Below are 57,671 nucleotides of genomic sequence, written 5' to 3'. Positions count from 1 at the left end.
ACCTGCTTCATGGCCTTGGTCTGCGCATCGCCACCGACGCGGGACACGGAGATGCCCACGTCGACTGCCGGGCGCTGACCCTGGAAGAAGAGCTCAGACTGCAGGTAGATCTGACCATCGGTAATGGAAATGACGTTGGTCGGAATGTAGGCCGAGACGTCGCCGTCCTGGGTCTCGATGATCGGCAGTGCCGTCATGGAGCCGTAACCGTTCTTCTTGGACATCTTGACGGCACGCTCGAGCAGACGAGAGTGCAGGTAGAAGATGTCGCCAGGATAGGCCTCGCGTCCGGGCGGACGATGCAGCGTCAGCGACATCTGACGGTAGGCCACAGCCTGCTTGGACAGGTCGTCGTAGATGACGAGCACGTGGCCGCCGGGGTTGGTCTCGCTGGCGGGCTTGCCGTCCTCGCCGTTGTACATGAAGAACTCGCCGATAGCGGCACCGGCCATAGGCGCGATGTACTGCATAGGGGCGGAATCGGCAGCGGTGGCCGAAACGATGATGGTGTAGTCGAGCGCACCGTGCTGAGCGAGGGTCTCGCGGATGTTGGCAACCGTGGAGGCCTTCTGGCCGATGGCGACATAGATGCAGACCATGCCCTTGCCGCGCTGGTTGAGGATAGCGTCGATGGCAATGGCGGTCTTACCGGTCTTACGGTCGCCGATGATGAGCTCACGCTGACCGCGGCCGATAGGCACCATGGAGTCGATAGCGAGCAGACCGGTCTGAACCGGCTCGCACACCGGGGTACGGTCGATGACGCCGGGGGCCTTGAACTCGATGGGGCGACGGTGCGTGGCGACGATGTCGCCCAGACCGTCGATGGGCTGGCCGAGCGGATTGACGACGCGGCCGAGCATGGCGCGGCTCACAGGGATATCCATAATGCGGCCAGTGGTGCGGCACTCGTCGCCTTCCTTGATGGAGTCGACGGCACCAAACAGAACGGCGCCGACCTCGTCACGGTCAAGGTTCTGGGCAAGGCCGAAGACGGTCTCACCGGTATCGGAGCTCTTGAACTCCAGAAGCTCGCCTGCCATGGCGCTCTTGAGGCCGGAGACGCGCGCGATGCCGTCGCCTACCTCGTCGACCGTTGAAACCTCATGCGTATCGACCGTCGCGGAGAGGCTCGTGAGCTGCTCCTGCAGTTTCTTGGCGATATCCTGGGCATTGAGGGTTTCGGACATTAGGCTTCACCTCCGTACGAATTAGCAGAGTTTGCGAGGGTCTCCTGCGCGATGCGCAGCTGCGTCTTGACGGAAATGTCACGACGCTCGCCGCGGGCCTCGAGCACCAGGCCGCCCACGATAGACGGGTCGACCTGCTCGATAAGGAATACCTTGCGGCCGAAGTCCTGCTCGCATTTCTTAGTGATGGTTTGACGCAGCTCGTCGTCGAGCGGGATCGCCGTGGTGACGGTCACGCCCACTACATCCTCGTCTTCCTCGGCAACATACTTAAAGGCAGCTGCCACCTTGGGAAGAAGGTCGAGCTGGTCGCGCTTGGACATGGTGTCGAGCACGGCGATGATCTCGGGGCTGGCAGAAGCCAAGCGCTCGATCATCTCGAGGTCCTCGAACACATGGTTCTCGGCCTTAGCGGCTTCCAGAAGGGAGCGCGCGTAGGTCTCGAGCACCTTGTCCTGATAGCGGCTAGTCGGCATTCAGGCTACCTGCTTCCTGGATGTAGCGCTCGATGAGCTTCTTCTGCTCGGTCTCGTCCTCGAGTGCCTCGCCCACGATCTTGGTGGCGACGGCAACGGACAGGTCGGCGATGGAGCTCGCGGCACCGGCGTAGATGGACTTGCGCTCGTCCTCGACGGTCGTATGGGCCTTGGCGATGATCTCCTCGGCCTCCTTGTGAGCAGCCTCGATGATACGGGCGCGCTCGGACTCGGCGTCCTTACGGGCCTCGAGAACGATGTCAGCAGCCTGACGACGGGCGTCGGTGACGATCGAGTCGGACTCAGCGCGCTTGGCGATAGCCTCCTGCTTGGTCTTCTCGGCCTCGTCGAGGCTCTCCTCGATCTTCTTGCCGCGCTCCTCCATGGTTTTCATGATGCCCGGCAGGGCGACCTTGGCCAGCACGATCCAGATAATCAGGAAGGCGATAAGCGCCGGGATGAACTCCGCCATCTTAGGGATGAGGATGTCCGCACCGGCAGCGCCGTCCTCGGCGAACGCGGAAACCGGCATGAGCAGCGCGGCCGCGGACGCGGAGAGTGCGATCGCGCTCTTCTGGGATGAAAGATTCATACTTGACGCTCCGTGCTATTTAACGATCAGCGCGACAACGAAGCCGATCAGAGCCAGAGCCTCGCCGAAGGCGGAGCCCATGATGAAGACGGTGAACACGCGGCCCTGGACCTCAGGCTGACGGGCCATAGCACCCGTAGCACCCAGAGCAGACAGGCCGATAGCAAGACCAGCGCCGATAACACCGAGACCGTAACCGATAACTCCCACGATTCCTCCTTTGTCGTGCGTGTCTTATTTCACGCAGGATAACCTTTTTATAACTGCCGGGCTCCATGGGTACGGGCACCGGCGGTTTAACGAATTGCCTTACCTTTAAGACGCGAACGGAAGGCTACTCCTCCTCCGCGACCTCCTCTGCCTCGGAGACATACACGGCGGTAAGGACCGTGAAGACGTAAGCCTGGATGGCGCCGACCACAAGCTCGATCGCATAGATCAGGATGAGGATGGCAAGCCAAGCCAGCGAAGGCAGGGCGCCGACGGCGTGGGCCGCGGAAACCTGCTGAAGCAGCGGCTGCATGAACATGCTCGCCATGATGGCGAACGAGCCCATGACCACGTGTCCTGCGAACATGTTGCAGAACAGACGGACGGCGAGCGTGATGAGACGCAGGAAGGTCGAGAAAAGCTCGACGACCCACACAAGCACGTTCATCGGGAAGCTCACGCCCTGCGGGGCGAGGCTCTTGATGTAGCCGATCACGCCGTGAGCCTTGCATCCGTAGTAGATGAAGTACACGAAGGCGAAGATGGCGAGCGCGGCGGTGGAGCCGATTGCGCCGGTGCCGGGCTTCATTCCCGGAATCAGGCCGATCATGTTATTGATCAGGATGAACAGGAAAAGCGAGCACAGGAACGGGAAGTGCTTCTTCCAGTTCTCACCCACGACGCCCTTGCCGATATCGTTCTCGACGTACTCGATGATGTACTCGAAACCGTTGACGAAGAAGCCCTTGGGGACCAGGGTCTGCTTCTTCTTGAACACGGCCAGGACGATCAGGAGCACGATCGTGGAGACGATCAGCCAAAACGAGTACTGCGTGATGCCGCAGCTCAGATCGCCCACGACAGGGGTGGAGCTGAACTCGCTGACCAGATGATTAATCTCATCAGGCAGCTTTTCAAAAATTTCCACGACTTACCTTTCGACCTCATGAGGATCTCGCAGCGCCTTGACGACACGAACCGTGCAGGCAGCCATAAAGGCCACGAAGCCGATCGCCTCGCCCAGGAGGAACATGCGAAATGCCTCTCCGAACAACGCAAACACAACCAAGGTAAAGACGAGCAGGGCGATTGCCGAGACCGCCAGACTCACCATACCCTTGAGCATGTCCGCATTCTGCCTATCGTCAAGAACCGGCTTGAGCGTATAGACAAAGGGAAGGAAGGCAATTGCGCCCGCGATGGCGCCTGCAACGATAGCGAGCAGATCGGCTATCTGAAACACTGGCGTCCTCACTTTCCTTTTTAACGCCTCACAGAACAGTTCCCGCCAAACATTGGTGACTATTGTACGAGCCAATCGTTAAAGTACAACCGAAAAAGCATCGGTTAATACGCACCTGTTCGTTTTCTTAAGACCTTCTTTATGCCGCAGGTAGGTAATACGTTTTTCTCGAACCCTGCAGGGCAAAACGTCCGTTAACGGGAGTGCGCGCGGTCACCTTTTGTTCGTCCGCGCGCACCGTTTCTTCGTATTTGCAGCCGCGGCCGTCTTAGCCCGACGACTAGAGCGTGCCGTAGATGCGGTCGCCGGCGTCGCCCAGGCCAGGGACGATGTAGGCGGCCTCGTTGAGATGGTCGTCGATGGCGCAGGTATAGATATGCACATCTGGGTCCTTCTCGGTCAGCGACTTGAGACCCTCGGGGGCCGCGACGATGCACAGCATGCGGATGTCCTTGACACCGCGCTCGCGCAGGTAGCTGATGGCCATCTCGGCCGAACCGCCCGTGGCGAGCATGGGGTCGACGACCAGGCAGATACGCTGGTCGATATCCTTGGGCATCTTGCAGTAATACTCATGCGGCTCGTGTGTGACCTCGTCGCGTTCCATGCCGATGTGGCCCACGCGGGCAGAGGGTACCAGGTCGAGGATGCCGTCGACCATGCCAAGGCCCGCACGCAGGATGGGAACGATGGCGAGCTTTTTGCCGGCAAGCTGCTTAAACGTGGCGGTAGTGATGGGGGTCTCGACCTCGACGTCTTCCATGGGCAGGTCGCGCATGACCTCGTAGCCGTCAAAAAGCGCGAGTTCGCGCACGAGCTGGCGGAACTGGTTGGTGCCGGTGTTTTTATCGCGCAGGATCGACAGCTTGTGCTGAACGAGCGGATGATCGACAAGCGTCACACGGGACGCATCGTAGGTGACGGTCATGGGTTGATTGCCCCTTTCGTTGCGGCCGCAAAACGGCCTTGCTGACAAGGCGCGCAGCAATGTCGCCACCGCACGCCATGCATTAGTTTAGCGGTTTGTTGTATCGAGCAGCCCACCGCGGCCCTACTGTGCGGTACTGAGCGAGCGCTTGACTGCATCACGCCAGCCCGCAAGGTTTTGCTCGCGGCGCTCGGCGGACATGTGGGGAAGGAAGGTCCTAACGATCTGGGCATTTTGCTCCAGCTCTTCCAGGTCTTCCCAATAGCCGACGGCAAGACCCGCCAAGTACGCGGCACCGATTGCCGTGGTCTCCACCGTCTCGCATTGCAGCACGGGGATATCCAGCAGGTCGGCCTGAAATTGCATGATGAACTCGTTGCGCGAGGCGCCGCCATCGACGGACAGGCGCTCGATCGAAAGCCCCACGTCCTGCTCCATGGCGCGCAGCACGTCGTAGCTCTGATATGCCATGGATTCGCAGGCGGCGCGCACGATGGTCGCACGGCTCGAGGCGCCGGTCAGACCGCACACGATACCGCGGGCATGCGGGTCCCACCAGGGAGCGCCCAAACCCGCAAAGGCGGGAACGAAGTAGCAGCCCTCGTTGTCGTTAATCGAAGCGGCGAGTTGTGCCGACTCGCTCACGCTCGAGATGATGCCCATGTTGTTACGAAGCCAGTTCATGGTGGAGCCAGCAGCAAAGATGGAGCCCTCGAGTGCATAGCCGATCTTCCCGTTCGCAGCGATACCGATGGTGGAGACCAGGCCGTTCTTGGATTCGACGATCTCGTCGCCGGTGTTCATGAGCATAAAGCAACCCGTGCCATAGGTGTTTTTGGTCTGGCCGGGACGGAAACAGCAGTGGCCGAACAGCGACGCCTGCTGGTCGCCCGCCACGCCCATGATGGGCGGCATGTTGGTCATGATGTCGCTCGCGACGCGGCCGTAGTCGCCCGAGCTCCAGCGAACCTCGGGCATCATGGAACGTGGAACGTCAAAGAGCGCCAGCAGGTCGTCGTCCCAATCGAGCGTATGGATATTAAAGAGTGCCGTGCGGCTGGCATTGGTGTAGTCGGTGGCGAAGACCTGACCGCCGGTGAGGTTATAAATGAGCCAGGTATCGATGGTGCCAAACATAAGGTCGCCCGCCGCCGCGCTCTCGCGCGCACCGTCGACGTTGTCGAGGATCCACTGCACCTTGGATGCCGAAAAATACGGGTCGAGCGTAAGGCCGGTACGGGAGCGCACCAGCTCCTCGCAACCCTGCTCGACCAGCTTGTCGATTGTCGAGGCGGTGCGTCGACACTGCCACACGATGGCGTTGTAGATAGGCTGGCCGCTCACGCGGTCCCACACCACCGTGGTCTCGCGCTGGTTGGAGATGCCGATGGCGGCAATGCGGTCGGAGTGGATACCGCTCTTAAACTGGACTTCCATCATGACGGCGATCTGGCTGGCAAGCACCGCCATGGGGTCTTGCTCTACCCAACCGGGACGCGGGAAGCTGGTTTTGACGCTGCGACGTGCCTGCGCGACGATGCATCCGTACTCGTCGACGATGGTCGCAAGTACCGAGGTGGTGCCGCAGTCGAGTGCCATGATGTAGGAACCGCCAAAGTTAAACGAGGCATCTTCCATGCCCAGGCTACCCAGATTCAACGACATCGCTTATACCTTTCTATTGCATCGGGTCGGACAGGACCCGTTCGATTTCTGATGCGGGAAGTGCGCCTTGGCGCAGGATCTGGAGCCCGCCGTGCTGAAACGACACGATGGTCGAGGCGTCGCGACACGGGGTCTCACCGGCGTCGACGGCAACATCGACCCCCTCCAGGATGCGACCCTCGACGGCGGCAAAGCTTGCCGGCGAGGGCGCGCCGTGCGTGTTGGCGCTCGTGCAGGCAAGTGGACTGCCGCAGGCGCGGATGATCGCCTGCACCACAGGCGAGGCCGACGCGCGAAGAGCCACCGTGTCATCGGCGGCGCGCATAAAGGTCGGCACGCAGGGGGCTGCCTTAATCACGATAGTCAGGGCTCCCGGCCAGCATCGTCGCGCGAGTTCGCGGGCCTCGTTAGGGATATTCACGCCATAGCGGTCGAGCGCCTCGGCATCATCGACCAGCCAGGCAACCGTTTGGGTGAGCTCGCGCTGCTTGAGGGTAAAGATACGACGATAGCCGGTACCGAGTGCGGGGACCGCGGCGCCGTTGACGGTGGCCTGCGGATCTCGCGGCCACGATGGGAATTCGCTTGTATCTTGAGGCACGGCGTCCGAAAAGGCGTTAACTGCCACAGCGACACCATAGACGGTCTCGGTCGGGATCAGGGCCAGACCGCCACAGCCGAGCACCTCGGCCGTACGCTCGACGGCAAGCCGATGCGGCTCGCGCGCTCCCTCGTATACCCGATAGACCGTCTGCATGTGTATGCCAGCCCCTTACGCCCTGGTGCAAGTTTGTTTACTGTGGGGCATTCTCGCACGAAATGTTCAATCTATTTGCCCAGAGCGCATGTTGGTTTGGTGAGCGGCTCTAGTAGTCGGTGAAAGTGAGGGGGTTATTGGACGGCTACGAACTTCTTTGGTCTTCCGGCGTGACGTTCTTGGGCGGCGTAACGCTCGATACTGTCTATCGTTATCATCCGACGGCCGTCGACGAGTTCAACATCGAGTTTGCCGGCTTTGACCAGCGCGGTAATCCGCGGAGCGGAGACTTTGAGGTCCAGCGCTGCGTCTTTAAATGTTCGGCACGCCGCTTCCCGAGCGTCCTCGTGGTCGATTTCGACTGAAAGGGCCACGACCTCGGCCGAGCGTTCGTACCCTGCCGGAGTCAAACCGTTGTTGAGGTCGTCGGCCAAAAACGCCATCAGTGCCTCGGTGGCATGGGCAATCGCTTCTTCGCGCGTATCGCCATCGGCAAAGGCGCCGGGAATCTGCGGGAAGCTGGCGCAGTAACCGTCGTCTTCTTTTATGAGAACGCAGTCATAGGTAAATCGCTGCCTCATTTTGCCTCCAACTACCATCCAGCTTGGCGACGAATACTTGCCCACGTGCCCTTCTTTGGTCGATCGCCACCAGAGCCGTTCACGGTGACAACACGGTCACCAGAAACATACTTAGCATGACTACCGACTTGCGCGACCTTCACGAATCCATCGTGCTTGAGTAGGGCAATGATTTCCCGAAAGGTAGGAGGTTGCATGGGCCGACCTCTTTCAGCCGTCCTAATTATAAACTACTTTATAATTTTTGCTAACCAGTTAATAAATATTACTGGCGCTGTTTGGGCTCGGTGATGATAGCTCGGACGATGCGGGGGCGATCGGTGAGGTCGTGGACGATGCGCACGTCCGACAGACCCGCTTGGCGGCAGAGCTCGGCCGCAGCGTCGAGCGCGCCCTCGTAGAGCTCGCAGGCAAAGAGGCCGCCGGCGCGCAACATGTAGGGCGCCGCGTTGAGCAGGCGGCGGAAGATATCGAGGCCGTCGGCGCCACCCTCGAGCGCCAGATCGGGCTCAAAGTCCTTGACCTCGTGCGGCAGCGAGCGCATGACATCGGTGGGGATGTAGGGCGGGTTGGAGACGAGCACGTCGAAGGTGCCCCACTCCTCGCGGGGGATGGAGCTCACCAGGTTCGTGAGGCTGAAGGCGACCTCGTCGGACGTGAGGCCAAGCGCATCGCGGTTTTTGGTAGCAAGGTCGATGGCGCGCGGCTCGATATCGGTAGCAGTGCAGGTGACGTGGCCGCGACGCTCCCAGGCGATCGAGAGCGAGATACAGCCCGTGCCGCAGCCGACCTCGAGAACGCGGGCAGTGCGGGGCTCGGCCGGGGCAGATACGTTGGCCTCGGCGGCATCTTGCGCGGGAGTCGTCTGTTGGTCGTTGCCCTCAATGGCGATGCCGTATTCGTCGAGCTCGGACTCGGGGGTTTCCATGGCCTCTGCTTCCGCCGCCTGCGCGGCGGCTTCCTCTGCCTCGCGGTCGGCCAGCTCCTCGGCATAGGCACGGCTACCGAGCACGTCGCTACCCAGCGCAGCCTCATCGGCGGCCGTCAGGTTGGCAGCACGGCGCTCGGCGGTCGCGCGTTCGTCGGCCAGCGCCGCCTCGGCTTTGCGGGCCTGCTCGACCTCATCGTTCCAAGGCAGCTCAACGCGCTGACGGGCGGCGGCCTCGGGGCTCAGCACCTCGGTATCCAGATAGTTCAGGACTTCCTCGACGAGCATCTCGGTCTCGGGACGCGGAATGAGTACGCCAGGGGCGCACGCGACGTCGATCATGCGGAACTGCGTGCTGCCCGTGATGTACTGTAGCGGCTCGCCTTTGGCGCGGCGGACGACCGCCGCGTGCATGGTCTCGAGCTGGGCCGCGTTAAGCGTCTCGTCCATGCGCATATACAAGTCGATACGCGCCAGGCCCGTGGCCGCGCACAGCAGCCACTCGGCAGAAAGACGGGGATGCTCCTCGCCGCGCTCGGCCAGGTACTCCTTGGTCCACTCGAGACAACGCTTGATGGTCCAAATCTCGTTTGCCATGGGGTCCTCCCCTCTTATGCGCCGGGCGGCGCGCGAATGTCGGAGCAGATTGTACGCGAGGGCGACGCACGACAAGGGACGATTGAAGGCGATTATCGAGAATCAGCCCAGAATTTTGCACCGAGCTCGTTCAAAGTGCTCATTCGTCAACGTCTAGATTTGCATTCGTCAAGCTTTTGGCAAGGTTGCCCCAAAACTGACCAATATCTAACCAAATACTTACCACATCGCTTGACGCGCGACGCGCCAAAAAAAGCCCCGCGACTTCTTGGAGGATTTTTCGAGCAATATTTTCAATTGCAGATGTATGCCGTTACTTGCTTTAAGCAGGTAAGCAGCTCAAAGGCCATCACAGCTGATTGAATAACATCTCAAAGCAATGTCCCCAACGATTCCCTACGGGTCATTTGACAACCAAGGAAACGCCGATGTTTTGGCAATGCCAGCGAGCGACGTCCAGGGCGAACAAGTTGGCATGAAAAAGGCAAGGCATTGACCTTCTGGTCATGCCTTGCCTTTTGAATGACAAATTGTCGCCCTGGGCGGCGCGCAGCGTCGGCCGGTCCGCCGTTCGGTAGAACGGCGGAACCTATACGGCCTGCGCCAGCTTCTCGGCTCGCTCGGCGGCGGCGAGTGCCTCGATGACGGTGCCGAGCTGGTCGCCCAGAAGGACGCCGTTGTAGGTGGAGTTGAAGCCGATACGGTGATCGGTCACGCGGTCCTGGGGCTGGTTGTAGGTACGAATCTTCTCGGAACGGTTGCCGTGGCCGATCTGGCTCTGGCGCTCGGCACCGAGCTCTGCCTGCTGCTTCTCGAGCTCCATCTCGTACAGACGAGCGCGCAGCATCTGCATGCAGACCTCGCGGTTCTGGATCTGGGAGCGCTGCTCCTGCGACTGCACCACGGTGTTGGTGGGCAGGTGGGTGATGCGCACGGCGGAGTAGGTGGTGTTAACGCACTGACCGCCAGGGCCCGAAGCGCAGTAAGTGTCGATGCGCAGATCGGACTGGTTGATCTGGACGTCAATCTCCTCGGCCTCGGGAAGCACGGCGACGGTAGCCGTGGAGGTCTGGATGCGACCCTGGGACTCGGTCTTGGGAACGCGCTGGACACGGTGCACGCCGGACTCGAACTTCATGACGGAGTAGACGCGGTCGCCCTCGACCTTGAACTCGATAGACTTAAAGCCGCCGGCCTCGCTGGGGCTGGAGTCGAGCACGGTGGTCTTCCAGCCGCGCGACTCACAGAAGCGCTGGTACATCTTGTACAGATCGCCGGCAAAGATGGCCGCCTCGTCGCCACCGGCGGCGGATCGAATCTCGACGATGGTGTTCTTGTCGTCGTTGGGGTCGCTCGGGATGAGCATGTACTTAATGTCTTCCTCGAGCTGGGGAAGCTTGGCCTCGTTTTCGGAGATGTCCATCTGGAGCATCTCCTTCTCATCGGCATCGGTAGTATCGTGGAGCATTTCCTTGGCAGCCTCGATGTCATCGAGCGCGCCGATGTACTCGCGCGAGGCGGCGATGAGGTCGGACTGGTGCGCGTACTCCTTGTTGAGACGCGTGAACTCCTTGATATCGGAGGCGACGGCCGGGTCGGAAAGCTTCTTCTCGAGCTCCTCGTAGGCATTGATGATCTTTTCGAGCTTGTCGCGCATGACGGGACTCCTTTATATGCGTGAAGGTGAAAATCGGCAGAATTGATGGGGCGCACGACGCCACTGCGGGGGTAAGTCCAGCTAGAACATGTCGATCTTCAGATACATGCGCATCCCTTCGCGTACGGGGTACATAGTTGCGGTCTAACCCATACATGATAGCGTGCGCAGGCAAACCTGCATATAACCCGCACGGAATGAGTGGATGTAGCCGTTGGGGGCGTTCCTTAACGAGTAGTCGTTTAAGAGCGTCCCCAACGGCTAACAAAGGGAGCGTCGCTTTGTCACATTCTAGAGCGTGTGGAGCAGGGCGATGAGGAAGCGAACACCCTGGAGGTAGGCGCGGCGGGTGATGCGCTCGTTGGTGCCGTGGACGCCGCGGTCGCACTCGTCATCGTCGACCACAAACGCCGAAAAACGAATGCATTCGGAGCAAATGCGCTGGTAGTTGGCAGCGTCGGTCGCGCCGATCACGGTCGAGGGGACAATCGCCAACGGCTCGGATGATCCGTTTTCCTCCGTCCCCTTTGGATCGCGGAAATAGCGGGCGGCGATGGAGCGAACCGCCTCGAGGCCGGGACCACCGATGCGCGGGGACGGCGAGGGCTCGGAGCTGCCGAGACCCAGCTCCACTTCGACACGACCGGCAAGGTCCGCCTCGGCAACCGCCTCACGACAGCACGCCACAACGTCGGCCACGCTCGTGCCCTCGAGTATGCGGAAGTTAATGTTGGCCCACATATCCTGCGGCATCACGTTAGCACCGGTGCTACCGCCCTCGATTTGGGTCGGTGCACAGGTGGTGGTCACGAGCGGATAGAGCTTCTTGCTGGCGAGGCAATCGCGGACAATGGCGCCCCCGTTGGCGGCAATCTCATCCGCCGTGTAGAGCCCCAGCTCGACAAGCTGCGCGGCAAGCAGATCGGTCACGCGCGTCGGCCACTCGATATCGCAGATTGCGGCGATGGCACGGCTGAGCACCTCGAGCGACGTGCCGCCGTAGGGGTTGGACGAATGCCCGCCCTCGCTACGCGTACTCAACACGATATCGGCGTAGCCCTTCTCCGCGAGATCGGCATGCATAAGCCAGCCCTCGCCCGCGCCGTACTCGGCAGCCGAAACGATACGGTAGTCGCCCTCGTCGATCAGGTACTCAAGCTCAATGCCGCGCTCCTCGAGCACGCGGCCGATAGCCCCCGCGCCGTACTGCGTGGTCTCCTCATCCTGGCCAAAGGCGAGCAACAGTGTGCGCTTGTGCTCCCAGCCATGCGCCAGTGCATACTCGACCGCCTCGAGAATGCCTGCGACCTGGTCTTTCATGTCGATAGCGCCGCGACCCCAAATGTAGGTGTCGTCCACATGTCCGCTAAAGGGAGCGTGCGTCCAGTCGGCCTCGGTGCCGGGCACCACGGGGACCACGTCCATGTGGCCCATGAGCATGACGGGTTTGAGGGCGGAGTCGGAACCGCCAAGCGTCACCAACAGCGAATGGCCGACAAGCTCGACCTCGCCCGCCGCAAATACGTGCGGCCAGGCCTGCTGCATATACGCGCGCAGGTCGTCGAAGGGCTGCCAGTCCACCGCCTCGGCATCCATGCTCGAAATGGTCGGAAACGACAGCACGCGGCCCAAGCGCTCGCACGCGCCGGCCTCATCTATATCGGCAAAATCATCCTCATGTGCAAAGAAGCGCCAAACCTCGGCCATGACATCCTTTCGATTGTGACGACAAAGGCCGCCCCACGGGAGCGGCCCTGCAACGCAAGCGTTTGCGGTCGGTTATTTGTCCTCGAGATAACGCGAGAGGAACTCGCGGGTGCGCTGGTGTTTGGGGTTGCCGAAGAGCTCGGCCGGCGCGGCGTCCTCGAGCACCACGCCCTTGTCCATAAAGACCACGCGGTCGGACACCGTGCGGGCAAAGGCCATCTCGTGCGTGACGACGACCATGGTCATGCCGTCGGCGGCGAGCTTGCGCATGACCTCGAGCACCTCGCCCACGATCTCGGGGTCGAGCGCGGAGGTCGGCTCGTCGAACAGCATGATCCGCGGATTCATACATAGGGCACGAGCGATGGCCACGCGCTGCTTTTGGCCGCCGGACAGGCGACCAACGGCGGCGTGCGCGAACTTCTCGAGTCCCACGCTCGTCAGATGCTCCAGCGCGACCTTTTCGGCCTCGGCCTTGCTCATCTTTTTGAGCGTGACGGGCGCGAGCGTACAGTTGTCGAGCACATCCATGTTGTTGAACAGGTTAAAGCCCTGGAACACCATGCCGATGTCCTCGCGCAGCTTGTTGATGTTGCAGCGCTCGGCCGTGAGGTCCTGGCCGTGGAACCAGATGTGGCCCGCGTCCGGGGTCTCGAGCAGGTTGAGGCAGCGCAGGAAGGTCGACTTGCCCGAACCCGAGGCGCCGATGATGGTGACGACCTCACCGGGATTGACAGCGAGGTCGATGCCCTTAAGCACCTCAAGCGAGCCAAAGCTCTTGCGCAGGCCCTCGACGCGGATAAGCGGCTCATTGGTCTGTGCGGCGGCCGCGGTGCCGGTAGTGGCGGTATCTGCCATGATGATTCTCCTCGTCTTGAGCCTAGTTAGAGCTGGGCAGCGTGGCAGGAGCCTCGGCGCCGAGCTTTTTGCCAAAGGCCTCGAGCAGGCGGCTCGCCACGAGCGTCAGGATCAGATAGACCACGAGCGCCACGCAGTAGACCTCCATCTGGCGGTAGTACACGCCGGCGACGGTGGTGGTGGCATACATGAGGTCGAACACGCCGATGACCGAGAGCACCGACGAATCCTTGATGTTGATGATGAGCTCGTTGGTGAGCGCCGGAATCGCGTTTTTAATACCCTGAGGGAACACGACCCTGCGCATAGCCTGCCACTGCGACAGACCCAGCGAGCGCGCTGCCTCGGCCTGGCCGGGATCGATGGACTCGATGCCGCCGCGCAGGACCTCCATCATGTAGGCGGTGGAGTTGAGCGAGATGGTGACGAGGCCGGCGGTGAAGGTACTCCAAATCTGGTTGGCCTGGGCAGTCTCGAAGCCCATGCCGCGCAAAACGGTGAAGCCCGCGTAATAGATGAGCAGGCCCTGGACCATCATGGGCGTGCCGCGCACGATGGTGGAGTAGACGGTCGCAAAGCCGCGGCCGATGCTCTTAAAGAAGCGTGTGAGGTCGTTATCCACGCGGTCGAACGTCTGAATGCGCAAAAACACAAGGAGCAGCGCCAGGAAGAATGCGATGACGGTGCCGAAGGTCGCAAGTGCGATGGTGATCTCGATGCCACGGATGAAGAAGTCGCCGCTCTTGTAGGTCATGTAGACCAGGCTCGACAAAAAGTCGCTGGGGTTGGAGTCCGAGACAATGCTCACCTGCACCAGGTCGATAAATGACATGGCGCAGCGGTCGATAAAGAAGATCGCCGCAATAGCAACGACGACATAGCTGCCCAGGCGCGCGCCGCGACGGAAGCGCTCGGAAGCAAACGGCGACGTTTCGCGATAGTCGTTCCAGTGCATGAGCTTGGTGACCAGCGCCGCCGCCGACACAACGAGCCAGGCCCAAAGGATTGCCCAGAGGCAGTCTTGGAACACGCCCGTAGGCGCCAAGAAGCTCAGCGGCGTGGGGTTGCGTTGGCTAAACGCCAGGCCGAGCGCCGCGATAACGCTCGTGCCCAGGTATACATAACGGTGGTCGGCCTTGATAAAGGAGGCCAGGCGATTGATGGTTTTCATGCTGCCTCCCTATGCCGGCTGACGGTCGAGGCACGCGTCCCACATTTGGTCGCGCTCCTCTTGGCTAATGCCCTTGAGTGTCTTGTCGATGAGTTTAAGCAGCTTGTCCGAGCCCTTGCGGCAGCCGACGTTTGCCGTGACCTCCTGCTTGAAACCCTCGCCCTCGGCAAATTGAATCGGCACGATACCCGGGTTTTGGGCCATATAGCCCTTCTCGTTCTCGGTGTTGTAGGTCACGGCGTCGCACGTGCCCTGCAGCAGGTTCGAAAACACCGTGGGGACCGAATCGACCGGGTTCTTGTGGACAACGCCCGGGATCTCGTCGATGACGGTATCGAGCATGGTGTCCTTTTGGCCGAGCACCGTGGCACCACTGAAATCGCTGAGCTTGGTGGCGTTCTGGTAAGGCGAGCCCTCTTTTACGAACAGGCCAAAGTAGCCAATGAAGTACGGGTCGGAAAAGCCGACGGACTCCTCGCGCTCGGGCGTGGCACTCATGCCGGCGATGATGAGGTCAATCTGGCCGTTGTTGAGCGAATCGATAAGGCCCGAAAAGCTCTGCTTGACGGCGACGGGCTCGCCGCCGAGAGCCTTGCAGACGATCTTGGCGATCTGCACGTCGTAACCATCGGCATAGGCGCCCTGCACGTTGTCGATGGGGATCGTGAACTCGCTGGCCTCGGAAACCTGCCAGTTGTACGGGGCGTAGGCCGCCTCCATGCCAATGCGGATCTTATCCTTGCCGATAACGGAATCGGACAGGTCATCGCGACCGCCGCCCGTCGTGGGCTGAACTACTTCCAGCGTGGAGGGACGCTGGCAGCCGGCAAGTGCGCCGGCGACGACAGAAGCGCTCGCAGCGAGAGCGCTACCCAAAAAGATGCGACGGCTGCATACCGGCTGTGGATGCGCGTCGCGTTGATGGGGAGAATGCATAATCTGCCTTCCCTGTTGAATCGTATGCTGACGACTTAACAGGATATACGCCAGCGACCAGCAGCGCAGCACAAGCTCGAAAAATTAATAGACACGCGGTAGTCATTGGGAACGTCGATGTTTTGGCAATGCCAGCGAGCGCCGCCCAGAGCGAACAAGTTGGCATGAAAAAGGCACGGCATAGACCTTCTGGTCATGCCGTGCCTTTTGAATGACAAATTGTCGCTCTGGGTGGCGCGCAGCGTCGACCGACCCGCCGTTCGTCAGAACGGCGGAACCTAAGGGCGCAGCGTCGACCGGTCCGCCGTTCGTTAGAACGGCGGAACCTCTAGAGCAGGGTGACGCTAAAGGAACGGGTGTCGGTAGCGCCCGGCGCCAGCGTAATGGTGTTGACCTTGTGCTCGAAGACGTCCTCCTCGGTGTCCATCGTGGTGTGACCGGTCCAAGGCTCGAGCGCCACAAACGGGGCGTCGTTGGCGGCAGACCACACGCCGATGTACTTAAAGCCCTCAAAGTCGATCTTGACGCCGTGGCCCGACCTGCAACCGCGCAGCGTGAGCGTGGAGCCCGGGGTATCGGTGAACATGATGGCATCGTTATCGAAGCTGCGGTGCGTGATGGGCAGCACGTCCGAGTTATCGGGAGCCTTGTAGCTGCCCTCGAACGTCATGAGGCCATCGGGCGTGATGATGGGCGCCTCGTTGGTCCAAGCCTCGGTAAATGCCAGCTCGTAATCCTCGAACGTCTCGTCCTCGGCACCGGGGACGGGCACGTTAAACGCGGGGTGGCCGCCCACCGAGAACGGCAGGTCCACGTCGCCGGTGTTGGTGACGGCAAAGGTCTGGGTAAGCGTGGCGTCACCAGTCAGGGCATAGGTCATGTTGAGCTTAAAGTGGAACGGGAACGCCTTGAGCGACTCGGGCGTGTCGGTGATCTCGTAGGTGACGGACGAGCCGTCCTCGGAGACCTCGACCAGCTTGTGCTCGACGATGCGCGCGAGGCCGTGGCGCGGCATCTCGCAGGTGCCAGCCGCAGACGTCGCCGTGTTGTTGCGCAGCGAGCCCACAATGGGGAACAGAATGGGCGCGTGCTTGCCCCAAAAGGCCGGGTCGCCCTGCCACAGATACTCGTTGCCGTTGAGGGCAAGACTCGTGAGCTGGGCACCCATGGAATCGATGGCCGCGGTGAGGCCGCCGCGCTTGATGGTGGTGACGGTAGACATGCTACTTCCTCCAAAAGTAAACAACAGTGTCGAGGGCTATTGTCCCACTCTTGGCGGCAAGGAGAAGCGGCAGGCGCAGTTATTGAGCGATTGCGTAAAGGTCAAACCCGCCCTGCGGCGTGCTGTCGACCGTATCGGGCGCCTGCGAGTTAAAGCTCACGGGAACCATGCGCTTTGAGGCGCGGAAGCGCGTGCCATCGGTGGCGACGGGCGGCTCGTCGACCGTAAGCTCGTAGTCGCCGGGCTTGAGTTCGATGCCGTCACCAGCGGAGTTGACATATTGATACTCGTCAATCGCCTGTCCCCTGAGTGTGCGGCCCACGATATGGATGAGCATCTGGCTGTCGCCGCGGGCGGTGTCCCATGTCGCGCCGTCCTTGACCTCGACCGATACATGCACCGAGCGCGTGCGGCTGAGCGATTGCTCGACGGACATCTCGACCTTGGCGGCGTCTTGGCGCTGCTGCTCGACATGACCCCAGATGCTGCCGATTGCCGAGCAGGCGATAACGCCGGCCATGAAGGCGATGAGAATGGGGCCGAGCGGAGAGCGGCGGCCCGCGTCTTCCTCGCGAGCCAGGTCGGGGCGATGCGTGGGCGCAGGCGCCTGGGCACCCTGCGCGGGCACGTCGAGAATGCTGAAAGATGCCGTGCTGTCGGGGTCGATGGTGTGGCGCGGCTGCGGGGTCTTTGCCGGCGAGATGGACATGTCGGCTGGCTCGCCAAGCGTGGCCGTGGCATCGGCCTTTGCCTCGTCTGCCTCGGCTTGGGCCCAGGCTTGTTCGAAGGTTAGGGGTTCGGCGGAGTCGGAAGCGGCGTCCGAGCCGGCGGCGGCGTCGTTGCCGGTCTCGTCCTCGTCGCTCGACATGTCACGCGGCATGGGCTCGTCCCACTCCTCATCCGGAGCCTCACCCTCGCTATACCACCATTCAAAGTTATCGATATCCATACGGGGCGCCCCTTAGGCCTCGCAAATAAACACTTGCTAGCCTTATATCCCCAGATGGCACGGAAGCTCACCCGCGCCGGGCACGAAAACCGTCACAACATTCGACGCTTTTCCTCGTTTTCGAGATTTCCGCCGAATGTTGTGACGGTTTGGGCAGCAGCCACACCACGAATGCGACGAAGGAGCAGCCCCCTTGTCACATCTGGAGGACAACGGGGATTTGGATACAGCAGAAGTCCTCTTGGTGGGACTCGTCGTAGCTGGTGGTATCGAGGTAGCAAAAATCGAAGGCGTTGCCGATGGGCTGGAGTGCGTGCTTGTCCATGCATGCCACGATGGCACGGATGCCCTCGGGCTCGTACGGCATGCCCCAGCGGCTCATGCACAGGTATGTGCCCTCGGGCAGTACTTCGATGCCGATTTCTGCCAGCTCGGCGGGATCGCTCGGCAGCAACTCCTCGACACCGCGCGGTAGCACGGCAAAGGAGCCGGCGCCGGCAATGGGGTCGTCGGAATGCAGCGCCTCGCGACGCAGCATGGCGCCCCAGCCGCGCATGGGACGCGTGCCCGTCAACGTACGCATGCGCAGGATGGCCCGCATGAGCGTGGGGTGCAGCATCGAGCGGCCACGCTCGATATCGCCCGGAAACTCCTCAAAGACCACGTAGCGGCGCTCAAACTGTTTGAGCTCCGGCTTGCCCTCGCGCTCGCGCCAGTAAACCGCCTCGTCGTAAAAGCTCAGACGCTCCTGCACACTCGCGCGCTCGGCTTTGAGCCCGGCGATCTGTTCATCGAGCGCCTGCACCCGCGAGCGCAGGTGATCGGTCATCTCGCCAATGTCGAACGTCGAGGTTAGGCGGTCGACCTCATCGAGCTCGAGCCCCAGGTCGCGCAGCATGCAGATCAGACGCATGAGCGGGATCTGCGTGGGCGAATAGAAACGGTAGCCTTTTTCGTTCACCACGGCGGGCTTAAACAGGCCGATCTTGTCGTAATAGATGAGCGTTTGACGCGAAACGTTGAACAAGCTCGCCATCTCGCTAATCGCATACATGCCCGTCTGCATAAGTCCTCCCGACACATCCTTTTAGCGCACAAAGCCCGCCGCCCACAGGGGCAGCGGGCTCAAACACTACTCGTATCCTACCCTAAAGACACCTATGACCAGCGCTTATAGTTTGCGCATGACACGCCGACGGCCTCGAGCGCCTTGGCGGCGATGTGATGCACCGCGTCATCGAGCGTGGCGGGGCCGTTGTAAAACGTGAGCATGGGCGGCATGAGCATGACGCCCGGTACGCGCGCCAGGCGCGCCATGTTGTCGACATGAATGGCGCTGAAGGGCGTCTCGCGCACCATGAGCACCAGGCGGCGCTGCTCTTTCATCTGCACGTCGGCCGCACGCAGCAACAGATTTTCGCTGTAGCCGCTCGCGATGCCGGCGAGCGTCTTCATGGAGCAGGGCGCCACGATCATGCCGTCGATCGGATAGGTACCGCTTGCGATGGCGGCGCCGATGTTCTTGTTGTCGTAGACCACATCGGCATGCGCGGCAAACTCGTCGAGCGTCATGCCGAGCTCCTGCTCGATGGTGATCTCTCCCCCACGCGTGACGACAAGCGCCGACTCGGCACCGGCCTGACGCAGGCACTTGAGACACTCGAGGCCCAGCGCAGCGCCGCTGGCACCAGAAACGCCAACGACAATGCGACGGGGACGAACAGAAGACTCAGGCATGACAACTCCTTGACTACTTGGTAGGGCTTACCAGCAACAACAAAATGGCGGCTATAGGTCGGGCAATGTCAGCGAGCGCGCGCCTGGCGAGACAAGGTGCCCCGAAACAAGAAGGCATAGGGCTTATGCCCATGCCTTCGCAGCTGAGGGGCAGATTGTCCGCCAGGCGCGGGCGCAGCGTCGACCGGTGCGGCGTTTGTTAAAACGCCGCAATCTCCCTAGCCCACTTGTCTGTGTCGATCTCCATGAACTGCGAGCGAATGAAGTTCTTCTTGAGGTCGAACGGGACCGTGCAGTCGAAGATGGCCTTGCAGGCGATGCCGTGCTCGCGGATCGAAGGATCGAACGCGGGGTCGTTGGACGGGTCGAGCACGTGGCAGTGGCAGCCGGGGATGGTGATGAGGTCCACGTCGGCCTGGAAGCGTGTGGTCATGGCCCACATCACGTCGCTCATATCGAAGATGTCGACGTCCTCGTCGACCAGGATGACGTGCTTGAGCTCGGAGAATGCCGAGAAAGCGAGCATGGCGGCGTTGCGCTGACGGCCCTCGTCATTTTTGCTCGACTTCTTAAACTGCATGATGGCAACGAACTTGCCGCCGCCGCAGGGGGCAGCGTGGACGTTGAGCAGGCGGCCCGGGATGGCGGTCTCGACCATCTTGTAGATGGATGCCTCGGTGGGGATGCCGGCCATGGAAACGTGCTCGTGCGAAGGGCCGATGCAGCTCTCCATGATGGGATTGACGCGCGTGGTGACGGCGGTGATCTTGATCACCGGGCAGACCTTGGCGCCGCCGGTGTAGCCGGGGAACTCGGGCATGGCGTAGCCGTGGCCGTTGACGTCCTCGTTGATGGTCTCGTCGTGCATGAGGTAGCCCTCGAGCACGTACTCGGCATTGGCAATGCACTTCTGCGGAACGGTGACGCAGTCGGCAAGCTCGACGGCGTGGCCACGCAGGGCGCCGGCAATCTGCAGCTCGTTAAAGCCGAGCGGCGTGGTGGGCGCCTCGAAACCGCAGCACATGTACACGGCGGGGTCCAGGCCGATGGAGATGGAGATGGGCATGTCCTCGCCGCGCTGGCAGTACTCGTCAAAGAACGCGCCCAGGTGACGGCTGCCCGGGGTGATCCACATGGCGAGCTTGTCCTTGTCGACGCAGGAGAAGCGGTGGATGGTCACGTCGGACTGGGAGCCGTCGGGGCTCGTGCCATAGGCGAGACCCATGGTGATGTAGGGGCCGCCGTCGACGGGCGTGTTGGTGGGAGCGGGAACGATCTTGCGCAGGTCAAAGCCCTCGTCGGTCGCCTTGTACACGACCTCCTGACAGTCGACGTGCGCACCCTCGGCGATCTGCTTAGGCGCGATCAGGTTCTCGAAGCGCTTGCCGATCTCGAGGCCCAGGTGCTCCTCGTCCAGGTCGAGCAGGGCGGCAACGCGCTTGCGGCTGGCAAGCATGCCGATGCAGACCTTGGCATCGTCAAAGCCCTTGACGTTGTTGAAGACCATCGCCGGACCCTCTTTGGTCGGACGCATAACGGTACCGCCGGCACCGACGTGGCGATAGACGCCCGAGACCTCGGCATCGGGATCGACCTGGGTGTCGGTCTCGAGCAGCTGGCCCGGCATCTCGCGCAAAAAGTCGAGCGCGGAGCGCAGATCGTGAATCTGGGAAGCATCGGTAGTGGACATAGCATGCTCCTTTCGGGAGAGTGCCCGACGGCGGGGATGCCGCCGGGCTGGGTAACGTAGTGGGGCCGCGGCGCTCATAGATAGAGCGCTCGGCCACTCGCAGTTAGAGCACTCGGCCGCTTACAGCCCAAGCGCTCGGCCGCTTACATAAGGCCAAAGAGGTGGAACCAGGCGGCCTCGACCAGCACGACGATAAAGACGACCGCGGTGAGGGGAATACCCATGCGCATGGCCTCTTTGGAGGTGTAGCCGCCGGCGTCCTTGCCCTCGCCGATAAGGATCGGCAGGTTGTGGAACGGCAGGATGTAGTGGATGTTGATGGACGTGAAGACGATGAGCGCCACGGCGAGCGGGCTCACGCTGGAGCCGGCCGCGAAGCTGATGAACGCCGGCACGCACACGCCGAGCACGGCCATGACCGAGCCCATGAACATATGGATAACCATGGAGAGCGCGGCGACAAGCAGGGCGAACAGGAAGATGTTCTCGGGTACGGAGCTGGGAAGCACGACGTCGGCGATCCAGGCGTTCATGCCGGTGGCGCCGCCCACGGAACCCACGGCCATGGCGGCCGTCAGGAACATGAGGGACTTGATGTCGACAGCGTTCCAGCTGGCGGGGGTAAGGACCTCGCCGATGATGGGCATGGCGAGAGACACGCCGATGGCAAGCGTCACCCAGCCGATGTAATCGCCCGAGACGGTAAGCCACAGCGCGATGGCGATGACAAGCCACACGATGGTGCGGATCTCCTTGACGGAAAGCTTGCCGAGCGCGGCCTGCTTGGCCACGATCTGTTCGCGATCGTAGACGAGCTCCTTGCTGGGCTTAAAGAGGAAGAGGCCCAAGAACAGGGTGCACAGCAGCGCGACCAGCATGGGCACGCTCATGTACAGGAACCAGTCGACAAAGGACGGGCTCATGCCGCCGGCCTCGGCGCTGTACTGCGCAACGAGCGGGTTGAGCGTGGAGTCGCCCGTCAGGAAGAACATGGAGCCCGGGGCGGCAGCGGCAAACACGAGGAAGCCGAGCTTGCCGCGGTCGTCGTCACCGTAGCCGGCGGACTCGGCGATAACCGAGACGACGGCGAGGATGAGGAAGGCGCGGGGGAACGGATGCGGGATCAGCAGCGACAGCACAAAGGTGAGCGCGAAAATCGAGATGATGAGCGACTTGGCATCGCGCACGAACTTGAGCATAAACGCGTAGGCGATACGCTCGCCCAGGCCCGACTCCTTGACCGCGCTGGCGATGAGGTAGGCGCCGATGACGAGCCACATAGTGGCCTTAGTCCACGAGCTAAACGTGGAGGCGACCGTCGCCGAGATGCTCGCGGTGCCCGCGTCGTCCACGCACACCTTGAACAGAACGAGCAGCGCGCAGTAGAGCAGGCCCACAAAGCCCGGCTGCGCCACGCCGCACGCCCAGAACACCACTGTGGCGAGCGTCAGTGCCAGACAGGTCTGACCGCCGACCGTGAGCTCGACCGTCGAGCTCAGCTCCGCCAAAGGAAGAAACTTCACCAGCAAAAAGACAACGATGCCCAGCACAAAGCCAATTTCGCGCTTGGTGATCTTAAACGCCTTCTTTTCCGCTTCCATCTCCCCACCTTTCTTGTTGGGGGCGCTCCGGACTCGCGGCCACGTTACCGCTTAAAAAGGGGCGCCCGTTATCGGACACCCCTTACGTTGCGCTGTGTTGCGGCAATACAGTCAAGCAGATTTTTTGGATGAGAAGCGATCCCCTGGACAAAAACCGTCACAACATTCGACGGTTTTCTTCGTTTTCGAGATTTTCATCGAATGTTGTGACGGTTTGGATATGGCAAAGAGACTGTACCTTTGTTACATAGCGAGATCCGTACGGATGGATGGATCGCTGAGGGCCTCGCGGAGCCAGGGGGCCAGCTGCTCGGGGCGACCCCGCAGGTAGCCGTCGAGCTCGGACGGGGCGACCGGGCGCACTTCCGAGATCTCCTCTTGGTTGATGTGCAGCTCGCCCGGCTCAACATGGGCAAGGTAGACCTCGCACCATTCGCACTCGCAGCGGCCGTCGCCGTGGTCCTCGCGGTAGGTCACGTGACCGAGGTGTTTGAGCTGGTCGGGTGCGCGCGTGATGCCGAGCTCTTCGTTGATGCGGCGCGCCGTCGCGGCGACAACGTCCTCCCCGGGGAGCGGATGGCCGGCACAGCTATCGGCCAGCACCCCGCCCCACAGGCGTTTGAGCGGACTGCGGCGACAGAGCAGCAGGCGCGCGTCTTCGCCCTGGCCCTCGACCAGAAGCGTCAGAAATGCCTGATGCAGAATGCCCTCACCGGCATGGGCCTCGGTGCGGTCGACGGGGCCAAGCGCCTCGCCGGTCGCGGCATCGACCGCCACGACCTCGGCGCCTGCGCCGCCCTCATCCCAGCCGGCGCGCAGAATGCGGGCGGCGGCTTCCTCGAGCGCGGCGATGAGCTCCTTGGTGGTGTCGAGCACGCGCTGCAGGTCGTCCGCGGTCGCGTTCTCCACATGAAAACCCGTGCTTACGACTACCGGCACGCCAAAGCGCGTGGCCAGCGCCGCCGCGATATCGTGCGCCGGGATCTCGTCTCGATGACACGGAACGGCCAGGATGCTCACCGTCGCCGTACGGCCGGGCTCGGGGCGCGGAATGGCCTGCGCCGTGGCGCCCAGGTGCGCGAACTCAGGCGAGCAGGCGTACACCGCCATGCCTCGCGGCGTCACCGTCAGCTGGGCCTCGAGCACAAACTTGCCCTCGCCCACTGCAACCTTTGTCGTGTGCATACCCATGGGATCTCCTGTCGCCCGCAATGTATCTGAGACCATCTTCGCCTGTATTGCGACTATACAGGCAAGCGCAGCCTGCGACAAAGGAGGCAGGCACCTGACACATTCTGTTAGAGTTGCAGGGATTGAATCCCACTTATTCATGCGACATTGGAGTGACAACCTTGACCGCCGCAACCACGCCTAAAAGTAAGTCAACCGCCGCCGCGCTCTCCCCCGCGCGCACCAGGCTCTGCCTGGCGCTGCTCGTGCTGCTGGGATTCTCGCTCGGCTGCTCCGAGTTCGTGGTCATCGGCATCGAAAGTGACTTGGCGACGGAACTCGGCATATCGCTTGCCACTGCGGGCCAGCTCATCAGCGTTTTTGCACTGGTCTACGCCATCGCGACGCCGGTGCTTGCACTCAGCACGGGGCGCTTCCGTCGTTACCAGCTGCTCGTGTGCTACAGCATTATCTTTGTGCTCGGCAATCTGGTCATGGCGCTGGCGCCCAACTTCCAGGTGCTGTTTATCTCGCGCATCATCCTAGGTTCCGTCTCGGGCGCACTGCTCGCCGTGGGTGTGACGTACATCCCCGAGCTGCTGTCCCCGCAGCAAACTTCGCTTGCCATCTCAGTGGTATATGGTGCGTTTTCCGTGGCAATGGTCTTTGTCACTTCGATCGGCAAGTTCGTGGCCGACACGCTCGATTGGCACGTGGCCATGTACGGCACGCTGACCTTTGCCGTTTTGATCTGCGGAGCGCTCGTGGCGTTTATGCCGCGCGCTGGGCAAACCGACGAGCCTGCCACCTTTCGCGAGCAGGCGGGGCTTCTACGCGAACCGAGCATCATCACCGGCATGCTCATCTTTTTGTTTGGCGTGGGATCGGTCTATGTGTTCTACGGCTATGTGACGCCTTATCTTGAGCAGGTGCTGGGCATGGGCACTGTTCAGGCGAGCACCACGCTTATGGCCTACGGCGTGTTCTGCCTGATCTCGAACATCCTGGGCGGATGGATCGACGCGCGCTTTGGCATGAAGGCGCTGCTTGTGACGTTTGTGCTGCAAGCTGCGGCGTTACTCGGGCTGTTTGCCGTGGGCGACACCATGCCGCTCGCGCTGGTCTTTGTCTTTAGCCTAGCGCTGCTCATGTACCTGTTCTCGGTGTCATGCATCACGCACTTTATGGACGTGGCGCGCAGCCGCCATCCCAAATCGATGGTACTCGCGAGCTCGGTAGAACCCATGGCGTTTAACGTCGGCATTTCGTTTGGCACCGCAGTAGGCGGCGCCGTGGTGAGCAGCGTTGGCATTGCCTACGTTGGCGCGGTTGGTGCCGCGTTCTCGCTTGTGGCTTGGGCGCTCACGCTGGTGACGATTAAGTTGGCTCGCTGGGAGCGCAAGCGGGCAAGGGCGTAAGCGCAGATGCGATACTCGAGCTCGATGATGGCGATCGAAAGGAAACCGCATATGCAATGCGTACTGTTTATCTGTCATGGGAACATCTGCCGCTCGACGATGGCTGAGTCGGTGTTTACCGAGCTGGTGCGCCGCGCTGGGCACGCGGGCGAGTTTGTCATCGATTCTGCAGCGACCTCAACTGAGGAGATCGGCAACCCGCCGCACCACGGTACCGTTGCCAAGCTGCGTGAAGTCGGGATTCCTGTCGTTGCCCACCGTGCGCGCCAGGTGCGTCGCGCGGAGTATGGCGACTGGGATCACATTGTCTATATGGATGCTGAGAACGCGCGTGGCCTGCGTCGCATCTTTGGCGACGACCCCGACGGCAAGATTACGCGCTTGCTCGATTGGACCGAGCGCCCCGGCGACGTGGCCGATCCCTGGTACACCGGCAACTTCGACGCCACCTACCGCGATGTGCTCGCCGGCTGCACCGCTATGCTCGAGCAGCTGTAGGTTCGCGGGCGCGCGAGGTGCGCCATTGGCATAAAACGAGCGTGGATTATCTCCCGCATACAAATTGAGCGTGGATTTCCTCCCACTTTGAGCGTTCAAGTGCGCTCTAAACGGGAGAAAATCCACGCTCATTTTCTCGGTGGGAGAAAATCCACGTTCAACTACTCGTCGACGATCTCGGCAAGCCAGACGTTCAGCGTATCAATCTCGGGGCAGCAGAACTTTGCCGTGCCAGGCTCGTTGCCAGGCACGGTTCCGCCATAGCGCAGGATATCGATATAGGGAAAGCCCACGTGACAGGCCATGGCGCACATCTTGCCGCGGTCTCGGTCAAAGTCAAAGACGTCGCCCGGCTTGTGACCATGGTGGCAGCGGCACGTCCCCAGCTGGTCCACGCAGCTCACGCGGATACGCGGCCGCTTGCCACGCGGCGCGCCGAGTGGCCTGTTCTCGCCCGCAGGCTTGACGCCGCCCTCGCCAGCGTTACTCATGGTCAATCACATCCAGGCAGGCCTCGATGGGAAGGCCGGCCGACTTGTCCTCTTGGTTGGCATTGCGCTCGATAAGCTCAGCCACCACACGCATGGCATCGGACGTCGCGCGCTGCAGACTCCAACCTGCCATAACGCGGCCCATGAGCACCGCCGAGAACGTATCGCCCGTACCCGGGAAATAGACCGGAATGAGCTCAAAGGGAATCGTGAAGTACTCCCCCGCCACATGGTCGTAACCGATAACCGCGTTCGTGCCATTTACCACGGCGCTCGTAATGACCACCGACTTGGCACCCAGCTCGCGCACGGCGTCCACAAGGGCGCGGGCCTCATCGGGCGTGATCTGCTCTGCAATAGGCGTATCGGCGAGCAGACAGGCCTCGGTGTAGTTGGGCACCGCGTAGTCTGCGCACTCCAGCAGGTGCCGCATAAGGCCAATCGTGGACTCGGGCACACCGGCATAGAGCTTGCCGTTGTCGCCCATGATGGGATCGACGAACACCTTGGTGCCCTTTTGCGCGCGGCGGTGGCAAAAGTCCGAGATGATGCGCGTCTCTTCCTCGGTCACGATAAAGCCGGTCGAGATGGCGTCGAACTCAAAGCCGAGCTCTTCCCAGATGGCAAGACTCTGACGCACGTACTCGGTGGTGTCGTGGATGTAGAACTTGGGGTAGTTGAGCGTGTCGGAAACGAGCGCCGTCGGCAGGTTGTGGATGCGATAGCCCATGTGCGACAGCACCGGCAGCATGGCAGAAAGCGCGACCTTGCCGTAGCCGCACATATCGTTAATCAGCAGCAGCTGAGTATTCTTCATGAAAGTCCCCCTTGGGTCGGGCGCGGCGCAACGGCGCCACAGTGCAACTAAGTGTAGCGCAGGGGACGTTGCGAGCGGAGTCGAGCGGCACGAAGGGCAAATTGTTGCGGAAAGGTTTCGGAAAATGATCCCTTTTCCTCCGTCCCCAAGGGATCACATGCACCGAAGCGGACCGTGGCGGAATCACATGTTGAGGACGGACAGCGAAAACGTTCCTAAGCGAGCAAGGTGGCGTGAAAGAGGAGGGCATAGGCCTTGTGGCCATGCCCGACGATTGAACGCCAGATTGCCGCTTAGGAACGCTTGCAGCGTCGAGTGCTTACGGCGTTTGGTAAAACGCCGTAACTTAATAAGTTTGGTACCTTGACATTGATTTCTCACGCTCCTAAATTGGTTAGGCACAAAACAATTCCACTACCTAACTAAAGAGAGGAGCGAAGCTTAGATATGTGTGTTGAACCACTCGTCCTTCCGCATGAGCCCGGCGGTGACCCGTCGCAACCGGTAGACATACCCGAAGCGGTCAGCGCCGAAGACAAACTCGCCAAGCGCATCCTGAGCGGCCTGGGCTTTTGCGGCCATTACATGCATTTTCATGGCGGAGGCGTATCCGGCAAGGCGCCCATTATCTGCCTGCTGGCCAAGCAGCCCGGCGGCGAGATGTCGCAGCAGGAACTCGGCATGCACTTTGACCTCAAGCCGGGGTCGCTTTCCGAGATCCTGTCCAAGCTCGAGGTCAACGGCCTCATCGAGCGCAGCCGTAACCCCCAGGATCGACGGCAACTCACCATTCGCCTAACCGAAACCGGCCGGGAAAACGCCCGCATCGACCAGGCGGCCCGCATCCGCTTTAGAGAACGGGCCTTTAGCGCGCTCACCCACGACGAGCGCGAGCAGCTCGCCGAAATGCTCGAGAAAATCCGTGTAACCTGGGAGGAACTGGATGATTAAAACCCTCATGGGCAGCATCCGCGACTATATGAAAGTCACTATTGCCACGCCGTTGCTCGTGCTTGGCGAGGTGCTCTGCGAGATGCTGATTCCATTTATCACCGCCAACCTAATCGACGCCGTCAAAGACGGTGCCACCGTAGCCGAGATGCTTCCCACCGCAGGCTTTTTGGTGCTCATCGCGCTGACGTCGCTTGCTTTTGGCGCCGCGGCAGGCGTCACCTGCAGCCATGCGAGCTGCGGCTTCGCCAAGAACCTGCGTCACGACCTGTTCTACAAGATCCAGACGTTCAGCTTTGCCAACATCGATGAGTTCTCGAGCTCCTCGCTCGTCACGCGCCTGACCACCGATATCAACAACGTGCAGCAGGCCTTTATGATGATCATCCGTATCGCCGTGCGCGCGCCGCTTGTCTTGATCTTCGCCTTTACCATGGCGTTTATCATGGGCGGCAGCGTCGCCATGGTCTACCTGGTCATCATTCCGCTGCTGGGCTTTGGACTGTTCTTTATCATCTTTAAGGTGCGCCCCATCTTCTCGCGCGTGTTCCACAAGTACGATGCCCTTAACGAGTCCGTCGAGGAAAACGTCACCGGCATGCGCGTGGTCAAGAGCTATGTGCGCGAAGACTTTGAGAAGGAGAAGTTCGCGACCGCCGCGCGCGACGTCCAGATGGACTTCACCCGCGCCGAGAAGCTGCTCGCCTTTAACAACCCCATGATGAACATCTGCGTCAACGGCGCGTTTGTCGTCATCATCTACCTGGGCTCCAAGCTCATCATCACGAGCCAGGGCACGCTGTTCGACGTGGGCCAGCTCTCCTCGACCTTTACCTATGGTTTCCAGATTCTCATGAGCCTGATGCAGCTGTCGATGATCTTTGTCATGGTGACCATGGCCGACGAATCGGCACACCGCATTGCCGAGGTGCTGGCCGCCGAGCCCACGATCGCCGATCCCGCCGAGCCCGTGCTCGAGGTTGCCGACGGTTCCATCGACTTTGACCACGTGAGCTTTAAGTATTCCGCGCATGCGAAACGCCAGGCGCTCGACGATATCGACCTGCACATTACGAGCGGCGAGACCATCGGCATCATCGGCGGCACCGGCTCGGCCAAGTCCACGCTCGTCAACCTCATCGCCCGCCTGTACGACACCACCGAAGGCGCTGTGCGCGTGGGCGGCGTGGACGTGCGCGACTACGACCTGGACGCGCTGCGTCACCAGGTCGCCATGGTGCTGCAGAAAAACGTGCTGTTTAGCGGCACCATCGCCGAGAACCTGCGTTGGGGCGACCCGAACGCCACCGACGAGGAAGTCCGCGAGGCGGCACATCTGGCCTGCGCCGACGAGTTTGTCGACGGCTTCCCCAAGGGCTACGACACCTGGATCGAACAGGGCGGCTCTAATGTTTCGGGCGGTCAGAAGCAGCGCCTGTGCATTGCACGCGCCCTGCTGCGTCGCCCCAAGATCTTGATCCTGGACGACTCCACCAGCGCCGTCGACACCAAGACCGACGCCAAGATCCGCGCAGGGCTGGCAAGCTATCTGCCCAACACGACCAAGCTCATCATCGCCCAGCGCATCAGCTCCGTGCAGGACGCAGACCGCATCATCGTCATGGAGGGCGGCCGCATCGCACAGATCGGCAACCACGAAGAGCTGCTCAAGACGAGCGAGATCTACCGAGAGACCTTTACCTCGCAAAACAAGATGTCTGCCGAAGGTACGCAAGACGCCGACGACGTCTCTGGCGACGCGAACACGGCGGCAGACAACACCGACATGACCGCAACGCAAGCTCAGACCCAGGAAGGAGGCGAGGCCCATGAGTAAGGCAACGACCGCCGAGCGCGCGCTCAACCGCAAGGGCGGCACCATGTCGCGCCTCATCAAGACGCTCTTTGGCTTCTATCCTGTGCTTTTGCCCCTCGTCGTCGCCGGCGTGGTGCTCTGCGCCATCATCAACTCCATCGGCGCGACCTTCCTGCAGAGCGCCCTGCAAATTATTAGCGAATCGTGGCAGTCGGGCGATTGGGAAGCCGCACAGCCCAAGATCGCACAGCTCGTGACCACCCTCGCCTGCATCTACGGCGTCGGCGTCCTGTCCTCGCTCTTCTGGAACCGCGCCATGGCTATCGTCACGCAGGGCTCGCTCGAGAAGCTGCGCGAGATGATGTTCAACCGCATGCAGGACCTGCCGATCCGCTACTTCGACACGCACCAGCGCGGCGATATCATGAGCCACTACACCAACGACATCGACACGCTGCGTCAGATGATCAGCCAGTCGCTGCCCAACCTGCTCATGACGATCATCATCATCGTCACGGTGTTCTTTATCATGCTGTACTACAGCGTGTGGATGTGCCTGGTCATCATCGCCGGCGTCGCCTTTATGACCTTTATGACCAAGCTGCTCGGCTCCAACTCCGCGCGCTTCTTCATTGCGCAGCAGACCGAGCTCGGCGTGGTCGAGGGCCATATCGAGGAGGTCATGAACGGCCAGAAGGTCGTCAAGGCGTTCTGCCACGAGTCTGCCGCCGAGGCCGATTTTGACGAGCGCAACGAAAAGCTCTTCGAGGTCTCCCAGAAGGCCAACATGTACGCCAACATCCTCATGCCCATCCTTATGAACCTGGGCAACCTGCTCTACGTGCTGGTCGCACTGGCGGGCGGCATTTTCCTGGCGCTGGGCGTGCCCAACCTGAGCATCTCGGGCATGGCGCTGTCCATCGCCGTCGTGGTGCCGTTCCTCAACATGACCAAGCAGTTCTGCGGACAGATCGGCCAGATCTCACAGCAGATCAACGCCGTGGTCATGGGCCTCGCCGGCGCCGACCGCATCTTTGAGCTCATCGACGAGAAGCCCGAGGCCGACGAAGGCTACGTGACACTCGTCAACGCGCAGGTGAACCCCGAGACTTGGGAGTTCGAGGAGGCGGACCACCACACCGGCATGTGGGCGTGGAAACATCCGCACCGCGCAACCGGCGAGATCGAGTACGTGCCGCTGCGCGGCGACCTGGTCATGGACAACGTCGACTTTGGCTACACCCCCGACCACGAGGTCCTGCACGGCGTGTCCGTGTTTGCCAAGCCGGGCCAGAAGGTCGCGTTTGTCGGCGCCACCGGTGCCGGTAAGACGACCATCACCAACCTCATCAACCGCTTCTATGACATCGCCGACGGCAAGATTCGCTACGACGGCATCAACGTCAACAAGATCCGCAAGGCCGACCTGCGCCGAAGCCTGGGCGTCGTGCTGCAGGACGTGAACCTGTTCACCGGCACCGTGATGGACAACATCCGCTACGGCAACTTGGACGCCACCGACGAGGAGTGCATCGCGGCGGCCAAGCTCGCGGGCGCGGACGACTTTATCACCCGCCTGCCCGACGGCTACGACACCATGCTCACCGGCAACGGCGCGCAGCTGTCGCAGGGCCAGCGCCAGCTGATTTCGATCGCACGCGCCGCCGTCGCCGATCCGCCGGCAATGATTCTGGACGAGGCCACGAGCTCCATCGACACCCGCACCGAGGCCATCGTGCAGGCCGGCATGGATAAGCTCATGGAGGGCCGCACGACGTTTGTCATCGCGCACCGCCTCTCCACCGTGCGCAACTCCGACGCGATTATCTGCCTGGACCACGGCCGCATCATCGAGCGCGGCAACCACGACGAACTGATCGCCAAGCGCGGGTATTACTACCAGCTCTACACCGGAGCGTTTGAGCTGGAGTAGGACCGATTACTGACGGAGGGTGCCCCGGGGACGGGCGGGGTATTTCCTCCGTGCTCAAACATTCTCGCTGCGCTGCGAAACTGCGCGCGGAGGAAATACCCCGCCCGTCCCCGGGGCACCCTCCTGTACGCGATTAGCCCGTCATTTAAAACGGAATAAAAGTTAGTGAGGCCCTGGCCGTTTGGCCAGGGCCTCGTTTTGTGTAAGCTACTTGAGGAGTTGGGCCATGGCGTTGACGAATTTTTGGACTTGGAGGGTGGGCTCGAGCGGATAGTGCAAAAAGACCGGCACCTCGCGGCCGCACAGGAACGGCACGCCCACAAAGGCTGGGTGCACCCCCGACCACGCTCCGCAGGTGAGTACCGCGTCGCCCTTTTCCTCCGCCTCGTTAAAGAGCGCAAAGTCGAAGCTGTCCACATCGATCACGTCCACGCCGCCGTCTGCCAACAGATCGATACGCAGGCTGTCCATAGCGTCGTTGCCGTGGCGGAGCACGCGCAGGCGCATGCCCTCTAAGTCGGCAACCGTAATGCGTGTCTTGCGCGCCAGCGGGCTCGTCCGTGGCACGTCGATATAAAACGTCACGTTAACGATGCGGAGCTTTTGGCAGGCATCACCCCAGCGCGGGGTCGAAAAACTCGACTGCACTACATCCACCTCGCGACCAAGGCTGCGCATGACGGATTCGCGCTCGTCATAGAGGTCGCTTACCGGCACGATCTCAAATCGCAGCGACGGTTCCAGATCGTGGATGCCCGACCACATCGACAGCGTCTGGCGCCCCGGACACATCATCGACACGCCCAGACGCACGGCCCCGCCATCGCCCGCCGCGCGTCGGGCGCGGCGCAGCGCGTCCTCGGACTGGCGCATGATCGAGCGCGCGTCGTCCACCAGCAGAGCGCCCGCCGGCGTCACCTTGACGCCCGAATGCGAGCGCTCGAACAGCGTGATGCCAAACTCGGCCTCGAAGCCCGACACCTGCTTGACGAGCGCCGGGGTCGACACGCGCAATTTTGCCGCCGCCCGTGAGAAGCTTCCCAGCTCCGCGGCGGCCGATATGGCCTCAAGTCGTCGATCGTACACGTCAATCTCCCGTTTTCGCGTCTGTGGCCACATGATGCCACAGGGGGTTGTTTTCGCAGGCCACGCGCTCAATTGAGAAAAACTGCATCGCACGGTGTAAACCTACGGTTAACGCCATTCTAACAAATATGCAATTCACCTGCGCAAATGCAAAGCATACGATAACCAGCGAAAACCACGTGGGTCGATTAATGGGAGCGACCCACCGGGAGGCACAAGAAGGGAAGTTCCTATGAGCAATTGGCTTAAGCTCGAGGGCGATGTCTGCGCCGTGACTGGCGCGCTCGGCGGTATGGGCGTCGAGATTTGCCGCGAGTTCGCCCGCAACGGCGCCAACGTCGTCCTGCTCGACCTGGACGAAGAGAAGGTCAAGGCCGCTGCCGCCGACCTCGCCGCTGAGTTTGGCATCCACGCCGAGGGTTACAAGATGAACGCCACCGACGAGGCCGAGGTTCAGGCTGCCGTCGACGCCACCATCGCCGACTTCGGCCGCGTCGACGTTCTCGTCAACACCGCCGGCATCCTGCGCTTCGCCGCCATGGAGGACCTGCCGCTGAGCGACTGGGAGCAGGTGCTCAACGTCAACCTCACCGGCTACTTCATCACCTCGCAGCGCTTTGGTCGCGAAATGATCAAGGCCGGCCAGGGTCGCCTGGTGCACATCTCGACCGTTGCCAGCCACTCCCCCGAGACGTTCTCGGGCGTGTACAGCTCCACTAAGGCCGGCGTCAACATGATGTCCAAGATGCTCGCCGCCGAGTGGGGCCCCTACGGCGTCCGCTCCAACTGCGTCGAGCCCTGCTTCGTTAAGACCCCGATGTCGGCCAACTTCTACGCCGACCCCGAGGTCGAGAAGAGCCGCAGCCGCCTCATCGCCACGCGCCGCATCGGCGAGGTCAGCGATATCGCCAACGCCGTCATGTTCCTGGCGTCCACGCGCTCGGACTTCACCACCGGCGACGCCATCAAGGTCGACGGCGGCTTCTCCAACATGATGGGCGACCTCACCGCCAAGCCCGGCGGCCGTCGCGCCTATGCCGACAACTACCTTAAGAACAAGGGTGTCGAGCTCTGGTCCGATGAGTCCGGCGTCGCCAAGCCGACTGACCAGTAAACCAACCTAACAGGGAGGCCCGCGAATACGCCTGCTCCTCCCCCGTATCGATTAGAAAGAGTCCAATGGCTTCCACCAACTCCAACAAGGGTCGCGCCGTCGTGCTTTCCGCCGCGTGCGTCACCATGTTCTTCATCAGCTCCATCGCGCTGTATTCCGTCGTAAGCAAGAACCTGCTCGCCGTCTACCCCGAGTGGTCCAGCGCTCTTACCTGGGCCTTCCCGGTCTTTCAGACCATCATGGCCGCGACGGGCATCTTCGCCGGCCGCATCTCCGATAAGATCGGCCCGCGCAACGTCGTGATCGCCGCCGCCGTGTGCTACGGCCTGGGCTGGTTCATGTCCGGCACCGTCACCGAGCCGTGGCAGTTCTACCTGTGGTTCTCGCTCGTCGCCGCCATCGGCAACGGCCTGGGCTACAACCCGGCGCTCACCACCGGCCAAAAGTGGTTCATCGACAAGAAGGGTCTCGCCTCCGGCATCACCCTCGCCGCTTCGACCGCCGGCCCCGCTGTACTGTCCCCAGTGCTCGCCTCGCTGCTCATCCCGAGCCTGGGCATCTTTGGCGCCCTCAAGGCACTCGGCGTCATCTTCTTTGTGACGATCGCCGCCTCCGCCCTGTTCCTGAAGGCCCCTGAGGCCGGTTGGCTGCCCGAGGGCTTCGAGGCCCCCAAGGGCGGCGCGCATGCCGGCACCTTCGGCGACCTCACCCCGGGCGAGATGGTCAAGACCCCGCGCTTCTGGGTCCTCATCGTCACCTTCGCCTTTGCCGCCACCGCGGGCACCCTGCTCGTGGGCAAGGTTGCCTCCATCGCCGCCGTCCAGCTCTTCGCCGACCCCACGAGCGCCGCGGCCGTCGCCCTCGGCGGTGTGGTGGTCTCCGTCAACACCTGCGCCAACCTGGTTGGCCGTCTGTCCTTTGGCCAGATCATCGACAAGCTCGGCGCCTATAAGTCGCTGCTCATCAGCCTTGTCGTCACCATCGTCGCACTCGTCATCATGTCGATGAGCTTTACGCAGGCCATGTTCTTTGTTGCGCTCGCCCTGCTCGGCTTTAGCTTTGGCGCCCTGCTCGTCATCTACCCGCCGCTCACCGGTGGCGCCTTTGGCACCAGCAACATCGGTGTCAACTACGGCATCATGTTTTTGGGCTATGCCGCTTCCACCTGGATCAGCCAGCCCATCACCGCCGTGCTGTATCACGCCGAGGCCGGCAGCGCCGCCTACCAGCAGTCCTTCTACGGCGCCATCGTGATCGCCGCCATCGCCGTCGTGCTCACCGTCTACATGATGGTCTCCGACAGCAAGAAGAAGTCTGCCTAGTTTTACCGATGCGACAAAGGGACGGCCCCTTTGTCGCATTCCACCGGTCACCAGTATTAAGGAGTCGAAATGTCTGAGCTCAACCCCGTCCGCATTGCCGTTATCGGCGCCGGCGCCATGGGCCGCAACCACATCCGCTTTGTCACCGAGGAGCCCGAGGCCGAGCTCGTCGCCATCGCCGACGCCTTTGAGGGCGCCCGCGCCACGGCCGAGGCCGCCGGCGTGCCGTTTTACACCGATCCCGCTCAGATGATGGACGAGGTCAAGCCCGAGGCCGTCATCATCGCCACCCCCAACGACCTGCACCTGGGCGTTGCTCGCGAGGCTGTGAAGCGCAATATCGTGCCGTTGATCGAAAAGCCGATCTCCAACGATCTCGAGGATGCCCAGGCCTTCGCCGCCGAGGCCGAGACCGCCAGCGTGCCCGTGCTCGTGGGTCAGCACCGTCGTCACAACCCCTTCGTCAACAAGGCCAAGGAGATCATCGAGTCTGGCGAGCTGGGCAAGCTCACCGTGTCGAGCTTCCACTACATGATCTATAAGAACGACGAGTACTTCGATGTCGAGTGGCGCCGCAAGAAGGGTGCCGGCCCGATCCTGGTCAACCTGGTGCACGACGTCGACCTGCTCCGCTACCTGCTGGGCGAGCCCGTTGCCGTCCAGGGTATGCAGTCCAGCGCCGCCCGCGGTTTTGAGACCGAGGACTCCGCCGTGGTCAACGTCCGTTTTGCCGATGGCGCGCTCGCAAGCATGACCATCTCCGACGCCACCGCCAGCCCCTGGAACTGGGAGGCAAGCGCTCGCGAGGATCCGCAGTACCGCCCCTTCGACGCCGACGCCTACTTTATCGGCGGAACCCTGGGCGCCCTGTCGCTGCCCCGCCTGCACCAGTTCTCCTATGACGGCGCCTCCAACTGGCACAAGCCGCTGCAGATGGAGATTCCGGCTGTCGACCCGGCGTTGCCGCACAAGATGCAGCTCAAGCACTTTGTGAAGGTTGTCCGCCGCGAGGTCGAGCCCGTCGTGACCCCCGCCGATAATGTCAAGACGCTCACACTTCTCAACGCCATCAAGGAGGCCGCCGAGACCGGCCAGCTCGTCGAGCTGTAATGCCTTAAGAGCGACCGCGGCAGAAACCCCATGCCGGACCCCTCGGTCCGCCACCAATAAGCCCCTCTTCTTTGCCCCGCGAGCAGCCTCCTGCCCGTGGGGCATTTTGCTACCTTGCCGACGATTTTTCTGGGGCAGGGGCCATTTTGCGCCTCAGCTTGGTTCGTGCGCCACGAAATGGGCCTATCTACTACGTTTAGCCGACCACCCTCAACCATGCCGAATTTCGCGAAATAAAAACCGCAGGTAAACGGCTTGCCGATTTTCGGAAAACCCAGGTATGGTCAGCCCCTACGGGTAAAACGTAGTAGACGGGTCGTTTTCGTGGCGCGGCTCCAAAACAGTCTTTTGGGACGGGTGGTATCCTTGGTAGCCCTGTGCTGCAAACGCACCTTAAACGCAAGGAGTCCCATGGATCTTATCGCCCAGCTTGCCCGCGAGCTCAACCTTAAGGCCGCCAACATCGAGGCAGCCGTCAAGCTCATCGACGAGGGCAACACCATCCCCTTTATCTCGCGCTACCGCAAGGAAGCAACGGGCGGCATGGACGACGTCGCCCTGCGCGCACTCGACGAGCGCCTGTCCTACCTGCGCAATCTTGAACAGCGCAAAGAGGACGTCATTCTGCTCATCGACGCCCAGGGCAAACTCACGCCAGAGCTTGAGCAGCAAATTCGCGAGGCCACGCAGCTCCAGCGTGTCGAGGACCTCTACAAGCCCTACCGCAAAAAGCGTATGACCCGCGCGCAGAAGGCCCGCGAGGCCGGCCTGGAGCCGCTTGCCAACATGATCATCATGCAGGCCTCGGCCAAGGGCAGCGCACTCGACGCCGCCGCGGCATACGTCAACGAGGAGGCCGGCTTCGACACGCCCGAGAAGACGCTCGCCGGCGCCGCCGACATCGTGGCCGAGACGGTGGCCGAGGACCCCGAGAACGTCGCCGACCTGCGCGCCTTTACGCAAAACACCGCCGATATCGTCGTCGAGGCTACCGACCCCGCGGAGAAGACTCCCTACGAGCCCTACTACAACTTTGACGAGCCGCTGCGCCGTATTCCCAACCACCGTGTGCTGGCTATCGACCGCGGTGAGCGCGAGGGCAAGCTCCGCGTGCGCGTGAACGTCGACGGCGCCGCTGCCACGGCACGCCTCGGCAGCCGTTGGCCCCGACGCCAAGGCGTCTTCGCGCCCGTCTTTGACGCCGCCATCACCGACGGTTACAAGCGCCTGATGGCCCCCTCGCTGGAGCGCGAGGCCCGCGCCAAGCTCACCGTTCGCGCCCAGACCGAGGCCATCAACGTCTTTGCCAAGAACCTTGAGGGCCTGCTCTCGGCACGCCCCGTGCGCGGCGCCCGCGTGCTCGCGCTCGATCCGGGCTACCGCACCGGCTGCAAGGTCGCCGTTATGGACGAGACCGGCAAGCTGCTCGACCACGGCGTGGTCTACCCCACCAAGCCGCGTCACGACGTCGCCGGCACCAAGCGCGAGCTCGCCCGCCTCGTCAAGAAGGACGGCATCAACACCATCGTCATCGGCAACGGCACCGCCAGCCGCGAGACCGAGGAAGTCGTCTCGGAGTTCATTGCCGAGCAGGCGCCCAGCCTTCGCTACACCATCGTTAACGAAGCCGGCGCGTCGGTGTACTCCGCCTCCGAGCTCGCCAGCCAGGAATATCCCGACCTGGACGTCACCGTGCGTGGCGCCATGAGCCTGGGCCGTCGCCTGCAAGACCCGCTGGCAGAGCTCGTCAAGATTCCGCCCCAGTCTATCGGCGTGGGCCAGTACCAGCACGACCTTGACCAGGCCGAGCTCTCGCGCACTCTGGGCCACGTGGTGGAGGACGTCGTCAACCGCGTAGGCGTCGACGTAAACACCGCGAGCGCAAGTCTGCTGGGATACGTATCGGGTATTACGCCGAGCGTGGCCAAAAACATCGTGGCCTACCGCGAGGAAAACGGCGCCTTTACCGATCGCCGCCAGCTCAAGAAGGTCCCCAAGCTGGGACCCAAGGCATACCTCAACGCCGCGGGCTTTTTGCGCATCAGTGGCGGTAAGAACCCGCTCGACGCGACGAGCGTCCACCCCGAAAGCTACGAGGTGGCCACATCCGTCTTGGAGCGCGCCGGTGTGGCGGCCAGTGAACTCAGCCGTGGCGGCGTGCCCGATATCGAGCGCCGTCTGGGCAGCATCTCGGCGCTGGCAAGCGACCTGGACTGCGGCACCCTGACGCTCATCGACATCGTCAACGAGCTCAAGAAGCCCGGTCGCGACCCGCGCGACGACGCGCCCGAGGTGGTCTTTAGCCGCTCAGCGCTTTCCATCGACGACCTAGAGCCCGGCATGGAGCTCAAGGGCACGGTGCGCAACGTCGTCGACTTTGGCGCGTTCGTCGACGTCGGCGTGCACCAGGACGGCCTCGTACACATCTCCAAGCTGGCCAACCGCTTTGTCAAGCACCCGAGCGACGTGGTACGCGTCGGCGACACGGTAAAGGTGTGGGTAGAGAAGGTCGACCGCGACCGCAAAAAGATCTCCCTGACCATGGTGCAGGGGAAGTAAACCGCCAAAGCAAGGGTCCCCCCGGTAGCGACGTGCAAAATCGCGAGTATTCTGCAAATTCCGCCGTTCCGGATGCCCCTCAGAGGCGAAAAAGCAAAAACAGCCCCCGTTTTAGCGTCGTCAGAGCCAAAACGGGGGCTGTTCCGTGCTTTATCTAGCTGGTAAAAGCCTTTACCTTGCTGAATACTCTCAATTTTGCACGGCGCAGGCGGGGGTACCTTTGTCCACGGCAGGATATGGAAGCCGATTACCAACCTGCTGGCAAGTTCGTGTCGGCAGCCCCGGCCTTTCCTTTGCCTAGCGCGACCCTCGCGAAGCGCGTGAGCGATAGGGAAAGGAAAGGCCGGGGCGAACAACCCTCGGCGCAGCCAGTGTTCGCGTTACGGCAGGATATGGAAGCCGAGCGAGGCGATATCCTTGGCAAAGCCGCGGACGGTGTCGAGCGAGACCTCGTACGGGTCGCGACCGATGTTCTTGCGCTTGGCCAGGATGTTGTTGGGCACCGTGATGATCTGGCAACCGCAGGCCTCGGCCTGGTAAATGTTGATGAGCTCGCGCGTGGACGCCCACAGGACCTCACAGTTGGGCTTGACGGCGGCCTTCTTGACCGACTCCGTCATAAACGGAATGGGGTCGACGCCGATATCGGCGATACGGCCGGCAAAGAGCGAGATAATAGACGGCGTCTCGGTGTCAACGGCCTCGACCATCTCGTCAACCTGCTTAGGCGTAAAGATGGTGGTGACGTTGACCTTGATGCCGTCGGCCGAAAGCTTGCGCACCAGCTCGGCGGTGGACTCGCCCTTGGTGGTCACGCACGGAATCTTGACGTAGACGTTCTCGGCCCAGGTAGCGATCTCGCGGGCCTCGACCTCCATGGTCTCGACGTCGTCGGCAAAAACCTCAAACGAGACGGACACATCGGTGATGTGGGCCAGGACCTCCTTGGCAAACGCGCGGTAGTCCGTCACGCCGCCCTTCTTCATAAGGGACGGGTTGGTCGTGAAACCCTGAACGTTGCCGTTCTCGTACATGTCGAGCATGCCCTCGAGGTTTGCACCGTCAGCGAACACCTTGATTGCCATCTGCCTGATTCCTTTCGCTTGCACATGGGCGTTAAACTGCTAAACACTTTACCTACGTTTATCAAGGCGTGAGCTGCGGTTTTTTATCTTCTCGGCGAACGGTATAAACACCTCAGTGTTTGGATTGATAAATCGATTGAGCATGTAAAAGCAAAGAGTCACAGTTTGAGTAAACGTCAGAACGCAGGATTCATTAGATGAGGCCGAAATGCTGCATCGCTGTGACGGTGCCATCGTGTGCGACATCGTCGGTCACGTAGTCGGCGAGCGCCTTGACCTCGGGCATGGCGTTGCCCATGGCCACGGCCGTCTCGACAGCAGCGAGCATACCCAGATCGTTGCCGGAATCACCAAAGCCAAAGGTGCGCGCGTTGCCGGTGCGACCCAGGTATTCCAGCGCTCGCGCCACGCCCACGCCCTTGTCAATGCCCTTGGGGCTCAGCTCGCGATTCTGACCACCGGTGTTGCACAGCTCAAACTCGCGATCGATAAAGCCATCATCGTTGGCTACGCGAGCCAGGTCACTCGCGACGATGCCTACCTTGCCCACGCGCAGACGGCCGTCGACGCGCATTTCCTCGGTGCTGTGCACCACAGAAGTGCCGATCAGAGACGACCGCTCAACACCCGCGGGTTCCAGGGCAAAAGTAGCCACGTTGGTCTCGAAAAAGGCCTCAATCCCTGCCGCGGCCATACGGCGCGCAAGCTCCTCGATAACGTCCTCGTCAAAGCAGTCCTCATGCACCACGCGGCCCTCGACCTCGAGCGTGGCGCCCGCCATGGCAACGACGCCCGCGGGGTCGAGCGCACGCAAGCTATCGGCGATGAGCCACAGGGGGCGACCCGTGCAGATAAACGCCTTGTGTCCCGCGTCGCGCAGACGATGAAACGCCTCGACGACCGCCTGCGAGGGGCGAACCGCCGAAAAGTCCTTGTCGGTCATGTTGTCGGGATCGAACGACGTCAGCGTGCCGTCCACGTCAAAAAAGAGCACAGCGGGTTCGGGACACGCATCAATCATATGGGTTCCTTTCGAGGATAAGGGCAAACGAAGCATCCATCATATAATGGAGCGACGCAACCAGAGAGGTCACCCATGGAATTTTACGCAAGCTGCCCCGAAGGCTTTGAGTCCGCACTCGCCGATGAGCTTAAACGCCTCGGGCTTTCGCATGTTCGCCGGCTGAAGGGCCGCGCCACGTTTGAGGGCGAGCTCGAAGAAGGCTACCGCGCCTGTCTGTGGTCGCGCCTAGCGAGCCGCGTGTTTGCGGTGCTCGGGCGCTTTGAGGCGCAGGATGCCGATGAGCTGTACGATAGCGTTTACGACATCGCCTGGGAGAACATCGTCCGCCCCGGCGCCACCATTGCCATCACCGCCCGCGGCGTGACCGAGCAGCTGCGCAACACGCGCTTCTCGGCCCTGCGCGCCAAGGACGCGCTGTGCGACCGTCTGGCCGAGACCACGGGCCGTCGCGCCGATGTCGACGCTGCCGATCCCGACGTTCACCTGTTGCTTTCGCTGCGCCAGCGCCGCGCGAGCATCAGCCTGGACCTTTCGGGCGACCCGCTGTTCAAGCGCCTGCCGCCCGCGGCGACCCGTGCCGGCGAGGGTGCGCACGTGTTGCGCCCCGACTACGCCGCCCTGGTGCTGGCGCAGGTCGGCTGGACCGCACTGTGCGAGCGCGAGTTGACGGCCGACGATTACGAGAATGAAGCCCTTCCCACGCTAATCGATGCCTCGTGCGCCGGCGGCGGCCTGTTGCTGGAAGCCGTGAACATTCTGACCGACCGCGCCCCGGGCGCCGCACGCGAGCGCTGGGGCTTTGAGGGCTGGCAGCTACACGACGCCGCTCTGTGGGAGCAGCTGCTTGCCGAGGCGCGCGAGCGCGAGGCGGCAGCGCGCGAGCGCCAGGCGCGCATCGTGGCCGCAGGCATCGACCCCACCGCCCGCAAGACCGCCGAGCGCATGGTTAAGTGTGCCGGCTACAAGCGCTTTGTCGATTTTTGCGCCGCCAAGTCCGCCACCGTGCTGGACCACGCAGGTGCCGTTGCCGGTGCCGCCCTGGTCGCGGACACGACCGAGACCCCGCTTTCGCTCATGCACGACGCCATGACGCTGATCGGCGAACTGCGCCGCGCGCCTGAGCTCACCGCCGCGCCGGTCGCCGCGCTCACCCGCGACGGATTGCTGGCCCGCGCGCTCCACGCCGAGCCCGAGCACTCGATCGCCGTCATGCCCAATAACGAGGAGGCGGCTATTGAGGTTTGGCCCTCGCTCGACCACGCCGCCGCAGCATTCGAAGCTGCGACCAGTGCGGATGTCGAGGCCGAGGTTGCGGATGCCAACGAAGTCAACGATGAAGCCGCCGCTTCCGCCATGCCCGCGCCTGCCGCCATGCTCGACTTGGGCGACGGCAAGCCGCTGCCCGTGCTCATCCCGGAGTCCGAGCAGTTCGCCAATCGCCTGCGCAAGAATGCCCGTCTGCGCCGCAAGTGGGCCAAGCGCGAGGGCGTGAGCTGCTACCGCGTCTACGATGCCGACCTACCCGACTACTCCGCCGCCATCGACCTGTACGAGGGCTGCCCGCAGACGCCGGGGCGTTGGCTCGTCATCGCCGAATACGCCGCACCCAAGACCATCGACCCCGCGCTGGCCCAGGCCCGTATGCTCGACATTCTGGCCATCGCGCCGCGCATCCTTGATGTTCCGGCCGAGCGCATGCACGCCAAGGCCCGCATGCGCTCACGCGGCGGCTCGCAGTACGGCAAACAGGGCGCCGGCAAGGGCGCATCGGGCGAGCGCGCCAATATCGCACGCCGCCGTCTGCCGCTCATCGAAGAGGGCGGACTCACCTTCGCCGTCAACTTTGACGACTACCTGGACGTCGGTATCTTCCTGGATCACCGCGTCACGCGCAACCTGGTGCGCGAGCACGCCAAGCAGGCGCGCCGCTTCCTCAACCTGTTTGCCTACACCGGCACCGCCACCTGCTACGCGGCCGATGGCGGCGTCGAGGAAACCGTGACGGTCGACCTCTCCAACACCTATCTGGACTGGGCCGAGCGCAATATGCGCCAGAACGGCTTTGTTGGTCCGCAGCATCATTTTGTGCGCGACGACGTGCTCGCCTGGATTCGTGACCAGCGCCAGACGCGCAACCGCTGGGACCTGATCTTTGTCGACCCGCCCACGTTCTCGAACTCGTCAAAGATGGGCCGCCGTACCTGGGATGTCCAGCGCGACCATGTTGAGCTGTTGGTCGGCGTATCGCGCCTGCTCGCACAGGGCGGCCACGCCATCTTTAGCTGCAACCTGCGCGGCTTCCGCCCCGAGACGCGCAAGCTCGCGCGCGCGGGCGTCGTGCTGGAGGACATTACGACGCAGACCATTCCCGAGGACTTCGCGCGCAACCAGAAGGTGCACCACTGCTATATCGTGCGCCGCCTGCCCATCGAGGACGCCATGGCCGAGGTCGGCTTTAGCGCCGAGGAGATTGCCGAGCGAACCGAGGAGCTGCGCAACCCCGAGGCCCGCAAGCCTCGCGCGGCAGCGCCCGCGCACGCGCAGGCAGGCGACCAGGGGCCGCACGGCAACGGCAAGTCCAACTTTGCTGGCAAACCCTCCCCTGCCGGCAAGTCCAAAAAGAAGAAGTTCTACGCCAGCAAGCCCAAGAATAAATAGACAACGTTGCGGTGGAATACGGACTGTTTTGCCTGGAATTAGGTAAATTTAGACCGTATTTCACCGCAACTCATATTGGGATGGTGGTTGGCGATCTAGCCTTGGGTGACCAGGCGATAGCCGATACCCACGTGCGTTTGGATGTAACGCGGATGCGCGGGGTCGGACTCTATCTTTTTACGCAGCGTACCCATAAAGACACGCAGGCTTGCCAGGTCACTCTTAGTTGCCGTGCCCCAAATCTCGTGCAGGATAAACTGGTGCGTCAGTACCTTGTCGGCGTTATGTGCCAGCAGGCACAGGAGCTTGTACTCAATCGGCGTCAGATGCAGCTCCTCGCCATCCATCGTGGCAATGCCGGCATCAAAGTCGATATGCAGCTCACCGGTATCGAACGAGCCCTCGGAGGCAACACCGCCCGTTTGCGCATACGAAAGGCGCCTGAGCGTCGTGCGAATACGCGCGAGCAGCTCCTCGACCGAAAACGGCTTGGTCAGGTAGTCGTCGGCGCCGGCATCGAGCGCGCGAATCTTGTCCGCATCCTCGCTGCGCGCCGAGACCACGATGATCGGCATGCCCGACCATGCGCGCACCGACTCCACCACCTTGACGCCGTCCATATCGGGCAGGCCCAGATCGAGCAGCACAATGCTCGGTGCCTGCGATGAGGCGGCGGCGATGGCGGCATGGGCGGTCTCCACAGCCATGTGGCGCAAGCCGTGCGCCTCGAGCGCGGCAACGATAAGGTTGCGGACAGCGGGGTCGTCCTCAACGACCAAGATGAGCGGTTTTACGGCAGAGTTCGGCACGGCGCTACTCCTTATCAAACGAAACATCGGCGACGGGAAGCTCAATCGTAAAGACCGAGCCGTGCGGGTCCGCCGCGGCAACCTCTATGCTACCGCCATGCGCCAGCGCAATGGAGCGGCAGAGCGAAAGCCCCAGGCCCACACTACGGTGGCTGTCGGCCAGGCCATGGTTGGCGGTATAGAACGACTCAAAGATGCGCTCGCGATCCTCGGGTGCGATGCCCGGACCATCATCGGCCACCGAGCACGCCACGCGTCCATCGTCGACGCCAATCGAAATCATGATATGCGAGCCTGCGGGCGTATAGGTGATGGCGTTGTTCACCAGATTGACCACCAGCTGCACCATCAGGCGCGCATCGACGTTGACGAGCGCCGGCTCATCGCACGCCACCACCTTAAGGTCGTGCTCGCGCACGGCAGGGTTCACGTGGCGCAGCGCCTCCTCGACGATATCGTCCATGAGCTCGAGCGTTGTCGACAGATGCATGCCGCCGCCCTCGAGCTTGGTGATGGCGAGCAGGTTCTCGACGGTGGCGTTGAGCCATTGCGCATCCGAGCGAATGGATAGAAGCAGGCCGCGGCGCGTCTGGGCATCGAGCACCGCGGTGCCGGTCGAGCCCTGATCGAGCAGCACGTCGGCATTACCCGAAATACTGGTAAGCGGTGTGCGCAGATCGTGCGAGATGGAGCGCAGCAGGTTGGCGCGCAACTGTTCGTTTTTGGCGAGCACCGCCGCCTCCTCGCGGGCCTCCATGGCGCGGGCGCGATCGAGTGCCAGCTCGCCTTCGCTCACGATAGCATCGGCAAGTGTCCGCTCCTCGTGCGTCAGCACGTCGGGCTCGGCAACGATAGCCAGCACGCCCACCACCGAGGCGGGGTCGCCCGAGCGCGCGAAGCCGTCGCCTGTGCGAACCGTCAGGTAGATGCCATAAAACGCCGAGCCACCATAGGTGGCATCGAGCGGCGTTCCCACATAGGCGGACGCCGAGAGCCGCGGCGGCATCTGCGGCGCCAGTTCGTGCACCGGCGCGGCATCGCCCACGGCCGTGTATGTCGCACGCGGCAGCAGGTCATCGCCCTCGGCGTCGGCGCTGTACCACACGACCGGGCAGCCCGAAAGACGCGCAAGCTGCGTTGCCATGGCATGGACAATCTGCTGCTGATCGGCGCACCGCTGCAGCATGCGGTTGGTCTCGAGCACCATATGCGTGCGGCGGTCGCTGGCGGCAGCCTGTGCCAAGGCACGGCGCAGGGCCAACGCAATCGAGCTCGACACAAGCGAGACCACGAACATGATGAAGAACATGCCGGGATAGCCGCGGTCGATAAGCGACAGCGAGTAGCGCGGGTCGACAAACAAGAAGTTGTAAAGCGCCACGGCGGCAGCCGAGCTCAGCAAGCAATACAGGCGACTCCAGGTAAAGAATGCGCACAGCTGAACGGCGAACACATAGACGATCATGATGCTCGGCGCGAGACCCGGATGGTCGAGCAGCGCGCCCATAATCGTCGCCGCGACCAGCAGCCCCACCGATACGCAGGCGTCATACAGAGGAGTGCGGCGCGTCAGAGTTGTGCGCCGCCACCAAAAGCTATCGGCAATATCGCCGTCCGTACGGACGTCCATCAGTGCCCCGCCCCTCTCTCAAAAACAAAAACCACCACAAAGGGACAGGCACCTTTGTGGTGGTTTCCCTTGTGGTGGTTCCAAGTGTATAGCCTTTGCAACCGGCGGTCGCTAGACAAACAACACGTGCGCGAGCAGCGCGCAAACGCACGCCGCGACAAGCAGCGTAACCACGATCGAGATCACGCGGTCGGCCATGTCCATGTTGGCACGATTCGTAAAGAACCGATCTTCGGCGGCGTCGACGCGCGCCTCACGCACCAGCTCGGCCGCAAGATCGCGACCGTCAAGCACCTTTGCATCCATGGTTTCCTCCCAGGACTCAATCCCCGTCAATACAAGCCCGCCCGTTCGCAGACAAACCTCGAGCGTCGCCTACGGCCGCTCGTTGGGAGCCAGGCGCTGCATCTTGTTCACGGCCTTGAACTTGGTGAACAGCGGCACGTACTCAAAGCTCACGTTGGAGTTCTCCAGGCCGTACCAACGCGCGGGCGTGCCGGCGGCACGGCGGATGATGTACTTGAGCGTGATGGCCGTACGCTCGCTCGGCTCCACGTCGCTTTCGGGCGCCAAAAGCTTACGGATCAGGACGAACTTGAACGTGCCGATGTTACCCGGGTCCTTGTAGACCGAGTAGTCATGCGTCTGCGGCGGCAGCTCGCCAGTGGCAGCCAGGTCCTGAACAACCTGACGCAGGTAGGCATTGACGCGCTGGTTGATCTTGTAGCCCAGGTACAGATGCACGCGGAACACGTAGTCGGTGCCGAACGTCTCGACCGAATAGGCAAAGGTATGCGGCTCGTCCATGGTCTCGACATTCACAAACCACCAGGCGCGGGCGCGCTTGGGATGCTTGTCCAGAATCGAGTAGACGATGTCGCGATCGATGTAGTCGGTATGGGTGTCCTTGGTCAGGTACACGACGTTGTCGCTCATGCGCTCGTAACGGTCGTCGTCGCGCAGGCGCTTGAGCTGCGGCAGGTAGCTGCGCAGCGGCAGCAGCGTAAACTGGCGCTGCTCAACAGCCGTACCGTTGTACCAGCACACCATAATGCCCATGATGAGTGCAGCCATGAGGATGGTGAAGTAGCCGCCGTGGAAGAACTTGGTGAGCGAGCTCACGAAGAAGAAGCCTTCGAGCAAAAGGAAGAAGGCCGCGAAGATCCACGGAGCAACCTTGAGCTTGCGCTCCTCGTGCAGGTAGAAGAAGAGCAGCAGCGTGGTGCACATCATAGTCAGCGTAATGGCAAGGCCGTACGCGGCTTCCATATGCGCCGAGTTCTGGAACAGCAGCACCACGATGACGCAGCCGACAAGCATGACGTTGTTGACCATGGGGATGTAGAGCTGGCCCTTGGTCTCGGCAGGGTAGAAGACCTGCATGTGCGGCATGAGGTCCAGACGGCTGGCCTCGGACACCAGCGAGAATGCGCCGGTGATGAGCGCCTGCGAGGCAATGATGGCCGCAACGGTGGAAAGGCCGACGGCAAACGGACGCAGGCCCGGGGCGAGCATCTGGTAGAACGGGTTGAGGTCGGCAATGCCCATGAGCTCGGGGTTGGCAGCGTTGTTCATAAGCCAAGCGCCCTGGCCCATATAGGAAAGCAGCAGGCAGCACTTAACGAACGGCCAGGTAGCGTAGATGTTGCCGCGGCCGACGTGGCCCATGTCGGAGTAGAGCGCCTCGGCACCGGTGGTGGCGAGGAAGCAGCTGCCCAGAATCATGATGCCCGCGTGGTTGTTGGGGCTCAGCAAAAAGGCGATGCCGCGCACCGGGTTGAGGCACAGCAGCACGGCGGGGTGCTGGAAGACAAAGAACAGACCCGTGCCGCCCAGGAACAGGAACCACAGCGTCATGATGGGGCCAAAGGCGTGACCGATCTTGGCCGTACCGATGCGCTGTACCAAGAAGAGCACGATGATGATGGCGAGCGTAATGGCGACGACGCGGCCCTGGTCATCGCCCAGCACGGCATGGACCGCCGGGATGGTGCGCAGGCCCTCGATGGCCGTGGTAACGGTAACGGCCGGCGTCAGGATGCCGTCGGCGAGCAGCGCGGCGCCACCCAGCATGGCGGGGATGATAAGCCACTTGCCGCAGCGCTTGACCAGGCTGTACAGGGCAAAGATGCCGCCCTCACCATGGTTATCGGCGCGCAGCGAGATGAGCACATACTTGATGGTGGTCAGCAGCGTGACCGTCCACACGACAAGGGAGAGCGCGCCGAGCACGAACTCCTCCGTGACGCTTCCGATGCCGCCGTTGCCGGCAACGAGCGCCTTGGTTACATACATAGGGCTGGTGCCGATATCGCCGTACACCACGCCCAGCGTGACGAGCATCGCCGAGATGCTCACAGGAATCGCAGCGTGCGAGGCTGCCTCCTTGGCCTTTTGTTCCATAAGCCGGTTTCCTCCCAACTTTAATGTTCGAAGGGATTATAGGTAATCGTCCTATGTTTGAATGGCACTGTTTTCCCAGCTAGATAAACATTTATACGGCCTTTAGGCCACCGCGGCGATATGGAATGTGACAAAGGGACTGTCCCTTTGTCACATTCGTCATTTTCCGAGCCAATTTTTGAACCACCACTCCATGGAGCGGCTCATCTCGGCCATAAAGGGACTCGTGTGCTTGCGGGTATAGATGTCCACGACGCGCTCCCCCACCTCGCGGGCATGCGGACGGAACATCGCGTCCATCTCGGCCACCTGCGCATCCATGGTCGCGGCATCCGCACGGCAGTAGCGCTCCTCGTGCACCAGGTTCACCACGGGATGCGCAATGGCCGGACGCTCCTTACGGGGCGTGCCGATGATGAGCATCGACAACGGCATGGTATAGGGCGGCAGATCGAGCAGCTCGGCAACTTCCTCGGCATTCTCGACGATATCACCGATATAGCAGCTCCCCAGGCCCAGGGCCTCGGCGGCAACCACGGCGTTTTGCGCGGCGATCACGGCGTCCTGGGCTGCGATGGCAAAGTCGCCCAAACCCGGCGCGCGGCGAGGTGCCTTGCCCGTGCGCTCGACAAACTCGGGCTCAAAGCAGCCCACGTGCTCAAACAGATCGATCCACTTGGCATAATCGACCACAAAAATTAGTGCCCAGGGCGCCTTGGCGATCATGGGCTGGTGGTCGCACAGGTCGGCCAGGCGGTCGAGCGTAGCCTGCTCGCGGATACTCACGATGGAATACATCATCATGGCGCCCGCCGACGGCGCGCGACTCGCCGCATGCAGAATCGCCGCACGCTGCTCGTCGGTCACCGCCACGGGACGGTCGTCGTCATCACGCGCGAAGGCACGCGTGGAGGAACGGTGCTCCAACGTGTCCAGCACCGCATTACCCGTAGTCTCGACCGGATAACCGTTCGCATCCACGCCCGCAGCTCCGCCGCAGTACTCGGCACCCGTCATACAAACCTGCTCGCCCATAGCTCTATCCTCGCTAATTCTTTAAGAAGCCTTTACGTTTCCGTGTAATTCCCGTCCATTATCGCGCAGGTCGCCACTACATTGCGCCACACCGCCACACGTGCGCGTTAATATGGCTGGTTGTTGTGCGCAGACACCAATTGCAGCGCATATCTTGGTAACAATCGGGTAAACCCCCGCTTTCGTACGTTTTAGTTTGTGAGGAGTCTCAGCATGTTCGCTGCCGCCATCTCGCTCGTCGGTCTTGCGGCGACCGTCTACCTTGTCTTGCGCGAGGCCAAGGCCATTCGCGCTCAGTCGGGCACCGTTGCCAAAAGCGCTCTTGGGTGGAGCGTCGCCTTCGGCCTGTTCCAGCTCTTTTTGACCATTTGGGGCGCCATTGGCCTCGTCGCCCAAAACGAGCCGCTCGCCTTTGTGATGCTCATCCTGACCAACGCCATCCTCACCGGCTGCGCTTGGGCCAGCATCGCACGCGACCGCATCGCCCCGCGCGTCTTTGCGTTCGCCGCGCCCGACGCCCCCGCTCCCACCGGCAAGCTCGCCCGCCTGCGCGGCGCCTTTGTGGGCAAGCCGCTCGTCGCCGCCGTGCTGTGCCTGCTGCTCGCCGGCGTCTTTGCGCTGCTAGGCATGGAGGTATCGTCCAACCACGACTTTACCTGGGTCTACCCCCTGTGCATCCTGCTCGAGTGGGCCATCATCACCACGCTCATGACCGGCCTGTTCTTCCTGTTCCAGCGCCACGGCGCAGCTCCCGCGGTCCTGGCCTTTGCCCTCTTTGTCCTGGGCATTGCCGAGTTCTTCGTCATCACATTTAAATCCATGCCCATCCAGCCGGGCGACCTTTCGGCCATCTCCACCGCCGCCGCGGTCGCCGGCACCGGCTACACCTTCTCGATCTCACTGTTCTGCGTGCTGTCCATGGGCTTTACCGCCATCGCCATGCTGCTGTGCGAGTACGCCGGCCTGGTGGCACCGCACCGTCAGAAGGGCGCCGCCAACGCCAAGCGCATGCTGCTCACCAACCTGCTCGTCGCCGTGCTGTGCCTGGGCGGTGTGACCGCACACGTCACGCTCATCGACTACTACAACACCCTCGGCATCACCGTCTACACCTGGCGCCCGCTCGAGAGCTACTGGCGCGAGGGCTACCTGCCCGCTTTCATTAGCGCAGCGCAGTCCATCAAGCCGCCCAAACCCGCCGACTACTCCGTCGACGATGCCAAGGCCACGCTCAAAAAGTACGCCAAGGCCTACGACAAGTCCGACGCGGCCGAGAGCGACGAGCGCGCCGCCGCAAAGGAGCAGTTCGACAGCGAGAAGCCCACGGTCATCGCCATCATGAACGAGACCTTCTCGGATCTTTCGATCTACCAGAACATGCGCGCCGGCTACGAAGGCCCGCAGTACTTTAAGAACCTGTCCAACTGCCTCAGCCGCGGCAAGCTCTACGTGAGCGCCTACGGCGGCGGCACCGCCAATACCGAGTTTGAGTTTATGACCGGCAACTCCATGGCCAACCTGGGCTCGGGCGTGTACCCCTACACCATCTACAACATGGAAACGACCGGGAATCTGGCAGAGCAGTTCAAATCGCTCGGATATTCCACCACGGCCATGCACCCCAACCACGCAACCAACTGGAACCGCGAGAACGTCTACAAGGACTTTGGTTTTGACCAGTTCCTGTCCATCAACGATTTCCAGGGCGCCGATACCCTGCGCGGCATGGTGACCGACCAGGCTACCTACGACAAGATTCTTGAGCTGCTCGACCAGAACGCCGATCCGCAGTTTATCTTCGACGTGACCATGCAGAACCACTCGGGCTACGATACGGGCCTGCTGCCGGTCGACAAGCAGATGCACCTGAATATCGACACGACCGATCTGGACGCCAAGACCGTCGAGGACGGCACGCTATCCGATGTCGACGAGTATGTCTCGTGCATCGAGCAGTCCGACCAGGCGCTGCGCTACTTCCTCAACGCCTTGAGCAAGCTCGACCGCAAGGTGGTCGTGGTGTTCTGGGGCGACCACCAGCCGTTCTTCCCGTCCAAGTTCAACGACAAGTGGTTTACCGGCGAGGACGACGCTACCCACCAGGAGCGCTTGTGGCAGACCGACTACATCATTTGGGCTAACTACGACGTTGCCGGTTGCGACCAGACGAGCGAGGTCGACGACCTGTCCACCAACTACCTGTCCACGCAGCTGATGCAGCTGATCGGCGCACCGCTGACCGACTACCAGAAGGCGCACATGACGCTGCGCGAGTCACTGCCCGCCATCAACTCGGTCGGCTACGAGGACGCCAGCCTGCGCTGGGCGCTCTCCTCCAACGTCACCGGTGACGACGCCGCCGCAGCAGCCGCCACCAAGGCGCGCGAGGATTACGCCAAGATGCAGTACTACGAGATGTTCCGCGATGGCAAGAACGTGTACACCGAGCACTTCCAGACCGAGGCCAACGAGACCGACCCCAACCTGGCACCGGGTACGACCAAGATCAAGTAACGACTAGCTGCGAGTTCATAACTGAAACGTCTGTCCGGGCGGAGGCATATAAGGTTCCCTGCTCGGACAGTCCTGCGCAAGACGAAGGCCACGTTATGTGGCCTTCTTTGTTTGCGGAAAGTGTGTCCCGGAATTCTTGTCTGGAATGGGATGCAGTTTCCGCTTGGGACCCGATTGGGAAAGTGTGTCCCACTATTCAGCTGGATTCCGGGATGTATTTTCCGGTTGAGGCTCGTTGGGAAAGTGCGTCCCACTTTGGGGGCTGATTCTGGGACGTGGTTTCCGGTTGGCTCTCATTGGGAAAGTTGTGTCCCACTTCGACCGCCCAGAGTGGGATGCACTTTCCGCAAAGCACCTCAACGGGAAACTACGTCCCATTCCAAAGGCAAATTCCGGGACGCATTTTTCGAAAGCCTGACCATCCGGAAAGCCCGTCCCACTTTGGACGCATCCGGGCACGGAACCATCGACCTATCAGGCCTCCCATCAATAAAGAGGCGTCCTCCCGGGCGTCGGGGCACGAAGTTCATCGCGAGTTCCGCACGCAAAGAAGGCCACTTAATGTGGCCTTCGTCTTGCGCAGGACTGTAGAGCAGGGAACTTCGTGCCCCGACGCCCGGGAGGACGTTTCATTTAGAAAGATGGACCGACCGCCGTCAGCGATGGGAGCTACTCCCCCAGCACGGCCTTTTTGGCGGCTGCAGCCATGTTATCCAGATCTTCCTTGGTGGGATGGTCCTTTGCGGCAACCCAGTTGTCGAGCAGCATCTTATAGCGCGCGTTGTCGGGATCTTGCTCGAGCATGGCCTCGTAGCGCTGCTTGACCGCGGGGCCCATCTTGCCCTGACACATCGCCCAGCCCGCAAGCTCGGCATCGTTGGCCAAATTGGAGGTCACGCGGTCGATAATCTGCTGATAGTAGCTCTGGTCGGCGCCAAAACCGCAGGTGCCAAACAAGAAGACGCGCTTGCCGTGCAAGGCGGAGAGCAACGCCGCGACCGAAGGCGTGCACGCACCCTTGTCGCACCAAAAACCGACGAGCACCGTGTCGGCCGCGCAGGCGCCCTGCGCCTCGAGCGCAACCTGATCTGCGTCCGCATCGTCGCTCAACGCCGCAGCGTGGACAAACTCAACGCCCGCAGCCTGCAGAGCGCGCTTGATCGCACCCGAAACCATCCTGGTATTACCGCTCTTGCTGTTAACCACCAAAGAGCACGTCATAGTCACGTTGCCTCGTTTCCCCCAAAACTAAAGCCACTAATGCAATTTATTAGATGAATATCTTAGTACTAACGTGACAGATGTAAACCACCGTCTGTCGATTGGCGACGCAGACGACATCTTTGGACAGATTTCGAACAGTATGTACTTCGGATTGAAACCGCCGCAGAACGTTGCACGAATGTCCGAAAAACTGTTTCACAAAACGCCGTCAAATTGTGTCACGGAGTATCGTCAAAATGTTTCACGCGCTGGTAGAACGCTATATAACAAGATCGCTCTATGGGACAAACAAACCTGATTAATTTGCCCCACGGGCTTGCTCACTGGGCGAATTGGCTGCGGTAGAGTTCGGCGTAGAAGCCGCCTGCCGCTAGCAGCTCGTCGTGCGTGCCGCGCTCGATAATCTCGCCGTCGCGCATCACCAGAATGCAGTCGGCGTTGCGGATGGTGCTCAGGCGATGCGCCACCACAAAGCTCGTACGGCCGGCCATAAGCTCGTCGAATGCCGCCTGCACCTGCAGCTCGGTGCGGGTATCGATGCTCGACGTCGCCTCGTCCAGCAGCAGAATCGCCGGGTCGGTGAGCATGACGCGCGCGATGCACAGCAGCTGTTTTTGACCCTGGCTAAACATGCCGCCGTCCTCGCCGATGACCGTATCGTAGCCGCTTGGCAGCTGCACGATAAACTTGTGCGCGTGCGCGCGCTTGGCGGCTTCGATAACCTGTTCACGCGTGGCATCCGGGCAACCGTAAGCGATATTTTCCGCCACCGTGCCCTCGAACAGCCACGTATCCTGCAGCACCATGCCAAAGGCGCGGCGCAGGCTTGCGCGCGTGTAGTCACGCGAAGACCGGCCATCGACCATGATGCGTCCGGCATCGATATCGTAAAACCGCAGCAGCAAATTGATGAGCGTTGTCTTTCCGCAGCCCGTGGGGCCGACCAGGGCAAAACGCATGCCGGGCTTGGCCTCGATGCAGATATCCTGCAGCAGCTTGCGGTCGGGCACATAGCTAAAGTCCACGTGTTCAAAAGTCACCTCGACACGCGGGGCGGCAAGCTCCACGGCGTCTGGCGCATCGGGCTCCTGCTCGCGGGCGTCGAGCAGTGCAAACATGCGGCGCGCCGAGGCATACGCCGTCTGGATTTGCGTAATGACGTTGGTAACCTCGTTGAACGGCTTGGTGTACTGGTTAGCATAGGACAGGAAAATCTGCACGCCGCCCACCGTAAGCGCCGCGGGCACGCCCGTGATCACGCCCACGCAGCCGATCACAGCGACCACGGCATAGATGATGTTATTGATGAAGCGCGTACCGGGGTTAGAAAGCGAACCCATAAACTGCGCGCGCTCGCCCGCCGTATAGAGCTCGGCGTTGAGGACATCGAAGCGCTGTTGAGCGTGCAGGCCGTAGGCGAAGGCGTCCACGAGCTTTTGCTCACCCACATACTCCTCGATATGACCGCCGAGTTGGCCCTGGATGCGCTGTTGAGCAGTGAAGCTCTTATTGGAAAGCTTGGCGATAGCACCGGCCGCAAAGATGGAAAGCGGCGTGACGAGCACCACAACGAGCGTCATGGTCAGGTTGATGGAGAGCATAAACGCGAGCGTGCCCACGATGGTGATGACGCCGGTAAAGAGCTGCGTAAAGCCCTGCAGCAGGCCGTCACCCACCTGATCGACGTCGTTGACCACGCGGCTCATGAGGTCGCCGTGGGCATGGCCGTCGATAAAGCTGAGCGGCATGCGGCTGAGCTTGTCGCTCGCCTCCACGCGCATGTCGCGCACCGTCTCGTAGGACAGACGGTTGACGCAGTAGCCCTGCAGCCACTGGAAGGCCGCCGCGCCCACCACGACAATCGCGAGCTTGGTAACGAGCGGCAGCAGCGACCCGAAGTCCACCTGCCCGGCGGCAACGATGAGGTCGATGCCCTCGCCGATGAGGATGGGCGTATAGAGCTGCAAGATCACCGAGATGGCGGCGCTCACAAACGACGCCGTAAACGAAATGCGATGCGGACGGACGTAGCCCAGCAGGCGGCGAGTCACCGCGCCCACGGGGTAGCGCTCGGGGTCGCCGGGCTGACGCGGGCCGTCACTCAAGTCGTTGAGGTTATCGTTGCCGGACACGTTGGCCGTCATCGTGGCGACCGAACCGGAAGAAGTATACGGATTCATTTAGCAGCCCTCCTTTGCGCAGACGGATGCCGGGGCAGCCGGGGCGGACGCGGGACTTGGGGCGGACGCGGGCATCGCGCTCCCCTGCTGACCCTCAAGCTCCTCGCGACGAAGCTGCGACTGGCAAATCTCGCGATAGAGCTGGCAGGTCGCATACAGCTCGTCATGCGCGCCCAGGCCCGCGACCGAGCCGTGATCGAGCACGCAGATCATGTCGGCGTCACGCACGGTCGAGACGCGCTGGCTCACAATCACCGTGGTCAGCGGGAGTCCGCCCGCGGCGGCCCCGCGTGCGCTGCGCTCGCGGATGGCATGGCGAAGCGCCGCGTCGGTCTTAAAGTCGAGCGCCGAGGCGGAATCGTCCATGATCAGAACCTGCGGCGAGCCCACCAGGGCACGCGCAATGGTCAGGCGCTGGCGCTGACCGCCGCTGAAGTTCTTGCCGCCCGCCTCGACCGGGGCGTCGAGCCCCTGCGGCTTGTTGCGCACGAACTCGCTGGCCTGCGCCATATCGAGCGCCGCCCAAAGCTCCTCGTCGGTCGCCGACTCGTCGCGCCAGGTTAGGTTGCTGCGGATCGTGCCGCTCACGAGCGACGCGCGCTGCGGAACGGTCGCGACCACGTGGCGCAGCTGATCGAGCGGCCAGGTGCGCACGTCGGCGCCCATCACGCTCACGCTGCCAGTGCTCGCATCGTACAGGCGCGGGATAAGCGAGACGAGCGTGGACTTGCCGCTACCCGTGCCGCCGATAATGCCAAGCGTTTTGCCCAGCAGCAGCTCCAGCGTCACATCGCTCACGGCATTTGCCGCGCCCGCGCCAAACGAAAAACTCGCATGGTCAAAGCTCAGCGCCGGGACCGAAACAGCGCCACCCGCCAGTTCGCTCGGCTCGGGCAGTGCGACTGGCTGATTGCCCTCGTCGGTAATGCTCGGCACGCAATTGAGCACCTCGTTGAGACGCGATGCACTGGCGCTCGCCTTGGTAAAGACCACGACCAGGTTGGCGACATACACGATGGAGGTCAGGGTCTGCGTCATGTAGTTGACGAACGCCATGACCTGGCCCTGCGTGAGCTCGCCCACGTTGACCTGAATGCCGCCCACCCACAGGATGGCGCACACGCCCAGGTTCATCACCAAAAACGTGACGGGGTTGAGAATCGACGAGAGCTTGCCCACCGCGATTGCGACACGCGCCTGGTCATCGGCCGCCTGGGCAAAACGCTCGCGCTCGTGGTCCTCGCGCACAAACGCCCGGACCACGCGGGCGCCCGAAAGTCCCTCGCGGCAAATAAGCGCGATGCGATCGAGCTTTGCCTGCAGCTGCTTGTAGTACGGGATGCAGCGCGCCATGACAAGCCAAAACACCAGGCCGATGGCGGGCGTGCAAATCAAAAAGATCATGCCGAGCTTAAGGTCGATGGCAAGGGCCGCAACCATGGAACCCACCGCCAGGAAAGGCCAGCGGATGAGCATACGCACGCCCAGCGCCACGGCAAGCTGCACCTGGTTGACGTCGTTGGTAATGCGCGTGATGAGCGACGGCGTGCCAAAGCGATCGAGTTCGGCATAGCTCAGCTTGTTGATGTGCTGGTAGAGTGCGCCGCGAATGTCGGTACCCATACCCTGCGAGGTGAGCGCCGCCATCTTTTGGCAGACGAGCGTAAACGAGATGCCGATCACGGCCATGGCGGCAAGTACCATGCCGTAGTGGACGACAGCGTTCACATTGTGTGCGCCGATGCCCTTATCGATCATCTGGGCAATCACCAGCGGCGTCAGCAGGTCAAAGATCACTTCAATCAACTTGCACGCAGGGCCAATCACCATATACCGGCGAAATATACCACCAAAACGCCTGAGCAGCTCAATCATAAAAAGGCGCTCCCTATCATCATCTCAATTCAATCTGATTCATGATAGTACGGAGAACCCTGGAGATGCGTAAGCAACTCGTTACAGATGTAAGGGCAACGGTCACTAGCGCCCAAGGCACGTAGCAGCCGATGTTTTGGCAACGCCAGCGAGCGGCATAACGCCGGGGATTCAATTAGGCTCTGTTAGACCAGGATTGACATTCCGCCCCGTCATCTTCTTGCGATTGCACAATGGTCGCCCCTTGTCGAATC

At 61.9% G+C, this 57,671-nt stretch carries 49 protein-coding genes (1 of these 49 running past the window's edge); 12 read left to right on the top strand and 37 right to left on the bottom strand.

Annotated features, from left to right (window positions below):
* The 12 genes from atpA to I2H81_RS08625 all read right to left on the bottom strand — a co-directional run.
* Positions 1–1,190, bottom strand: the 5' portion of a protein-coding gene (gene atpA / locus I2H81_RS08680; RefSeq protein WP_035138794.1) for a F0F1 ATP synthase subunit alpha. Its footprint begins 409 nt before the window's first position; the window shows 1,190 of its 1,599 coding nt (coding positions 1–1,190); the start codon lies at positions 1,188–1,190; its stop codon lies beyond the left edge, outside the window.
* Entirely contained in the window at positions 1,190–1,666 is a 477-nt protein-coding gene (locus I2H81_RS08675) for a F0F1 ATP synthase subunit delta (RefSeq protein ID WP_006235713.1), read from the bottom strand. Before I2H81_RS08675 ends, atpA begins: the two co-directional genes overlap by 1 nt.
* Positions 1,656–2,258: a F0F1 ATP synthase subunit B gene (gene atpF, locus I2H81_RS08670; protein WP_117716380.1), complete on the bottom strand. Its 603-nt coding sequence runs from the start codon at positions 2,256–2,258 to the stop codon at positions 1,656–1,658. The genes I2H81_RS08675 and atpF overlap by 11 nt, the downstream gene beginning before the upstream one ends.
* Positions 2,259–2,273: 15 nt before the next feature.
* On the bottom strand, positions 2,274–2,468 hold the full coding sequence (locus I2H81_RS08665; protein ID WP_022094262.1) for an ATP synthase subunit c family protein: 195 nt from the start codon (positions 2,466–2,468) through the stop codon (positions 2,274–2,276).
* A 124-nt stretch (positions 2,469–2,592) separates the two neighbouring features.
* On the bottom strand, positions 2,593–3,396 hold the full coding sequence (gene atpB / locus I2H81_RS08660) for a F0F1 ATP synthase subunit A (RefSeq protein WP_022094263.1): 804 nt from the start codon (positions 3,394–3,396) through the stop codon (positions 2,593–2,595).
* A 3-nt stretch (positions 3,397–3,399) separates the two neighbouring features.
* Entirely contained in the window at positions 3,400–3,711 is a 312-nt protein-coding gene (locus I2H81_RS08655; RefSeq protein WP_195645279.1) for a hypothetical protein, read from the bottom strand.
* Between the two features lie 280 nt (positions 3,712–3,991).
* The gene (upp, locus tag I2H81_RS08650) at positions 3,992–4,639 is read right to left on the bottom strand and encodes a uracil phosphoribosyltransferase (RefSeq protein ID WP_195645278.1); all 648 of its coding nucleotides are present in this window, start codon (positions 4,637–4,639) and stop codon (positions 3,992–3,994) included.
* A gap of 123 nt (positions 4,640–4,762) precedes the next feature.
* Positions 4,763–6,304 (bottom strand): glycerol kinase GlpK, encoded by a 1,542-nt coding sequence (glpK, locus tag I2H81_RS08645; RefSeq protein WP_195645277.1) that lies wholly within the window; start codon positions 6,302–6,304, stop codon positions 4,763–4,765.
* Between the two features lie 13 nt (positions 6,305–6,317).
* Positions 6,318–7,061: an L-threonylcarbamoyladenylate synthase gene (locus I2H81_RS08640; protein ID WP_195645276.1), complete on the bottom strand. Its 744-nt coding sequence runs from the start codon at positions 7,059–7,061 to the stop codon at positions 6,318–6,320.
* A 134-nt stretch (positions 7,062–7,195) separates the two neighbouring features.
* Entirely contained in the window at positions 7,196–7,687 is a 492-nt protein-coding gene (locus I2H81_RS08635; protein WP_128620077.1) for a type II toxin-antitoxin system HicB family antitoxin, read from the bottom strand.
* Complete coding sequence (locus I2H81_RS10625; protein WP_089573106.1) at positions 7,654–7,839, bottom strand: type II toxin-antitoxin system HicA family toxin; 186 nt, start codon at positions 7,837–7,839, stop codon at positions 7,654–7,656. Before I2H81_RS10625 ends, I2H81_RS08635 begins: the two co-directional genes overlap by 34 nt.
* A gap of 68 nt (positions 7,840–7,907) precedes the next feature.
* Positions 7,908–9,167, bottom strand: coding sequence for a N5-glutamine methyltransferase family protein (locus I2H81_RS08625; RefSeq protein WP_195645275.1), 1,260 nt, complete (start codon positions 9,165–9,167; stop codon positions 7,908–7,910).
* 36 nt (positions 9,168–9,203) lie between these two features.
* On the opposite strand from I2H81_RS08625, the gene I2H81_RS08620 reads away from it, so the two are divergent.
* On the top strand, positions 9,204–9,530 hold the full coding sequence (locus tag I2H81_RS08620; protein WP_195645274.1) for a hypothetical protein: 327 nt from the start codon (positions 9,204–9,206) through the stop codon (positions 9,528–9,530).
* Between the two features lie 226 nt (positions 9,531–9,756).
* Here the strand turns inward: I2H81_RS08620 and prfA are convergent, their stop codons facing one another.
* The 12 genes from prfA to I2H81_RS08560 all read right to left on the bottom strand — a co-directional run bounded on the left by prfA (position 9,757) and on the right by I2H81_RS08560 (position 23,880).
* Positions 9,757–10,824, bottom strand: a complete 1,068-nt coding sequence (prfA, locus tag I2H81_RS08615) for a peptide chain release factor 1 (RefSeq protein WP_195645273.1) — start codon at positions 10,822–10,824, stop codon at positions 9,757–9,759.
* A gap of 291 nt (positions 10,825–11,115) precedes the next feature.
* Entirely contained in the window at positions 11,116–12,531 is a 1,416-nt protein-coding gene (locus I2H81_RS08610) for a M20/M25/M40 family metallo-hydrolase (protein WP_195645272.1), read from the bottom strand.
* Positions 12,532–12,603: 72 nt separating this feature from the next.
* On the bottom strand, positions 12,604–13,389 hold the full coding sequence (locus I2H81_RS08605; protein WP_195645271.1) for an amino acid ABC transporter ATP-binding protein: 786 nt from the start codon (positions 13,387–13,389) through the stop codon (positions 12,604–12,606).
* A 22-nt stretch (positions 13,390–13,411) separates the two neighbouring features.
* Complete coding sequence (locus tag I2H81_RS08600; RefSeq protein WP_195645270.1) at positions 13,412–14,560, bottom strand: amino acid ABC transporter permease; 1,149 nt, start codon at positions 14,558–14,560, stop codon at positions 13,412–13,414.
* Between the two features lie 9 nt (positions 14,561–14,569).
* Positions 14,570–15,496, bottom strand: a complete 927-nt coding sequence (locus tag I2H81_RS08595) for a transporter substrate-binding domain-containing protein (RefSeq protein WP_195645269.1) — start codon at positions 15,494–15,496, stop codon at positions 14,570–14,572.
* Positions 15,497–15,824: 328 nt separating this feature from the next.
* Positions 15,825–16,718 (bottom strand): aldose 1-epimerase family protein, encoded by an 894-nt coding sequence (locus tag I2H81_RS08590; RefSeq protein ID WP_195645268.1) that lies wholly within the window; start codon positions 16,716–16,718, stop codon positions 15,825–15,827.
* Between the two features lie 79 nt (positions 16,719–16,797).
* Entirely contained in the window at positions 16,798–17,667 is an 870-nt protein-coding gene (locus I2H81_RS08585) for a hypothetical protein (protein ID WP_195645267.1), read from the bottom strand.
* A 196-nt stretch (positions 17,668–17,863) separates the two neighbouring features.
* A complete protein-coding gene (locus I2H81_RS08580) occupies positions 17,864–18,748 on the bottom strand; it encodes a MerR family transcriptional regulator (RefSeq protein WP_271817509.1) in 885 nt (294 codons plus the stop codon).
* Between the two features lie 77 nt (positions 18,749–18,825).
* Positions 18,826–19,404 carry a UbiX family flavin prenyltransferase gene (locus I2H81_RS08575; RefSeq protein WP_195645266.1) on the bottom strand — a complete coding sequence of 193 codons (579 nt, stop codon included), beginning with the start codon at positions 19,402–19,404 and terminating at the stop codon, positions 18,826–18,828.
* 199 nt (positions 19,405–19,603) lie between these two features.
* A complete protein-coding gene (locus I2H81_RS08570; RefSeq protein ID WP_195645265.1) occupies positions 19,604–21,094 on the bottom strand; it encodes a UbiD family decarboxylase in 1,491 nt (496 codons plus the stop codon).
* Between the two features lie 143 nt (positions 21,095–21,237).
* On the bottom strand, positions 21,238–22,695 hold the full coding sequence (locus tag I2H81_RS08565; RefSeq protein WP_229108145.1) for an SLC13 family permease: 1,458 nt from the start codon (positions 22,693–22,695) through the stop codon (positions 21,238–21,240).
* A 243-nt stretch (positions 22,696–22,938) separates the two neighbouring features.
* Positions 22,939–23,880 carry an isopentenyl-diphosphate Delta-isomerase gene (locus tag I2H81_RS08560; RefSeq protein ID WP_195645264.1) on the bottom strand — a complete coding sequence of 314 codons (942 nt, stop codon included), beginning with the start codon at positions 23,878–23,880 and terminating at the stop codon, positions 22,939–22,941.
* Between the two features lie 158 nt (positions 23,881–24,038).
* Here I2H81_RS08560 and I2H81_RS08555 point away from each other — a divergent pair, with 158 nt between their 5' ends.
* A complete protein-coding gene (locus I2H81_RS08555) occupies positions 24,039–25,283 on the top strand; it encodes an MFS transporter (RefSeq protein ID WP_271817511.1) in 1,245 nt (414 codons plus the stop codon).
* Positions 25,284–25,334: 51 nt separating this feature from the next.
* Positions 25,335–25,781, top strand: a complete 447-nt coding sequence (locus tag I2H81_RS08550; RefSeq protein ID WP_195645263.1) for a low molecular weight protein-tyrosine-phosphatase — start codon at positions 25,335–25,337, stop codon at positions 25,779–25,781.
* Positions 25,782–25,942: 161 nt separating this feature from the next.
* Here I2H81_RS08550 and I2H81_RS08545 read toward each other — a convergent pair whose 3' ends face one another.
* Together I2H81_RS08545 and I2H81_RS08540 are read right to left on the bottom strand one after the other, a co-directional pair.
* Entirely contained in the window at positions 25,943–26,272 is a 330-nt protein-coding gene (locus I2H81_RS08545; protein ID WP_199412187.1) for a TIGR04076 family protein, read from the bottom strand.
* Positions 26,265–27,089, bottom strand: a complete 825-nt coding sequence (locus I2H81_RS08540) for a PfkB family carbohydrate kinase (protein ID WP_195645262.1) — start codon at positions 27,087–27,089, stop codon at positions 26,265–26,267. Before I2H81_RS08540 ends, I2H81_RS08545 begins: the two co-directional genes overlap by 8 nt.
* A 447-nt stretch (positions 27,090–27,536) precedes the next feature.
* Here I2H81_RS08540 and I2H81_RS08535 point away from each other — a divergent pair, with 447 nt between their 5' ends.
* Genes I2H81_RS08535 through I2H81_RS08525 form a run of 3 tightly spaced genes read left to right on the top strand, consistent with a single transcriptional unit; the run spans position 27,537 to position 31,789 of the window.
* Positions 27,537–28,040: a MarR family winged helix-turn-helix transcriptional regulator gene (locus I2H81_RS08535; RefSeq protein ID WP_195645261.1), complete on the top strand. Its 504-nt coding sequence runs from the start codon at positions 27,537–27,539 to the stop codon at positions 28,038–28,040.
* Positions 28,033–29,877: an ABC transporter ATP-binding protein gene (locus tag I2H81_RS08530; RefSeq protein ID WP_229108143.1), complete on the top strand. Its 1,845-nt coding sequence runs from the start codon at positions 28,033–28,035 to the stop codon at positions 29,875–29,877. The genes I2H81_RS08535 and I2H81_RS08530 overlap by 8 nt, the downstream gene beginning before the upstream one ends.
* A complete protein-coding gene (locus I2H81_RS08525; protein WP_117766745.1) occupies positions 29,870–31,789 on the top strand; it encodes an ABC transporter ATP-binding protein in 1,920 nt (639 codons plus the stop codon). The genes I2H81_RS08530 and I2H81_RS08525 overlap by 8 nt, the downstream gene beginning before the upstream one ends.
* A 207-nt stretch (positions 31,790–31,996) precedes the next feature.
* Here I2H81_RS08525 and I2H81_RS08520 read toward each other — a convergent pair whose 3' ends face one another.
* A complete protein-coding gene (locus I2H81_RS08520) occupies positions 31,997–32,875 on the bottom strand; it encodes a LysR family transcriptional regulator (protein WP_271817512.1) in 879 nt (292 codons plus the stop codon).
* Between the two features lie 232 nt (positions 32,876–33,107).
* Here I2H81_RS08520 and I2H81_RS08515 point away from each other — a divergent pair, with 232 nt between their 5' ends.
* The 4 genes from I2H81_RS08515 to I2H81_RS08500 all read left to right on the top strand — a co-directional run bounded on the left by I2H81_RS08515 (position 33,108) and on the right by I2H81_RS08500 (position 38,980).
* Positions 33,108–33,989, top strand: coding sequence for an SDR family NAD(P)-dependent oxidoreductase (locus tag I2H81_RS08515; protein ID WP_117770399.1), 882 nt, complete (start codon positions 33,108–33,110; stop codon positions 33,987–33,989).
* A 65-nt stretch (positions 33,990–34,054) separates the two neighbouring features.
* Positions 34,055–35,311 (top strand): MFS transporter, encoded by a 1,257-nt coding sequence (locus tag I2H81_RS08510; protein ID WP_195645259.1) that lies wholly within the window; start codon positions 34,055–34,057, stop codon positions 35,309–35,311.
* Positions 35,312–35,380: 69 nt separating this feature from the next.
* On the top strand, positions 35,381–36,421 hold the full coding sequence (locus I2H81_RS08505) for a Gfo/Idh/MocA family oxidoreductase (protein WP_195645258.1): 1,041 nt from the start codon (positions 35,381–35,383) through the stop codon (positions 36,419–36,421).
* 411 nt (positions 36,422–36,832) lie between these two features.
* A complete protein-coding gene (locus tag I2H81_RS08500; RefSeq protein ID WP_195645257.1) occupies positions 36,833–38,980 on the top strand; it encodes a Tex family protein in 2,148 nt (715 codons plus the stop codon).
* Positions 38,981–39,360: 380 nt separating this feature from the next.
* On the opposite strand, the gene I2H81_RS08495 is transcribed toward I2H81_RS08500, so the two are convergent.
* Together I2H81_RS08495 and I2H81_RS08490 are read right to left on the bottom strand one after the other, a co-directional pair.
* A complete protein-coding gene (locus tag I2H81_RS08495; protein ID WP_195645256.1) occupies positions 39,361–40,065 on the bottom strand; it encodes a transaldolase in 705 nt (234 codons plus the stop codon).
* Between the two features lie 193 nt (positions 40,066–40,258).
* Positions 40,259–41,086 (bottom strand): HAD-IIB family hydrolase, encoded by an 828-nt coding sequence (locus I2H81_RS08490; protein ID WP_195645255.1) that lies wholly within the window; start codon positions 41,084–41,086, stop codon positions 40,259–40,261.
* A gap of 75 nt (positions 41,087–41,161) precedes the next feature.
* On the opposite strand from I2H81_RS08490, the gene rlmKL reads away from it, so the two are divergent.
* Positions 41,162–43,747, top strand: a complete 2,586-nt coding sequence (gene rlmKL / locus I2H81_RS08485; RefSeq protein WP_195645254.1) for a bifunctional 23S rRNA (guanine(2069)-N(7))-methyltransferase RlmK/23S rRNA (guanine(2445)-N(2))-methyltransferase RlmL — start codon at positions 41,162–41,164, stop codon at positions 43,745–43,747.
* Between the two features lie 95 nt (positions 43,748–43,842).
* Here the strand turns inward: rlmKL and I2H81_RS08480 are convergent, their stop codons facing one another.
* From I2H81_RS08480 to I2H81_RS08460, 5 genes are all read right to left on the bottom strand, one after another.
* On the bottom strand, positions 43,843–44,556 hold the full coding sequence (locus I2H81_RS08480; protein ID WP_117648427.1) for a response regulator: 714 nt from the start codon (positions 44,554–44,556) through the stop codon (positions 43,843–43,845).
* 4 nt (positions 44,557–44,560) lie between these two features.
* The gene (locus I2H81_RS08475) at positions 44,561–46,186 is read right to left on the bottom strand and encodes an ATP-binding protein (protein ID WP_195645252.1); all 1,626 of its coding nucleotides are present in this window, start codon (positions 46,184–46,186) and stop codon (positions 44,561–44,563) included.
* A gap of 111 nt (positions 46,187–46,297) precedes the next feature.
* Positions 46,298–46,492 carry a hypothetical protein gene (locus tag I2H81_RS08470; protein WP_195645251.1) on the bottom strand — a complete coding sequence of 65 codons (195 nt, stop codon included), beginning with the start codon at positions 46,490–46,492 and terminating at the stop codon, positions 46,298–46,300.
* 69 nt (positions 46,493–46,561) lie between these two features.
* The gene (locus I2H81_RS08465; RefSeq protein ID WP_035138754.1) at positions 46,562–48,589 is read right to left on the bottom strand and encodes a KUP/HAK/KT family potassium transporter; all 2,028 of its coding nucleotides are present in this window, start codon (positions 48,587–48,589) and stop codon (positions 46,562–46,564) included.
* Positions 48,590–48,748: 159 nt separating this feature from the next.
* Positions 48,749–49,624 carry a nitroreductase family protein gene (locus I2H81_RS08460; protein ID WP_195645250.1) on the bottom strand — a complete coding sequence of 292 codons (876 nt, stop codon included), beginning with the start codon at positions 49,622–49,624 and terminating at the stop codon, positions 48,749–48,751.
* Between the two features lie 213 nt (positions 49,625–49,837).
* On the opposite strand from I2H81_RS08460, the gene I2H81_RS08455 reads away from it, so the two are divergent.
* On the top strand, positions 49,838–52,138 hold the full coding sequence (locus tag I2H81_RS08455) for an LTA synthase family protein (protein ID WP_195645249.1): 2,301 nt from the start codon (positions 49,838–49,840) through the stop codon (positions 52,136–52,138).
* Positions 52,139–52,807: 669 nt separating this feature from the next.
* On the opposite strand, the gene bilS is transcribed toward I2H81_RS08455, so the two are convergent.
* The 3 genes from bilS to I2H81_RS08440 all read right to left on the bottom strand — a co-directional run bounded on the left by bilS (position 52,808) and on the right by I2H81_RS08440 (position 57,417).
* A complete protein-coding gene (bilS, locus tag I2H81_RS08450; protein ID WP_195645248.1) occupies positions 52,808–53,359 on the bottom strand; it encodes a flavodoxin family protein BilS in 552 nt (183 codons plus the stop codon).
* Positions 53,360–53,682: 323 nt separating this feature from the next.
* Positions 53,683–55,542 carry an ABC transporter ATP-binding protein gene (locus I2H81_RS08445; RefSeq protein WP_195645247.1) on the bottom strand — a complete coding sequence of 620 codons (1,860 nt, stop codon included), beginning with the start codon at positions 55,540–55,542 and terminating at the stop codon, positions 53,683–53,685.
* Complete coding sequence (locus I2H81_RS08440; protein ID WP_229108142.1) at positions 55,543–57,417, bottom strand: ABC transporter ATP-binding protein; 1,875 nt, start codon at positions 57,415–57,417, stop codon at positions 55,543–55,545. It abuts the gene before it with no gap.
* Between the last annotated feature and the right edge of the window lie 254 nt (positions 57,418–57,671).

The organism is Collinsella aerofaciens (assembly GCF_015561195.1).
GTDB classification, from domain to species: domain Bacteria; phylum Actinomycetota; class Coriobacteriia; order Coriobacteriales; family Coriobacteriaceae; genus Collinsella; species Collinsella aerofaciens_AC.
This window is presented reverse-complemented; position numbering and strand designations above follow the sequence as displayed.

Bases quoted from the DNA above. Each gene is read 5' to 3' on its own strand.
- I2H81_RS08560 (WP_195645264.1), bottom strand. From the start codon at position 23,880: ATGCACACGACAAAGGTTGCAGTGGGCGAGGGCAAGTTTGTGCTCGAG.
- rlmKL (WP_195645254.1), top strand. From the start codon at position 41,162: ATGGAATTTTACGCAAGCTGCCCCGAAGGCTTTGAGTCCGCACTCGCC.
- I2H81_RS10625 (WP_089573106.1), bottom strand. From the start codon at position 7,839: ATGCAACCTCCTACCTTTCGGGAAATCATTGCCCTACTCAAGCACGAT.
- I2H81_RS08455 (WP_195645249.1), top strand. From the start codon at position 49,838: ATGTTCGCTGCCGCCATCTCGCTCGTCGGTCTTGCGGCGACCGTCTAC.
- I2H81_RS08535 (WP_195645261.1), top strand. From the start codon at position 27,537: ATGTGTGTTGAACCACTCGTCCTTCCGCATGAGCCCGGCGGTGACCCG.
- prfA (WP_195645273.1), bottom strand. From the start codon at position 10,824: ATGCGCGACAAGCTCGAAAAGATCATCAATGCCTACGAGGAGCTCGAG.
- I2H81_RS08605 (WP_195645271.1), bottom strand. From the start codon at position 13,389: ATGGCAGATACCGCCACTACCGGCACCGCGGCCGCCGCACAGACCAAT.
- I2H81_RS08610 (WP_195645272.1), bottom strand. From the start codon at position 12,531: ATGGCCGAGGTTTGGCGCTTCTTTGCACATGAGGATGATTTTGCCGAT.
- I2H81_RS08585 (WP_195645267.1), bottom strand. From the start codon at position 17,667: ATGGATATCGATAACTTTGAATGGTGGTATAGCGAGGGTGAGGCTCCG.
- I2H81_RS08525 (WP_117766745.1), top strand. From the start codon at position 29,870: ATGAGTAAGGCAACGACCGCCGAGCGCGCGCTCAACCGCAAGGGCGGC.
- glpK (WP_195645277.1), bottom strand. From the start codon at position 6,304: ATGTCGTTGAATCTGGGTAGCCTGGGCATGGAAGATGCCTCGTTTAAC.
- I2H81_RS08545 (WP_199412187.1), bottom strand. From the start codon at position 26,272: ATGAGTAACGCTGGCGAGGGCGGCGTCAAGCCTGCGGGCGAGAACAGG.
- I2H81_RS08565 (WP_229108145.1), bottom strand. From the start codon at position 22,695: ATGGAAGCGGAAAAGAAGGCGTTTAAGATCACCAAGCGCGAAATTGGC.
- I2H81_RS08540 (WP_195645262.1), bottom strand. From the start codon at position 27,089: ATGAAGAATACTCAGCTGCTGCTGATTAACGATATGTGCGGCTACGGC.
- I2H81_RS08495 (WP_195645256.1), bottom strand. From the start codon at position 40,065: ATGGCAATCAAGGTGTTCGCTGACGGTGCAAACCTCGAGGGCATGCTC.
- I2H81_RS08515 (WP_117770399.1), top strand. From the start codon at position 33,108: ATGAGCAATTGGCTTAAGCTCGAGGGCGATGTCTGCGCCGTGACTGGC.
- I2H81_RS08570 (WP_195645265.1), bottom strand. From the start codon at position 21,094: ATGTCCACTACCGATGCTTCCCAGATTCACGATCTGCGCTCCGCGCTC.
- I2H81_RS08490 (WP_195645255.1), bottom strand. From the start codon at position 41,086: ATGATTGATGCGTGTCCCGAACCCGCTGTGCTCTTTTTTGACGTGGAC.
- I2H81_RS08475 (WP_195645252.1), bottom strand. From the start codon at position 46,186: ATGGACGTCCGTACGGACGGCGATATTGCCGATAGCTTTTGGTGGCGG.
- I2H81_RS08675 (WP_006235713.1), bottom strand. From the start codon at position 1,666: ATGCCGACTAGCCGCTATCAGGACAAGGTGCTCGAGACCTACGCGCGC.
- upp (WP_195645278.1), bottom strand. From the start codon at position 4,639: ATGACCGTCACCTACGATGCGTCCCGTGTGACGCTTGTCGATCATCCG.
- I2H81_RS08440 (WP_229108142.1), bottom strand. From the start codon at position 57,417: ATGATTGAGCTGCTCAGGCGTTTTGGTGGTATATTTCGCCGGTATATG.
- I2H81_RS08550 (WP_195645263.1), top strand. From the start codon at position 25,335: ATGCAATGCGTACTGTTTATCTGTCATGGGAACATCTGCCGCTCGACG.
- I2H81_RS08590 (WP_195645268.1), bottom strand. From the start codon at position 16,718: ATGTCTACCGTCACCACCATCAAGCGCGGCGGCCTCACCGCGGCCATC.
- I2H81_RS08460 (WP_195645250.1), bottom strand. From the start codon at position 49,624: ATGGGCGAGCAGGTTTGTATGACGGGTGCCGAGTACTGCGGCGGAGCT.
- I2H81_RS08500 (WP_195645257.1), top strand. From the start codon at position 36,833: ATGGATCTTATCGCCCAGCTTGCCCGCGAGCTCAACCTTAAGGCCGCC.
- I2H81_RS08465 (WP_035138754.1), bottom strand. From the start codon at position 48,589: ATGGAACAAAAGGCCAAGGAGGCAGCCTCGCACGCTGCGATTCCTGTG.
- I2H81_RS08445 (WP_195645247.1), bottom strand. From the start codon at position 55,542: ATGAATCCGTATACTTCTTCCGGTTCGGTCGCCACGATGACGGCCAAC.
- I2H81_RS08640 (WP_195645276.1), bottom strand. From the start codon at position 7,061: ATGCAGACGGTCTATCGGGTATACGAGGGAGCGCGCGAGCCGCATCGG.
- I2H81_RS08620 (WP_195645274.1), top strand. From the start codon at position 9,204: ATGTCGGAGCAGATTGTACGCGAGGGCGACGCACGACAAGGGACGATT.
- I2H81_RS08625 (WP_195645275.1), bottom strand. From the start codon at position 9,167: ATGGCAAACGAGATTTGGACCATCAAGCGTTGTCTCGAGTGGACCAAG.
- I2H81_RS08510 (WP_195645259.1), top strand. From the start codon at position 34,055: ATGGCTTCCACCAACTCCAACAAGGGTCGCGCCGTCGTGCTTTCCGCC.
- I2H81_RS08575 (WP_195645266.1), bottom strand. From the start codon at position 19,404: ATGCCTGAGTCTTCTGTTCGTCCCCGTCGCATTGTCGTTGGCGTTTCT.
- I2H81_RS08530 (WP_229108143.1), top strand. From the start codon at position 28,033: ATGATTAAAACCCTCATGGGCAGCATCCGCGACTATATGAAAGTCACT.
- bilS (WP_195645248.1), bottom strand. From the start codon at position 53,359: ATGACGTGCTCTTTGGTGGTTAACAGCAAGAGCGGTAATACCAGGATG.
- I2H81_RS08595 (WP_195645269.1), bottom strand. From the start codon at position 15,496: ATGCATTCTCCCCATCAACGCGACGCGCATCCACAGCCGGTATGCAGC.
- I2H81_RS08600 (WP_195645270.1), bottom strand. From the start codon at position 14,560: ATGAAAACCATCAATCGCCTGGCCTCCTTTATCAAGGCCGACCACCGT.
- atpF (WP_117716380.1), bottom strand. From the start codon at position 2,258: ATGAATCTTTCATCCCAGAAGAGCGCGATCGCACTCTCCGCGTCCGCG.
- I2H81_RS08505 (WP_195645258.1), top strand. From the start codon at position 35,381: ATGTCTGAGCTCAACCCCGTCCGCATTGCCGTTATCGGCGCCGGCGCC.
- I2H81_RS08470 (WP_195645251.1), bottom strand. From the start codon at position 46,492: ATGGATGCAAAGGTGCTTGACGGTCGCGATCTTGCGGCCGAGCTGGTG.